56 protein-coding genes (2 of these 56 cut by a window edge) are annotated in these 57,671 nt (G+C 51.2%); all 56 read right to left on the reverse strand.

The window, feature by feature from the left end; translation table 11 throughout:
- A protein-coding gene (locus M2108_RS10565) for an FtsK/SpoIIIE family DNA translocase (protein ID WP_277469319.1) crosses the window boundary here: on the reverse strand, positions 1-1,367 show its 5' portion. 1,288 nt of this gene lie to the left of the window's left edge; the window shows 1,367 of its 2,655 coding nt (coding positions 1-1,367); the start codon lies at positions 1,365-1,367; the stop codon falls past the left edge of the window.
- Between the two features lie 89 nt (positions 1,368-1,456).
- Positions 1,457-1,672 (reverse strand): YlzJ-like family protein, encoded by a 216-nt coding sequence (locus M2108_RS10570; RefSeq protein WP_277469320.1) that lies wholly within the window; start codon positions 1,670-1,672, stop codon positions 1,457-1,459.
- A complete protein-coding gene (locus M2108_RS10575; protein ID WP_481856891.1) occupies positions 1,669-2,454 on the reverse strand; it encodes a ClpP family protease in 786 nt (261 codons plus the stop codon). Before M2108_RS10575 ends, M2108_RS10570 begins: the two co-directional genes overlap by 4 nt.
- 108 nt (positions 2,455-2,562) lie before the next feature.
- A complete protein-coding gene (locus M2108_RS10580; RefSeq protein ID WP_277469321.1) occupies positions 2,563-3,573 on the reverse strand; it encodes an anti sigma factor C-terminal domain-containing protein in 1,011 nt (336 codons plus the stop codon).
- A complete protein-coding gene (locus tag M2108_RS10585) occupies positions 3,570-4,067 on the reverse strand; it encodes an RNA polymerase sigma factor (RefSeq protein ID WP_277469322.1) in 498 nt (165 codons plus the stop codon). The genes M2108_RS10580 and M2108_RS10585 overlap by 4 nt, the downstream gene beginning before the upstream one ends.
- Positions 4,068-4,223: 156 nt before the next feature.
- Positions 4,224-5,873, reverse strand: coding sequence for a ribonuclease J (locus tag M2108_RS10590; RefSeq protein ID WP_481856897.1), 1,650 nt, complete (start codon positions 5,871-5,873; stop codon positions 4,224-4,226).
- Positions 5,874-6,458: 585 nt separating this feature from the next.
- Positions 6,459-7,334 carry a 4-hydroxy-tetrahydrodipicolinate synthase gene (dapA, locus tag M2108_RS10595; RefSeq protein ID WP_277469324.1) on the reverse strand — a complete coding sequence of 292 codons (876 nt, stop codon included), beginning with the start codon at positions 7,332-7,334 and terminating at the stop codon, positions 6,459-6,461.
- Between the two features lie 16 nt (positions 7,335-7,350).
- Entirely contained in the window at positions 7,351-8,571 is a 1,221-nt protein-coding gene (gene dapG, locus M2108_RS10600; protein WP_277469325.1) for an aspartate kinase, read from the reverse strand.
- A gap of 121 nt (positions 8,572-8,692) precedes the next feature.
- Entirely contained in the window at positions 8,693-9,289 is a 597-nt protein-coding gene (locus M2108_RS10605; RefSeq protein WP_277469326.1) for a dipicolinate synthase subunit B, read from the reverse strand.
- Positions 9,290-10,186, reverse strand: coding sequence for a dipicolinate synthase subunit DpsA (dpsA, locus tag M2108_RS10610; protein WP_277469327.1), 897 nt, complete (start codon positions 10,184-10,186; stop codon positions 9,290-9,292).
- Between the two features lie 265 nt (positions 10,187-10,451).
- Positions 10,452-10,904 carry a dUTP diphosphatase gene (gene dut / locus M2108_RS10615; RefSeq protein ID WP_481856892.1) on the reverse strand — a complete coding sequence of 151 codons (453 nt, stop codon included), beginning with the start codon at positions 10,902-10,904 and terminating at the stop codon, positions 10,452-10,454.
- The gene (locus tag M2108_RS10620; protein WP_277469329.1) at positions 10,876-12,141 is read right to left on the reverse strand and encodes a M16 family metallopeptidase; all 1,266 of its coding nucleotides are present in this window, start codon (positions 12,139-12,141) and stop codon (positions 10,876-10,878) included. Before M2108_RS10620 ends, dut begins: the two co-directional genes overlap by 29 nt.
- 80 nt (positions 12,142-12,221) lie before the next feature.
- Positions 12,222-13,211, reverse strand: coding sequence for a polysaccharide deacetylase family protein (locus tag M2108_RS10625; RefSeq protein WP_277469330.1), 990 nt, complete (start codon positions 13,209-13,211; stop codon positions 12,222-12,224).
- Between the two features lie 213 nt (positions 13,212-13,424).
- The gene (pnp, locus tag M2108_RS10630) at positions 13,425-15,527 is read right to left on the reverse strand and encodes a polyribonucleotide nucleotidyltransferase (protein WP_277469331.1); all 2,103 of its coding nucleotides are present in this window, start codon (positions 15,525-15,527) and stop codon (positions 13,425-13,427) included.
- 219 nt (positions 15,528-15,746) lie between these two features.
- Positions 15,747-16,016, reverse strand: a complete 270-nt coding sequence (gene rpsO / locus M2108_RS10635; RefSeq protein ID WP_019910460.1) for a 30S ribosomal protein S15 — start codon at positions 16,014-16,016, stop codon at positions 15,747-15,749.
- Between the two features lie 149 nt (positions 16,017-16,165).
- On the reverse strand, positions 16,166-17,113 hold the full coding sequence (locus M2108_RS10640) for a bifunctional riboflavin kinase/FAD synthetase (protein WP_277469332.1): 948 nt from the start codon (positions 17,111-17,113) through the stop codon (positions 16,166-16,168).
- A gap of 37 nt (positions 17,114-17,150) precedes the next feature.
- Positions 17,151-18,065: a tRNA pseudouridine(55) synthase TruB gene (gene truB / locus M2108_RS10645; RefSeq protein WP_277469333.1), complete on the reverse strand. Its 915-nt coding sequence runs from the start codon at positions 18,063-18,065 to the stop codon at positions 17,151-17,153.
- Entirely contained in the window at positions 18,062-19,039 is a 978-nt protein-coding gene (locus tag M2108_RS10650) for a DHH family phosphoesterase (protein ID WP_277469334.1), read from the reverse strand. Before M2108_RS10650 ends, truB begins: the two co-directional genes overlap by 4 nt.
- A gap of 21 nt (positions 19,040-19,060) precedes the next feature.
- Entirely contained in the window at positions 19,061-19,411 is a 351-nt protein-coding gene (gene rbfA / locus M2108_RS10655) for a 30S ribosome-binding factor RbfA (RefSeq protein ID WP_090713510.1), read from the reverse strand.
- 18 nt (positions 19,412-19,429) lie between these two features.
- A complete protein-coding gene (gene infB / locus M2108_RS10660; protein ID WP_277469335.1) occupies positions 19,430-22,108 on the reverse strand; it encodes a translation initiation factor IF-2 in 2,679 nt (892 codons plus the stop codon).
- The gene (locus M2108_RS10665; RefSeq protein ID WP_036724725.1) at positions 22,101-22,424 is read right to left on the reverse strand and encodes a YlxQ family RNA-binding protein; all 324 of its coding nucleotides are present in this window, start codon (positions 22,422-22,424) and stop codon (positions 22,101-22,103) included. The genes infB and M2108_RS10665 overlap by 8 nt, the downstream gene beginning before the upstream one ends.
- On the reverse strand, positions 22,417-22,725 hold the full coding sequence (gene rnpM / locus M2108_RS10670) for an RNase P modulator RnpM (protein WP_042177492.1): 309 nt from the start codon (positions 22,723-22,725) through the stop codon (positions 22,417-22,419). Before rnpM ends, M2108_RS10665 begins: the two co-directional genes overlap by 8 nt.
- Before the next feature lie 31 nt (positions 22,726-22,756).
- Entirely contained in the window at positions 22,757-23,854 is a 1,098-nt protein-coding gene (nusA, locus tag M2108_RS10675; protein ID WP_277469336.1) for a transcription termination factor NusA, read from the reverse strand.
- Between the two features lie 26 nt (positions 23,855-23,880).
- The gene (rimP, locus tag M2108_RS10680; RefSeq protein WP_082707846.1) at positions 23,881-24,348 is read right to left on the reverse strand and encodes a ribosome maturation factor RimP; all 468 of its coding nucleotides are present in this window, start codon (positions 24,346-24,348) and stop codon (positions 23,881-23,883) included.
- Positions 24,349-24,594: 246 nt separating this feature from the next.
- The gene (locus M2108_RS10685; RefSeq protein ID WP_277469337.1) at positions 24,595-28,929 is read right to left on the reverse strand and encodes a PolC-type DNA polymerase III; all 4,335 of its coding nucleotides are present in this window, start codon (positions 28,927-28,929) and stop codon (positions 24,595-24,597) included.
- Positions 28,930-29,062: 133 nt separating this feature from the next.
- Positions 29,063-30,511, reverse strand: coding sequence for a proline--tRNA ligase (gene proS / locus M2108_RS10690; protein ID WP_277469338.1), 1,449 nt, complete (start codon positions 30,509-30,511; stop codon positions 29,063-29,065).
- A gap of 105 nt (positions 30,512-30,616) precedes the next feature.
- A complete protein-coding gene (rseP, locus tag M2108_RS10695; RefSeq protein ID WP_277469339.1) occupies positions 30,617-31,891 on the reverse strand; it encodes an RIP metalloprotease RseP in 1,275 nt (424 codons plus the stop codon).
- A gap of 156 nt (positions 31,892-32,047) precedes the next feature.
- Positions 32,048-33,187, reverse strand: a complete 1,140-nt coding sequence (locus M2108_RS10700) for a 1-deoxy-D-xylulose-5-phosphate reductoisomerase (protein ID WP_277469340.1) — start codon at positions 33,185-33,187, stop codon at positions 32,048-32,050.
- A 25-nt stretch (positions 33,188-33,212) separates the two neighbouring features.
- Entirely contained in the window at positions 33,213-34,013 is an 801-nt protein-coding gene (locus M2108_RS10705) for a phosphatidate cytidylyltransferase (RefSeq protein ID WP_277469341.1), read from the reverse strand.
- A 23-nt stretch (positions 34,014-34,036) separates the two neighbouring features.
- Positions 34,037-34,810 carry an isoprenyl transferase gene (locus M2108_RS10710; protein ID WP_277469342.1) on the reverse strand — a complete coding sequence of 258 codons (774 nt, stop codon included), beginning with the start codon at positions 34,808-34,810 and terminating at the stop codon, positions 34,037-34,039.
- 79 nt (positions 34,811-34,889) lie between these two features.
- Positions 34,890-35,444, reverse strand: coding sequence for a ribosome recycling factor (gene frr / locus M2108_RS10715; RefSeq protein ID WP_039874210.1), 555 nt, complete (start codon positions 35,442-35,444; stop codon positions 34,890-34,892).
- Positions 35,444-36,172 carry a UMP kinase gene (pyrH, locus tag M2108_RS10720; protein ID WP_277469343.1) on the reverse strand — a complete coding sequence of 243 codons (729 nt, stop codon included), beginning with the start codon at positions 36,170-36,172 and terminating at the stop codon, positions 35,444-35,446. The genes frr and pyrH overlap by 1 nt, the downstream gene beginning before the upstream one ends.
- A gap of 103 nt (positions 36,173-36,275) precedes the next feature.
- Positions 36,276-36,926, reverse strand: a complete 651-nt coding sequence (tsf, locus tag M2108_RS10725; protein WP_068723975.1) for a translation elongation factor Ts — start codon at positions 36,924-36,926, stop codon at positions 36,276-36,278.
- Between the two features lie 130 nt (positions 36,927-37,056).
- Complete coding sequence (gene rpsB, locus M2108_RS10730) at positions 37,057-37,758, reverse strand: 30S ribosomal protein S2 (protein WP_039874217.1); 702 nt, start codon at positions 37,756-37,758, stop codon at positions 37,057-37,059.
- 199 nt (positions 37,759-37,957) lie between these two features.
- Positions 37,958-38,575, reverse strand: coding sequence for a hypothetical protein (locus M2108_RS10735; RefSeq protein ID WP_277469344.1), 618 nt, complete (start codon positions 38,573-38,575; stop codon positions 37,958-37,960).
- The gene (locus tag M2108_RS10740) at positions 38,572-39,135 is read right to left on the reverse strand and encodes a hypothetical protein (RefSeq protein ID WP_277469345.1); all 564 of its coding nucleotides are present in this window, start codon (positions 39,133-39,135) and stop codon (positions 38,572-38,574) included. The genes M2108_RS10735 and M2108_RS10740 overlap by 4 nt, the downstream gene beginning before the upstream one ends.
- Positions 39,136-39,170: 35 nt before the next feature.
- Positions 39,171-39,482, reverse strand: a complete 312-nt coding sequence (locus M2108_RS10745; RefSeq protein ID WP_277469346.1) for a hypothetical protein — start codon at positions 39,480-39,482, stop codon at positions 39,171-39,173.
- A 76-nt stretch (positions 39,483-39,558) separates the two neighbouring features.
- Positions 39,559-40,962 (reverse strand): DUF342 domain-containing protein, encoded by a 1,404-nt coding sequence (locus tag M2108_RS10750; protein WP_277469347.1) that lies wholly within the window; start codon positions 40,960-40,962, stop codon positions 39,559-39,561.
- 30 nt (positions 40,963-40,992) lie between these two features.
- On the reverse strand, positions 40,993-41,781 hold the full coding sequence (locus M2108_RS10755) for a FliA/WhiG family RNA polymerase sigma factor (protein ID WP_277469348.1): 789 nt from the start codon (positions 41,779-41,781) through the stop codon (positions 40,993-40,995).
- A 75-nt stretch (positions 41,782-41,856) separates the two neighbouring features.
- The gene (locus tag M2108_RS10760) at positions 41,857-42,267 is read right to left on the reverse strand and encodes a hypothetical protein (RefSeq protein WP_346780553.1); all 411 of its coding nucleotides are present in this window, start codon (positions 42,265-42,267) and stop codon (positions 41,857-41,859) included.
- Between the two features lie 2 nt (positions 42,268-42,269).
- A complete protein-coding gene (locus tag M2108_RS10765) occupies positions 42,270-42,767 on the reverse strand; it encodes a chemotaxis protein CheD (RefSeq protein WP_277469349.1) in 498 nt (165 codons plus the stop codon).
- Complete coding sequence (locus M2108_RS10770) at positions 42,760-43,386, reverse strand: chemotaxis protein CheC (RefSeq protein WP_277469350.1); 627 nt, start codon at positions 43,384-43,386, stop codon at positions 42,760-42,762. The genes M2108_RS10765 and M2108_RS10770 overlap by 8 nt, the downstream gene beginning before the upstream one ends.
- A 3-nt stretch (positions 43,387-43,389) precedes the next feature.
- The gene (locus M2108_RS10775) at positions 43,390-43,851 is read right to left on the reverse strand and encodes a chemotaxis protein CheW (RefSeq protein WP_277469351.1); all 462 of its coding nucleotides are present in this window, start codon (positions 43,849-43,851) and stop codon (positions 43,390-43,392) included.
- A 27-nt stretch (positions 43,852-43,878) separates the two neighbouring features.
- The gene (locus tag M2108_RS10780; protein WP_277469352.1) at positions 43,879-45,942 is read right to left on the reverse strand and encodes a chemotaxis protein CheA; all 2,064 of its coding nucleotides are present in this window, start codon (positions 45,940-45,942) and stop codon (positions 43,879-43,881) included.
- A 33-nt stretch (positions 45,943-45,975) separates the two neighbouring features.
- Positions 45,976-47,373 carry a protein-glutamate methylesterase/protein-glutamine glutaminase gene (locus M2108_RS10785; protein ID WP_277469353.1) on the reverse strand — a complete coding sequence of 466 codons (1,398 nt, stop codon included), beginning with the start codon at positions 47,371-47,373 and terminating at the stop codon, positions 45,976-45,978.
- A 35-nt stretch (positions 47,374-47,408) separates the two neighbouring features.
- The gene (locus tag M2108_RS10790) at positions 47,409-48,290 is read right to left on the reverse strand and encodes a MinD/ParA family protein (RefSeq protein WP_277469509.1); all 882 of its coding nucleotides are present in this window, start codon (positions 48,288-48,290) and stop codon (positions 47,409-47,411) included.
- Positions 48,287-49,672, reverse strand: a complete 1,386-nt coding sequence (flhF, locus tag M2108_RS10795; protein ID WP_277469354.1) for a flagellar biosynthesis GTPase FlhF — start codon at positions 49,670-49,672, stop codon at positions 48,287-48,289. The genes M2108_RS10790 and flhF overlap by 4 nt, the downstream gene beginning before the upstream one ends.
- Positions 49,669-51,702, reverse strand: a complete 2,034-nt coding sequence (gene flhA / locus M2108_RS10800; RefSeq protein ID WP_277469355.1) for a flagellar biosynthesis protein FlhA — start codon at positions 51,700-51,702, stop codon at positions 49,669-49,671. Before flhA ends, flhF begins: the two co-directional genes overlap by 4 nt.
- Positions 51,703-51,708: 6 nt before the next feature.
- Positions 51,709-52,815 carry a flagellar biosynthesis protein FlhB gene (flhB, locus tag M2108_RS10805; RefSeq protein WP_277469356.1) on the reverse strand — a complete coding sequence of 369 codons (1,107 nt, stop codon included), beginning with the start codon at positions 52,813-52,815 and terminating at the stop codon, positions 51,709-51,711.
- Between the two features lie 24 nt (positions 52,816-52,839).
- Positions 52,840-53,631: a flagellar biosynthetic protein FliR gene (fliR, locus tag M2108_RS10810; RefSeq protein WP_277469357.1), complete on the reverse strand. Its 792-nt coding sequence runs from the start codon at positions 53,629-53,631 to the stop codon at positions 52,840-52,842.
- 4 nt (positions 53,632-53,635) lie between these two features.
- Positions 53,636-53,905 (reverse strand): flagellar biosynthesis protein FliQ, encoded by a 270-nt coding sequence (gene fliQ, locus M2108_RS10815; RefSeq protein ID WP_277469358.1) that lies wholly within the window; start codon positions 53,903-53,905, stop codon positions 53,636-53,638.
- Between the two features lie 23 nt (positions 53,906-53,928).
- Positions 53,929-54,696, reverse strand: a complete 768-nt coding sequence (fliP, locus tag M2108_RS10820) for a flagellar type III secretion system pore protein FliP (protein ID WP_277469359.1) — start codon at positions 54,694-54,696, stop codon at positions 53,929-53,931.
- Positions 54,693-55,220: a flagellar biosynthetic protein FliO gene (locus M2108_RS10825; RefSeq protein WP_277469360.1), complete on the reverse strand. Its 528-nt coding sequence runs from the start codon at positions 55,218-55,220 to the stop codon at positions 54,693-54,695. The genes fliP and M2108_RS10825 overlap by 4 nt, the downstream gene beginning before the upstream one ends.
- Before the next feature lie 12 nt (positions 55,221-55,232).
- On the reverse strand, positions 55,233-55,598 hold the full coding sequence (locus tag M2108_RS10830) for a response regulator (protein ID WP_090713483.1): 366 nt from the start codon (positions 55,596-55,598) through the stop codon (positions 55,233-55,235).
- A 26-nt stretch (positions 55,599-55,624) separates the two neighbouring features.
- Positions 55,625-56,962 carry a flagellar motor switch phosphatase FliY gene (gene fliY / locus M2108_RS10835; protein WP_277469361.1) on the reverse strand — a complete coding sequence of 446 codons (1,338 nt, stop codon included), beginning with the start codon at positions 56,960-56,962 and terminating at the stop codon, positions 55,625-55,627.
- Positions 56,952-57,671 carry the 3' portion of a flagellar motor switch protein FliM gene (gene fliM / locus M2108_RS10840; protein WP_277469362.1) on the reverse strand. It continues 279 nt past the right edge of the window, so the window shows 720 of its 999 coding nt (coding positions 280-999); its start codon lies off the right edge, out of view — the gene reads right to left on this strand; it ends in the stop codon at positions 56,952-56,954. Before fliM ends, fliY begins: the two co-directional genes overlap by 11 nt.

Below are 57,671 nucleotides of genomic sequence, written 5' to 3' on the forward strand. Positions count from 1 at the left end.
ACCTTGGCACGGACGCCGAAGCTCTCCAGTGTCGCCTCCAGCTTGCGGGCAGTCTGCATGTAATCGTTCTGGTCACCCGCTTTGCCGCTGCCGTTCGGTTTGGACAGCAGCCTGAACGGCGGAAGCTTATATGGCTTGGGCGGAGGCGGAAGCGGCGGAGCCGGAGCAGGCTCTCCGCTCTCAGACGTAGCCAGCAGGCCCTCAAGATCTACCGTGACATCCTCATCCGGCACATCATCTGTACCAGGCTGCCGGGGGGCTGCTGGAGTGCCTGGAGCACCTGTACTGCGTGCTCCTGCACTGCGCGCGGCAGGTGAAAACCCGCCCCACTCTTCCCGCTCCTCCTCACTTAGCCCTTCAGAACGGATATGCTCGAAGAAGTCACGGATGATCGGAGTTACCAGCTCCGGCTCCAGATCCCCATCGGCAAATTCAGATTCAGGCCTGTCCTGAACAGCATCCACGCTGTCTGTTTCAAATCCTGAAATCACCGGAGATACAGGCCTACCCGGATCCGGCGTCTCGTTGCCGCCTGCTTCAACAGATCCGGTGGACCCGGATCCGCCAAGCCAGCCGCCGATCCGGCGGAAGAACAGCGGCTGGCTTCTTCTTGGAAGAGACGGCTCGTCCTCTTCTTCATCATCCTCGTCATCGTCAGGAGGCGGCGGTGCAGAAGACCTGCCGCCTCTGGACGTACGGGGTGAAACCGGAACCGCAGCCGGGCGGTTGGCCGCTCTCTGCCTGAGATTCTCCAGCAGCTTCACGGAGCGTACCCGCAGCAGCGAGAACAGCTCCACATAGGAGAGGTTGGTAACCAGCATGAAGCTGATTGCCAGCATTACGATCATAATCAGCTTCGCACCCAATGTACCGAACAGCCACAGCAGTGCTGCGAACTCCAGCGCGCCAACATATCCGCCGCTGATATCCTTGCCCAGCAGATAGACACTGCTGTCATTGGTACCGGGCTTCAGCGCACCGGATAGATCATTATGTATTTGCGCCAGCACATTGCCGGGATGCAGCATATTAATAGGTCCCAGCTTCTGCTGCATGGCCGAGATCGAACTCATAAGGCATAAGGACAGGACCAGCATTACCGCACCGGTATAACGAGTGTTCCAGCCGGACGGCCACTTCCTGTGTATCATTACCATCAGGCCGTAGATAATGCCGACGACCGGCAGGACAAAATAAAATCTCCCCAGCAGGTATCCCGCCATACTGGACAGAGACCGCCCTACGGCAGCTTCGCCGGACAGGGCAATTACCGAAATGGTAATGAGCATAATACCATAAATTTCATATTTAAGAACGCTGCCGATTGTCGCTTTTTTCTTAGACTTTCTCTTTCTCCGTTTAGCCACGCCAGCCACCCCCGGCAACATTATACCATATAATGGCGTGGCGTACCTATGTTCTGTTCTGTAAAAAAATGCAACTTAATGGAGCTCCGTTATTTATCGTAATCGACAACTGCACCGGGAGCGAACGCCGGATCAAGATACTTGTCCAGCGGACACTGAAGCAGGCGGACAATCCGTGCCTGCCTGCCTGCCAGCGGCTCTACCTGCATCAGCATTCCCCCGATTGTCACTTCCTGCAGCTGCTGTCCGTTACTGTAAGCCCCCTCAAACATTTGTTCAAGCGGCACAACGGTATAAAAGGTCATTGCGGCAGGCCTCCCTGTGCATGCTCACCGGCTCCTGCAGCCGGTACTCTTGTACCTGCAATCATCCGGTTTAAATGCGCCAGGGCGGCGCCGATTCCGCCAACCTCGTCCATCAGCCCGAACTTAACCGCATCATACCCGCCTACCGCGGTACCGATATCACGGTTCAGCTCCCCTGTTTTGAACATGAGATCCTTGAACATCTCTTCACTGATCCGCGAATGGGAGGTGACGAACCGCACCATCCGCTCCTGCATCCGTTCCATGTATTCAAAGGTCTGCGGTACGCCGATCACAAGCCCGTTCATCCGGATCGGATGAATGGTCATCGTTGCGCTTTCGGCAATGATGGAGTAGCTGGATGCTACGGCAATCGGCACACCGATGCTGTGTCCGCCTCCGATAACCACCGTAACCGTAGGTTTGGACAGGGAGGCAATCATTTCGGCAATAGCCAGTCCGGCCTCTACGTCACCGCCGACAGTGTTCAGAATTATCAGGAGGCCTTTAATATTCTTGTTCTGTTCTGCCGCCACAAGCTGCGGAATAATATGCTCATATTTCGTCGTTTTATTATGCGGCGGGAGCACAAAATGCCCCTCGATCTGGCCGATGATCGTCATGCAGAAAATATCCGGCTCTGCGCTCGGCACCGCCGTCTGGCCCAGCTCTTTGAGCATATTTACGGCAGGCGCGACTGCTTCAGGAGCAGCTGTCCCGGTTTCCTCCGGCTGGACCTCCGCGTTGCTGATGCCCGTATCCAAACCTTGCTTCTTATCCACTTGCAGCTCACCCTTTCCGCTTGCAGCTCTTATAATGCTGCAGCCATACTGACTGCACTTAGTATGACATTTACGGTGAGCAGCTTATGCAGAAATGGTCATTTCCTTTTAGTACTTGTCGACGACAGCCCCAAGCACCGCACCGCGGATATAACTTTGTCCCTGCAAGCTGGCCAGACCGGAAGCTGTACCTGTAACTACTACACCCAGAATACAGACATCACTTGCATCCGGCGCAGCTTTATCTTTTTTCAAATTCACAATAATCTGCTTATATTCTTCATAGTATGTGTCCTTGCGCGACAATCCGCTTTGAACGGAGTCAACAAAGTCCTCAGGTGTTACTTTATCGTAGTCGGGACGGATTCCGAAGCCGTATACCCCATAGCCTGACATTGGCAGAGGATAGCTTGTTCCTCCGTTTCCGTCTTCACGGGGCTCGAACTGAAAGCCTTTACGTTCTCCATACGTATCGACCCAATACCATACCGGTCTTACACCTGCTGGCAGCATGTCCCTTACCTCCTCAAAAGAGTAGGATTGATCGAATGACAGCGACATTTCCGCAAGCTTCCCGGGCTCCATTTCACTAAGCAGCGACAGGTCATTAAAAATCTTCCCGTTATAATCCACCTCCGGAATATAATAGAGCATTTCACGCTGGCCATTGTAAGGGTTATACTGTCTGCCGTACTCATAACCGGCCTGCTCAAGCTCGTAATTGCTGACCGTCAGAGCCGATGTCCCACCGTATGCGCCTGTCGTGAACGGAAACCACCATTCATTATAATTTGTCCACTTTTGCTCCCAGGGTATAGGAACACCTTCAATTATTTTGTAGGTGTTCGTTTCCAGCACACCTGACAGAAATCCGCGGGTATCCTTATACCCTGATTCATATTCGTTAGGGCTGCTGATCATCCTGTACATCCATTCGCTCGTAAGCGTCTCTGAGGATCTGTGATTGACCATCTGGGCAGCACCAAAAAATATAACGGTTAATGTCACAAGCACTACGGCCAGCGAAATTAAAATACTGCGTATCGTACTTTTGCGTTTTGCCTTTTTCAAGACCTGTGACAGCTGCTTGTCCTCTTCTTCATTCCATGGGGCAGTCAATGTGCCTCACCTCCGTAAAATTGTTGAAACTGTTGTCTTGCCCTGTATAGAGACGCCTTGACCGTTCCTTCATTGATTCCCAGCAATGCAGCGATTTCCTTGTACGATAAGCCCAGCTCGTATTTGAGCAGAATCAGCTGGCGGTTTGCCGGAATCATCCGGTTTAGCGTCTGCTCAATCTGTTCCTTTTGCTCACGCTGCAACAGCTGCGACTCCGGCTGCTCCTTATCCGGCGCTGCCTGCTTCTCTGCCTCCATGGTGTACTGAAACCGTTTATGTCTGCGGCACAAATCATAATAGCGGTTAATCGCAACCTTATAGAGCCAGGCGCTGAAATTGCGCTCCTCAATCCCACTTATATACTGCAGTGCCTTGCAGACCGTATCCTGTACAATATCCTCCGCATCTTCAGGCGCTGCGCCCAGGCGGATCAGATATCTGCGGATCTCAGTCATCTTGGACCCCAGCAGCTGTTCCTTAAGCTTAGCCCCCATTAAGCACCTCCCTGGCAGTATAACGATTGAACTATGGAAATGTTGTCTCTTGGCGTAAAAATAGCAAAAGCCCCTCCTCCCCAGGAAACCGTCCAATATTTCCGGGAGAGAAGGGGCTTTTGCGCCCTGCTTATTTAAATAGAAGAACCTATCTTCTTAAACTTCCATAATAATCGGCAAAATCATCGGTCTGCGGCGCGTCTGTTCATACAGGAAACGGCCAAGGGAATCTTTGACGCTGGTCTTGAGGGAAGCCCACTCATTGACCTTCTCGCTCATCAGACGCTGCAGCGTGCTGGATACAATACGGTTGGCTTCGTCCAGCAGTCCTTCGGACTCACGGACATATACAAAGCCGCGGGAAATGATATCCGGTCCGGAGACAATCGCTCCGTTCTGCTTGCTTAGTGTAACGACGACTACGAGGATACCGTCCTGGGACAGCAGTTTGCGGTCGCGGAGTACGATGTTGCCTACGTCGCCGACACCCAGACCATCGATCAGCACGTTGCCTGCAGTAACCTTACCGGCTCTGCGGGCTCCACCGCCCTGAATCTCAATCACTTCACCAATCTCGGTGATGAAGATGTTACTTGGATCCACGCCGACGGATTCTGCCAGAAGCGCATGTCTGCGCTGCATCCGGAATTCACCGTGGATTGGAATGAAGTACTTCGGCTTCATCAGGTTAAGCATCAGCTTGAGCTCTTCCTGGCTGCCGTGACCGGATACGTGAACGCCGGAGTTCGAGCCGCTGTAGATTACATTAGCGCCGAGACGGAACAGTTCATCAATGGTACGGCCGACATACTTCTCGTTGCCCGGAACCGGAGTAGCCGCAATAATAACGGTATCTCCCGGCAGGATATCCACCTTGCGGTGACTGGAGCGGGCCATGCGGGTAAGCGCCGACATCGGCTCACCCTGGCTGCCTGTGCAGAGCACGACAACGCGGTTGGCAGCCATACGGTTCATTTCTTCCGGCTCAATCAGCATGCCATCCGGTACATTCAGGTATCCAAGCTCGGAAGCAATGGCAACTACGTTAACCATACTGCGTCCGATAACAGTGATCTTGCGGCCAGTCGATTCAGCAGCATTAACCACCTGCTGAATACGGTGCACGTTGGAAGCGAAAGTCGCCACTACTACACGCTGTTCGGCTTTGCGGAAAATATCCTCCAGCACGATGCCGACATTTTTCTCCGAAGGGGTAAAGCCCGGCTTCTCGGCATTGGTACTGTCAGACATAAGGGCGAGTACACCCTTCTGGCCGATTTCAGCCATCCGGTGCAGGTTCGCATATTGGCCATTGACTGGTGTATGGTCAAATTTGAAGTCGCCTGTATGAACGACATTACCTTCCGGGGTCTCAATGCATACGCCTACGGAATCCGGAATACTGTGATTGGTTCTGAAGAAGGTCACCTGCAGGGAGGTTCCCAGGTCGATGACAGAGTCCTCATTAATCAGAATACGCTTCGTTTCGCCAAGCAGGTTGGCTTCCTTCAGCTTGTTCTCGACCAGGCCGAGTGTAAGTCTTGTTCCGTATACCGGAACATTCAGGTTCTTGAGCACATAAGCCAAACCGCCGATGTGATCTTCGTGTCCGTGAGTGAGGACGATCCCTCTAACCTTATCACGGTTCTCAGTGAGGTATGAGATGTCTGGGATAACAATATCAATACCGAGCATATCCTCTTCCGGGAATTTCAGTCCTGCATCCACGACCACAATGTCGTTAGCATATTGGACTACATACATGTTTTTTCCGATTTCTCCGACTCCGCCCAAAGCGAAAATCATTAGCTTATCGTTGTTGTTATTTTTTTTGGACAAATGAATCTAACCCTCCTATGATGTTGGACGTCACCCTTTTATTGGCAAATCATTAAGCTTCATATTTCAGCGGCGCTGAACACATTGTTCAAATTGCCGATAGCTTCCATAAAGAACAGGGATATTCCGCTTCAGTCTAGATCATATCTGCTGTGCAATGCGAAAAATCCCCGAGACCAAGCAGTGAGTAGCTTCTTCAACCGGATAATTTCCGTCAAACGCCACTGCCGCGCCCCTCGCGCAAAAAATCAACAGCAGTAGCACAGACTTGTACAAGGACCTACCCTGTCTCACAATGTAAAATAAACATTGACGGAAGATTACCGCATATTTAATTAACCGCACCCAGTCACTTAAGAACATTATACATGATTTTTTTGGCAAAAGACAAGTCATCCACTATGTAAGCTTATTCTTTCCTTAAAATACAGGCATTATTTGCGGAAAAGTTTAAGCTAAGCTCTCACGTAAAATGCAGAAAGGCACCAAAAAACCGGCCCCCTAAAAAGGGATGCCGGCTCATGCATTTACATTCTAAAAACAAATAATGGGCTATTTCAGCAGAGCTTCGATAAAAGCGGCTTCAGCTTCGTCCGGGCCGACCAGCGGGAGCCGGACCGAACCGACATCGATTCCGCGCAGCGACAGCGCATACTTGACTGCGGCCGGATTCGGCAGCGGCTGCGGACACTCAAAAAGACCCTTGAACACAGGGAACAGCTGACGGTGCAGCTCTCCTGCCCGCTTCACATTTCCAGCCAGGTATGCCTGAATCATCTCTGACATCTGGAATCCGATAATATGTCCCGCCACACTGATAATTCCGTGCCCGCCCACCGCAAGGGTAGCCAGACCTGCAGAATCATCGCCTGTGTAGACATGAAAATCCTCAGGGCATGCCGTAGCAATCAATGTGATCTGGTCCACGGAGGCACATTCCTTGGTGGCGACAATATTCGGAATCTCCGCAAGCCGCAGTGTCGTTGCCGCACTCATGCTCACACCTGTTCGTCCGGGAACATTGTACAGGATACAGGGCAAAGAGGTGCTGCCGGCAATCGCCGAGAAGTGCTGATACAGCCCTTCCTGGTTCGGTTTGTTGTAGTAAGGAACGACCAGCAGAACACCGTCTACGCCGATTTTTTCTGCTTCCTTCGTAAGATGTATGGAATGTCTGGTGCTGTTGGTGCCGGTTCCGGCGATAATTTTACAGCGTCCGTCTGCTTTATTCAGGACAAAGGAAAACAGCTTCAGCTTCTCCTCATCGGTCAAGGTAGGCGATTCCCCCGTTGTCCCGCAGACAACCAGCGCTTCGGATTTCTGTTCTTCGATCAGGTAATCTACTAAACGGGAGGTTGCCTCCCAGTTGATTTCTCCATCCCCGTCAAAGGGGGTTACCATCGCAGTGATTAGTCTTCCGAAATCCACTTTGAATTCCTCCTTGTCAGCGGTGCAATTCAAATTTGGCATGCAGCGCACGCAGCGACTGCACCATATCTTCCTTTTTCACAAGAACCCAGATGGTAGTATTCGAATCCGCCGACTGTAAAATCTGAATATTCTGCGAGCTGAGCGCCTCAACGATCCGGGCCATAATCCCCGGCACACCGTTAATTCCGCCCCCGATTACCGAGACCTTGGCACAGCCGGATAAGCTCTTGGGACGGAGCCCCAGCTCCTGCAGCGCTGCTATAGCCCGCTCGGATTTGTCGTCATTGACGGTATACAGCGCCTCTGTAGGCGTTACGTTAATAAAGTCAACGCTGATGCCGTTGTCGGCCATGCTTTTAAAAATCTGCAGCTGTACGCCTGTGCCGTTGCCGTCCGGGCATTCAACGGAAATCTGTGTAATGTTGCTCACATAGGCTATCCCTGTTACAAACCGGTCTACAATGCCGTTGGATACATCATTAAACCCTTCGGGATGGGTAACCAGTGTGCCTTCCGATTCGGAAAAGGTAGAGCGTACACGTACCGGAATATTGGCCTGCATGGCAATTTCCACGGCGCGCGGGTGAATAACCTTAGCACCCTGGTAGGCCATGTTGCAGATTTCGGTATAGCTGACATAGGTCAGAGGCTTGGCATCCTCGACAATCCGCGGATCAGCAGTCAGGATTCCGTCCACATCGGTATAAATATCGACCATATCTGCACGGAGGGCAGCTCCGAGCGCAGTTGCCGAAGTATCGCTTCCGCCTCTGCCAAGGGTCGTGAAATCCCCGGCTTCGGTCTGACCCTGGAACCCGGTTACTATTACTACTTTATGCTCGCGCAATTCGCGTAGAATCCGTTCGGTACGGACATCGAGAATTCTTGCATTTCCGTAATTACTGTCGGTCAAAAAGCCCGCCTGCGCCCCTGTTAACACAGTTGCACGGATGCCCTGCTCCTCCAGCAGCCCGCACAGTGTAGTTGCCGAGATAATCTCACCGCAGACCATCAGCAGGTCCCTCTCGCGGTCAGGCAGCGCGTTGCCGTTCTGTACCGCCCAGTCCAGCAGGGTGTCGGTAGCATAAGGTTCACCTTTGCGGCCCATTGCAGATACAACGACTACAAGATTGAATCCGCTTGCCAGCTCCCGTTTGACATGGCTGATAACATGCTCTCTTGCTGCTGGTGTCGAAAGTGAAGTCCCTCCGAATTTTTGCACTAAAATACCCATTGTATAATTCCTCCATTACTTCTCTAAACAAGCTAAAAAAGTGCTGAACCGCCCCCAGCATGAGGACGGCGCAAGTAAGGCTTATAAATCAATTCAGGTCTGCTCCATGCAGACCTTCATGCTATGCTGAATGAAACCGTTCGATAATCATCGGCTGCAGCTGTTTGCCCTGCAGAGCGGCGTAGCAGGCTTCAGGAATGAGCTCCATGCGTGCTACAAGCGAATTGGGCTTGCCCTCAGGGTTATCCTGGCCGAACGGCACAAAATAAATATGTTTGGCTACCAGAAGCTTCGCAATATTCGCCGCGTTCAGACCCAGGCCGTCATTAGTCGAAATGGCCAGCACAAGCGGACGGCCGTTGCGCATCTGCGATTTGGCAGCCATCAGGACAGGGCTGTCAGTCATGGCGTTAGCCAGCTTGCTCGTCGTATTGCCTGTGCAGGGAGCTATTGCCAGCACATCGAGCAGCTTGGATGGACCCAGCGGTTCCGCATCAACAATTGTAGAAATGATATCATTCCCCGTTATATCTTTCAACTGTTTTAGCCAATTTTCCGATGTGCCGAACCGGGTGTCCGTATTCAGCACGGATGCGGAAACAATCGGCACCACTTTCGCTCCCCCGTCCATAAACCGCTGAATCTGCGGCATCACCTCCGCAAAGGTGCAGTGTGAGCCGGTAATCGCATAACCTACTGTTTTTCCGTGCCAATCCATTTATTGGTCCCCCTTCGTTAGAATCTCTTCCGAGATTGACTGTACCAGCGCATTGCCCATAATCATCCCGGCGCTTTTCGGGGCGACAATCCCGGGCAGCCCGGGTGCAAGCATCGCCTTGATGCCGCGCTTCTCCGCATACCGGAAGTCGCATCCGCCCGGCGCCGAAGCCAGGTCAATAATGACGCTACTCTTGGGAACACGGGAAAGAATCTGTGCTGTAATAATCATGCTTGGTATCGTATTAAAAATCAGATCGGTATCGACCACCTGTGTAAGCAGCTCCCCGGTCATAAACGGCTTCCAGCCCATCTCTTCCGCCCGGGCATAATGATCCTGCTTCCTTACACCCACCTTGACTGTGGAGCCGAGCCCCTGAAGTGCCCTTGCCATAGTAAAGCCGGTGCGTCCCATCCCAAGCACCATGGAAGTGGAGCCGTGAATGGTAAAATCGGTATTCTGAATGGCCATGACCAGCGCACCTTCCGCGGTCGGAATCGAGTTATAGATCGCCACATCGTCCCGGTTCAGCAGCTCTACGAGCTTAAGCTTATGTCTTGCGCACAGGCTGCGCAGATAGCTTTTGGCCATTCCGGTGTATACTATACATCCTTCCGGCAGGGCAGCAGCATGCTCCTCCAGCAGCTGCAGGCGGCCGGATGAAAACAGCGCATTGATATTCCCTTCCTCGTCACAGCCCACCGTAGGCAGCACCAGCACATCCGCATTGCTGAGCAACTCAGGCGACAGCTGTTCCAGGTTCACCCCCGGGCTAGGGGCTTCCCATTTCTCGAATCCGGCGGCACTAACCGCCGCATCCATTTCCACACACTTTCGAATGACTTCAAGCTGTCTCGCGTCCCCGCCCAGGAACACGATCCTGATGCCAGTAAGCATAGGGATGACGCTCCTTTCCACATACACTATCGACTATAAAGCATCTTATGCCGGGGCTCGCGGATGGGTGAAAAGCGCCAGAATAATTCCTGGGCGGTCCACATAAATCACGGGATGCCCAGCTGGGGAAGCTGCGTGAGGTTGTGCGTGCCGGCCTGAAAATGAATAATAGCGGCAAATAAAGACCTTACAACAAGAAAAAAGCTTGCAGACATCGCCCCTAACAGGCGGTTTATCTGCAAGCTTTTAAATGTGCACTAAATCCTTACTTCCCGGTATGGCCGAAGCCGCCGGCTCCGCGCTCTGTTTCAGACAGCTCTTCCACTTCAACAAGTGTAACTGCCGGAACAGCCTGGAACACCATCTGGGCAATCCGCTCATTGCGGGCAATGGCAAAAGGCTCCTGCCCCAGGTTGATCAGCAGCACCTTGATCTCACCGCGGTAATCGGCATCGATTGTTCCCGGGGTGTTCAGGCAGGTAATGCCATGCTTGAAGGCCAGCCCGCTGCGCGGCCGGATCTGTGCCTCAAGCCCGTCAGGCATGGCCAGGGCAATACCGGTAGGGATCAGGGCGCGCTCGCCGGGAGCAAGTACTACAGGCTCTGCTACCGAGGCATGCAGGTCAAAGCCTGAAGCCTGCTCGGACATTTTGCGCGGGAGCTGCACATCCTCATTTCCCGGCAGCTTGTTAATTTGAACGTGATAAGACAAGATCATCTCTCCTAACATTGGCAATCGCTTTATCTGTTGAGCCGACCATCGCCAGTGCGAGAGGTTCAGCAAACATGTGGTCCAGCAGCCGGTTTACATCGTCCATCGTTACCCGGCTGATTTTGTCAATCATATCGTCCAGTGTATCATGTCTTCCCAGCATCAGCTCGTTTTTGCCGATCCGGTTCATCCGGCTGCTGGTGCTTTCGAGGCTGAGGATCAGGCTGCCCTTGAGCTGCTCTTTGCCTTTTCTCAGCTCATCTTCGCTGATGCCCTTCATAGCCAGCTCCTGCATCATTTCCTTGATCAGCTCGGTTACTTCCTTCGTCTGCTTAGGCGCTGTCCCCGCATATACGGTGAACAGGCCGCTGTCCGCCTGGGAGCTGTGATACGAATACACGGAATAAGCAAGTCCCCGTTTCTCACGGATCTCCTGGAACAGGCGTGAGCTCATTCCGCCGCCAATTGTGTTATTGAGCAGCACCATCGGGTACTGCAGCGGCCCGCCGCTCTGTACACCCGGCAGGGAAATACAGATGTGGTTCTGCTCGGTTTTTTTGCGGTGGAACAGCAGGCCGCCCTGATAATCAGGCGCTGTAAGCTCCGGGGCCTGGCCATGATTGTCAAATGCGCCGAAATGGCGCTCCAGCAGATCAATCAGGCCGTCATCGATGTTACCCGCTACGCTGATTACTGTGTTTTCGATCGTATACTGCTCCTTCATGTAGGCGCGCAGATCATCCGGCGTCATCTCAAGCAGGCGTTCCTTCAGTCCGAGGATTGAGTAAGCAAGCGGATGCTCCCCGTAAGCGGCAGCACACATCAGGTCATGCACCAGATCATCCGGTGTGTCCTCGCACATGGCGATTTCTTCGAGAATGACGTTTTTTTCCTTGGCCAGCTCTTCGGCGTCCATCTTTGAGCGGAAAAACATATCTGACAGCACATCCACCGCTATCGGCAGATGCTCATCCAGCACTTTTGCATAATAGCATGTATATTCCTTCGAGGTAAATGCATTGACGTTGCCGCCAATCGCATCAAACTGCTCGGCTATATCCTTGGCGCTAAAGCGGTCGGTGCCTTTAAAGAGCATATGTTCAATGAAATGGGAAATACCGTTGTTCAAGGGATTTTCATTGCGGGAACCGGTTCTGACCCAGATTCCAAAGGAAACGGACCGGCCGGTAGGGATTTTCTCCGTCACCACCCGCAGGCCGTTCGATAACACTATTTTTTCCAATTGTACGTCCTCCTGGCATAGCCCTGTTTCTGTTCTGCCCAAAATCTTAAGCGAATTTAATCCTACCAGAAAATAACGGTTCACTCAACATCAGAGGGTAGAAGCCGCTCTGCAGACAAGGTCTCGCTGACGGTTCCGAGCTTTAGCCCTTTTGCCTTAACCGCCCGGATCATCCCTTTAAGCGCCCTGGATGACGAGGCTGTCGGATGCATTAGCACCAGTGTCCCCGGCTCCGCCTTCGCACTGATTTTGGCTACAACGGCTTCAGGGGCCGGGTTGCGCCAGTCTACCGTATCGAGGGTCCAGAGCACCGTCTTCAGGCCGAGCGCTGCAGCGATCTCCACGGTCTCCTGGTCAAAATCCCCCGACGGCGGAGCAAACCACTTATTGGTTACGCCCAGGCTCTCTTTTAGCAAAACCTGCGTCTTCTGGATCTCGGCGGTTGCCCTTGCCCTGCTTAAAATGCTCATATTCGGATGGGTATAAGCATGATTCTCCATCTCATGCCCGCGCTTCAGCATTTCAGCAGCAAGTTCCTTGTTCTTGCTCAGCCAGGTGCCGTCCAGAAAAAAGGTCACCTTCACCTGTTCCTCATCCAGAATATCAAGCATCGGCTTGATATACTCATTGCCCCAGGCCACATTGATCATGAAGGCTACCATCGGCTTGGCCGGATTGCCGCGGTAGATCGGATGAGCCCCCAGGTCATTTAAAGACACCTTGGGCTGCGTCTGGCGGTAGACCAGCTTCAGTCCTTCTCCCGGCCCCTGCAGCAGGGTATTCCGGTAAGTCGCCTCCACATCCACCTCAAGGCCGTTATAGCCCGGGATAGCCTTCCAGACACGGTCTACAGTGGCATCCACCGGCGGTGCATTCAGTTCGGCTGCTTTTTGCTCTACCTGCGCCCGCAGATCTTTACGGTCCTTTTCTCCCGGCAGTACAGCCGTTACCGCAAGAGCATCCTGCGGCTTAAGCTGTGCCAGCATCTCCTTTACCGGACCGTCGGTACTGCCTATTCCGATTACAACAGCTATACAGGCCAGCACAAGCGCTGCCTTGTCCGTTTTCATGTAATTGTCCTCCCCGGCTAGATACGGTCTACATCGTCCCGCACTGCACGCACAGGACGCTTTGTCCCAGCCTATGAATGACAGAAATGAAATATGACACTTCAACTTTAAAGTAACTGGATTCAGGATCAAACCTCCAGGAACGTTAAAAAAGAGCCAGAATGCATAAGCTTCTGTCTCTTCTTCATACATATTCCTTATAGACGGGAGGGCTTAGGCCTTCGCACCGCTCTCAGCAGTCAATACCGCCTTGCGTGACAGGTTAACACGGCCCTGCTGGTCGATTTCGGTTACTTTAACGGTGATGGTATCACCGATGGCAACAACGTCTTCAACCTTGGCTACGCGCTCTGTGGATAGCTGGGAAATGTGAACCAGGCCGTCTTTGCCGGGAATCAGTTCCACAAACGCACCGAACTTCTCAATACGGCGGACTGTACCCACATAGATTTCGCCAACCTGAACTTCCTTCACGATACCTTCGATGATACCGCGGGCTTTCTGAATCATCGCTTCATCGGAAGAACCGATAAATACGCGTCCATCCTGCTCAATATCGATCTTCACACCGGTTTCTTCAATGATCTTGTTGATGATCTTGCCGCCGGCACCGATAACATCACGGATCTTGTCCGGATTGATATTGATGATGATGATCTTAGGCGCATATTGGGACAGGTTTGGTCTTGGCTCAGAGATAGCTTCATTCATTTTGTCCAGGATGAACAGACGTCCTACTCTGGCTTGCTCCAAAGCTTCCTTCAGGATTTTGCGGTCAATACCGGCAATCTTGATATCCATCTGGATTGCAGTTACGCCTTCAGCAGTACCTGCTACCTTAAAGTCCATATCACCGAGGTGATCTTCCATACCCTGGATGTCAGTCAGAATGGAAACATGCTCTCCGTCTTTGATCAGACCCATCGCTACGCCGGCTACAGGAGCCTTGATCGGTACGCCTGCATCCATCATTGCCAGGATACTGGCGCAGATGCTTGCCTGGGAAGTTGAACCGTTGGATTCAATAGCTTCCGATACCAGACGAATGGTGTACGGGAATTCTGTTTCACTAGGGATAACCTTGGACAGGGCGCGTTCACCCAGTGCTCCGTGACCGATCTCGCGGCGGCCCGGTGCTCTTAGCGGACGGGCTTCCCCTACGCTGAACGGCGGGAAATTGTAATGATGCATGAAGCGTTTGGTTTCAGCCGGATCGATTCCATCCAGAATCTGCACGTCACCAAGCGCACCAAGTGTACATACGCTGAGGATTTGTGTCTGTCCGCGTGTAAAGAGCCCGGAACCGTGTGTACGCGGCAGCAATGCCGTATCACATTCGATCGGACGGATCTCATCCAGCTTGCGGCCATCCGGACGCACTTTATCATGTGTAATCAGGCGGCGCACTTCATCCTTAACGATATCATGCAGCACTTCCTTGACATCCTTCAGCAGTTCAGGTGTTTCTATGTATTTCTCAACGAAATACTCCACTGTTTCGCTGTTGATCAGATCAATTGCATCCTGACGCGCGTGCTTCTCGGCGATTTTTACGGCTTCCACCAAACGGTCTCCGGCATAGGCACGAACCTCAGCATTCACGTCAGCATTTACCGCATGCAGCTTCACGGCCATCTTTTCTTTACCGGCAACAGCTACCAGCTCTTCAATAACGGCTACGATCTTGCGGATTTCTTCGTGCCCGAACATGATGGCTTCCAGCATCACATCCTCCGGCACTTCGTTTGCTTCTGCTTCAACCATCATAATGGCATCTTTTGTTCCGGCAACCACGACATAGATATCGCTGGCTTCCTGCTGGGCCACGTCAGGATTAATAACGAATTCGCCATTGATCCGGCCTACAGCTACTCCGCCGATCGGACCGTCAAACGGCACATCGGAAATGCTCAGTGCAGCAGAAGTACCGATCATTGCCGCGATATCCGGCGCACAATCCTGATCCACACTCATTACCATGTTCAATACCTGAACATCGTTACGGAACCCTTCCGGGAACAAAGGGCGAATCGGACGGTCAGTCAAACGGCTGGACAGAATCGCTTTTTCGCTTGGTCTGCCTTCGCGCTTGATGAATCCGCCCGGAATTTTACCTACTGCGTATAGTCTTTCTTCATAGTTCACTGTAAGCGGGAAAAAATCCAGATCTTTAGGCTCACTGGAGGCAGTAACCGTACACAATACTGCAGTATCTCCGTAGCGGACCATAACAGCGGCATTTGCCTGTTTGGCAAGTCGCCCAGTTTCCAGCACAAGGCGTCTTCCGCCAAGCTGCATCTCAACACGTTGTTCCATAAAATCCCTCCTTGATTGGTATTTTTCTGCGTTTCATTCTACAAGCAAAAACGGCTTGTCCTCCATAAAGGTAAAATAGCCGTTTCTGCGAATCATATCCTTTTGAAAACTGGAAAAATCTCCGTAAATTTTCAAAAAGCAACCCGGCTGTCCCGTTGTCGCTCGTAAGAAGGACATACGGTATACAACCAGGCTGCTTTAAGGTTACTCTTATGGAAATTAGCGACGCAATCCCAGTTTTTCGATCAGGGCGCTGTAACGTCGGATATCCTTATTTTTCAAATAAGCCAACAGTTTACGACGTTGTCCAACCATCTTCAGCAGTCCGCGGCGGGAATGGTGATCCTTCTTGTGCGTACGCAAGTGGTCAGTCAAATTAACGATATTCTCCGTAAGGATAGCAACTTGCACCTCAGGGGATCCTGTATCGGATTCGTGAGTTTTGTGCTCGTCGATCAATTGGTGTTTACGTTCTTGAGTCAATGCCATCCTGTTCACCTCCTTCATTATAATCGCCAGTAGCCTCGTCGCCGTCGGTGAGAACGTGCAACCAAGCTAAGGTTATGATGCTGTCATTCCAGCAACGTTAATCAGTATAGCATCTTCGGAGACAAAAGTAAACGCATGTCCGCAGAAGATTATGAAGAATAACCCAGCAGCTCTTTTGCCGTGTCGGCATCCTGTGAAATTTGCGAGATCAGCGCATCAATCGACTCGAACTTCCGTTCAGGCCGGATGAACGCCTGAAGCTCAACCTTAAGCTCCTGTCCGTAAATATCAGCAGCAAAATCGAACAGATGCACTTCAAAGCTCGGCGCCGCCATTCCGTCATGGAAGGTAGGCTTGACACCGACATTCATGACACCATACAGGATTTCATTCTTATAGAAAACCTTAACGGCATAAACGCCTTTGGCCGGAATGACATAACGGTCTTCAAGCTGAAGGTTCGCTGTCGGAAAACCGATCGTACGCCCCCGCTTCTCACCATGTCCAACCGTTCCGCGCAGATGATAGCAGCGGCCGAACCAGCTGTTCGCCAGGGCCAGATCACCGCTGTGCAGGCTTCTCCGGATTCCCGAGCTGCTCACCTTCTCCCCTTCAAGCAAGAACGGCGGAACCGTCTGGACACCCATTGCTCCCTGCCCCAGTTCACGAAGCATATCCGCATCCCCTTCGCCCAGATAACCGAAGCGGAAATCAAATCCGACCACGGCGGTTACAATCTGCAGCGGCAGCAGCATTACAGATACAAAATCCTGAGGGCTGACCCGGGAAAGCTGCTCATTAAATTCTATTATATACAAAATATCGACGCCCATACCGGCCAGGATTTCCTGCTTGTCCTTTGGCGGGGTCAAATATCCATCATAATCGCCTTTGCCCATAACATCCTTGGGATGGGGATGAAAGGTCATCACTGCAGCCGGAACGCCTTGCCTGCGGGCCAGGGCAACAGCGGATGTAATGACGCTGGCATGTCCGCGGTGCAGCCCGTCGAACTGCCCCAGGGCAGCCACTTGCGGCTGAGCCCATGAAGCTGCGGTCTCCGGCGGTATTGGAAAGCTTAAGGTTACGGTTCTCACGCTGTTTCTCACCTACAATTCACAAATAAATTAATAATTAGCGCTGTGCGAATACCTTGACCGGAGCAATGGCTCCCGCCTCGTCGAGCTTGTATATGCCGAGGAACTCGCCTGCACCGTCATACAGCCGGAAATCGCCGTTGTCCTTCACCTCAGGCGCTACATAACGGATGGATAGACGCTGTCCCTGCAGGGCGGCCATTTTCTTCTCATCAGTCACTGTATGCCGGGACAAATGGGAGATGGCTTCATCAGCTGCAATCAGATGCTGCTGCAGCGTACCTGCTTCCTTATATTCCGCAATCTGTTCCAGCGTCAGGCAGTGGCTGGCAGAGATTCCGGCAGACATCGTACGTGTAAGCTGCGCCATGACACCGGGTATTCCCAGCGCACGGCCGATATCCACACAAAGCGTACGGATATAGGTACCCTTCGAGCAAAGCACGCGGAAGGTAATATCAGGATATATGCCGTTCCAGACCATATCCGTCATTTCTATCTCATAGATTTCCACTTCACGGCTCTTGCGCTCCACGGTCTTGCCTTCCCGGGCAAGCTCATAAAGCCGTTTGCCGTCAACCTTGACCGCCGAGTACATAGGCGGCACCTGTGAAATAACTCCTCTGAACGATTCCAGTACAGCCAGCACTTCAGCCTCGGTCACCCGGACCTCATCCACCGATTCCGTAATCGTTCCCGTCATATCCTCCGTATCACTCGACAGGCCCAGCCGCAGCGTGGCTACATATTCCTTGGGAAGCTCCTGTATGTACTCCACTACCCGGGTAGCCTGTCCAAGACACAGCGGGAGCACCCCGGTCACTTGAGGATCAAGTGTCCCGGTGTGGCCGATCCGCTTCATGCCAAGAATACGCCGGGCTTTGGCGACCACATCATGTGAGGTAAAACCTGCAGGCTTAAAAACTGCCAGTACACCTGTAAGCTCACTCATAGATGGCGTCTGACCTCCTGAAGCACCAGCGCAACCGCTTCGTCCAGTGTTCCGTCGATACGCGCTCCTGCCGCCCGGGTATGTCCGCCTCCGCCGAATACCTGAGCCAGTGCAGCAACGTCCACCTTGCCGGCTGAACGCAGGCTTGCTTTGACCGCATGCTCATTAATCACCTTGAACAGGATGCCAACCTCTACCCCGCGGATGTTACGCGGATAATTTACAATACCTTCCAGATCTTCATTAGCTGCACCGCAATCAATCATGTCCTGCGGGGTAACATACAGCCAGGCAATATCCCCTTCCGGCGACAGCTGCAGGGTATTAAGCGCCCGGTTCAGCACCTTTACCTGTGCCAGCGTCATTTCCTCCAGCAGGTTCTCCGCCAGCTCAGGGCCATTCACACCCAATGCCAGCAGCTCCGAAACGGCCGCCATAACCTTTGGTGAAGTATTCGTGTAACGGAAGCCGCCGGTATCTGTCAGCAGTCCGGTATAAATGGCTGTAGCAATATCAAGGTCCCATTCCACCTGAAACGTCTTCAGCAGATCGAACAAAATTTCTGCAGTCGCAGCAGCATCCGGCTTAATCAGCGTAACGAGGCCGTAACCGTTATTGGTTGGATGATGATCAATATTCACGATGCGCGCATCGCTGGCGAAATAACGCTGGGTCAGGCCCACACGCTGAAAATCTGCACAATCGACGCAAATGATATTGCTATATTGGCGGGGCAGCTCACCGTCCGCCAGATTCACGATTTCACCGGCATGCCATAAATATTCCATCCGCTTAGGAATCGGACCTTCATTCAGCATAGTGTATTTTTTGCCCAGACATGAGAGAAGCCAGCCCACCGCAAGGGTGGAGCTGACTGCATCTCCGTCCGGCTGAACATGCGACACTACAAGATAATCGTCGTGTTCCAGCAGAAACTCACGGGTCTGCTGGAGACTTTGTTCATAGCTCTGCATTCGCCGTCTCCTTTATGTTTCCTAGCTTTCTTCGTGCTTGATCTCGCCGAGCAGCTTCTCGATATGACTTCCGTAAGCAACGGATTCGTCAATCTTGAAGATCAGCTCCGGAGTGTGGCGCAGGCGGATCGCCTTGCCAAGCTCAGAGCGGAGAAAGCCATTGGCTTTCTCAATCGCTTTGAGCGAAGCATTCTGCTGCTCCGCATCGCCGAATACGCTCAGATATACTTTGGCCTGCGACAGATCGTTCGTCACGTCTACGCCGGTTACGGTAACAAAGCCTACCCGCGGATCTTTCAATCCGCTCTGGATGAGCTGGCTCAGCTCTTTCTTGATCTGCTCGCCAACCCGTCCTGCTCTGATTTTAGACATCTGTATTCACCTCTTCGCTTAGCGCTCTACCTTTTCCATGATGAACGCTTCGATAATGTCCCCCTCTTGGAGGTCATTATAGCGTTCCAAAGTTATGCCGCATTCATAACCCTGCGCCACTTCTTTTGCATCATCCTTGAAGCGCTTCAAGGTATCGATCTTGCCTTCGAAGACAACAATTCCGCCGCGGATCAGGCGCATTTCGGCATTACGGGTAATTTTGCCGTCTGTAACCATACAGCCTGCAACACTGCCCACTTTGCTGATTTTGAAGACGTTGCGCACTTCGGCATGACCGATAATATTTTCTTTGAAGACCGGATCGAGCATGCCCTTCATGGCACTTTCGATTTCTTCAATTACGTTGTAAATGATGTTATGCAGGCGTACATCAACCTTCTCCTGCTCTGCAGCAGCTTTGGTCTGTGCGTCCGGACGGACGTTAAAGCCGATTACAATGGCATTGGATGCTGCCGCCAGTGTAATGTCGGATTCTGTAATGGCGCCGGCACCGCTGTGAATAATCTTCACGCGTACGCCTTCAACCTCGATCTTCGCCAGGGAGCTCTTGAGCGCCTCAACCGAACCCTGTACGTCACCCTTGATGATTACGTTAAGGTCTTTGATCTCGCCATCCTTGATGTGCTTGAACAGGTCATCCAGTGTAACACGGGTATTTGTGTTCAGCTCGGACTGGCGCTGGGTTGTGGAACGTCTGTCGGCAATTGCACGGGCTTTGCGCTCGTCTTCAAAGGCCATGAACGGATCGCCCGCCTGCGGCACTTCAGTCAGACCGGTAATCTCCACCGGTGTGGAAGGTCCTGCTTCCTTGATTTTGCGTCCCTTGTCATTCACCATGGCACGGACACGGCCGAAGCAGTTACCTGCTACAAAAGCGTCTCCGACCTTCAGTGTACCGTTCTGCACGAGAATACGGGCAACCGGTCCGCGGTTCTTGTCAAGCTCGGCTTCTATTACTGTACCGCGTGCCCGTTTGTCCGGGTTCGCTTTGTACTCGTTAACTTCGGCAACGAGCAGGATCATTTCCAGCAGCTCTTCCAGGTTAATGCGCTGTTTGGCGGACAGGTTGACGAAGATGGTATCTCCGCCCCACTCTTCCGGTACCAGCTCATAATTGGTAAGCTCCTGCTTCACGCGGTCTGGATCTGCACCCGGCTTATCAATCTTGTTAACAGCAACAATGATCGGCAGACCGGCAGCCTTGGCGTGGTTAATCGCTTCTACCGTCTGCGGCATAACGCCGTCATCGGCAGCTACAACGATAATCGTCATATCAGTGACCTGTGCACCGCGGGCACGCATGGCGGTAAACGCTTCGTGACCAGGTGTATCCAGGAACGTAATTTTCTTGTGGTTGATTTCCACCTGGTACGCACCGATGTGCTGGGTAATACCGCCGGCTTCGCCGCCGGTTACGTTCGTTGAACGGATCGCATCCAGCAATGTTGTTTTACCATGGTCAACGTGACCCATGATCGTAACAACCGGCGGACGGGTCTGCAGCTCCTCTTCGGAATCGTTCTCCTCCACGGTTTCGAAGCTGTCTTCGTCCACAGGGATCTTCACTTCTACTTCTACGCCGAATTCACCCGACAGGAGCAGAATGGTGTCGATATCAAGCTCCTGGTTGATGGTCGCCATAACGCCCATCAGAATCAGCTTCTTGATGACCTCGGAAGCATCCTTATGCAGCAGTTTGGCTGTTTCGCCAACTGTCATGCTGCCGCGGACAATAATCTTCTTCGGTGTGTTATCAATCTTTTCACGGTGCACGACCGGCTGGTTTCTGCCGCCGCGACCATTCTTGCCGCCGCGGTTGTTGCGGAAATTGCCGCCGCCTTTTCCGTCTTCAAAGCGCTTCTGGCCGCCGTTGTTGTTCGGTCTTCCGCCGGAAGTATTCTTCTTCGCTCCTCTGTCTCCGCCGCGGGAGAAATCACCGCCGCCGCCTTGTCCTTGCGGACGGCTGTCTGTGCGCGGAGCGCTGCTCTGCGGACGGTCGCCGGTACGCGGAGCACCGCCGCCTTGTCCTTGCGTACGGCTGCCTGTGCTGCTGCCCTGCGGACGGTTGCCGCCAGTCGAGCTGCCCTGCGGACGGTTGCCGCCAGTGGAGCTACCTTGCGGACGGTTGCCGCCGGTCGAGCTGCCTTGCGGACGGTTGCCGCCGGTCGAGCTGCCTTGCGGGCGATTGCCGCCGGTCGAGCTGCCTTGCGGGCGGTTGCCGCCAGTGGAGCTGCCTTGCGGGCGGTTGCCGCCGGTCGAGCTGCCTTGCGGGCGGGAATTCTGGGTGGAGCCTGAGTTGGTTCTGCGGGAATCTTGTCCGCTTTGGGGCCTAGGTGACGTTGTCGATTGGTTGTTGTTTTGGTTACTGTTCATACCTACCTGCTTTTCCGGTTGATTTTTGTTGGCATTCTGAGCACTCTGGGGTTCGGCGGTTACCGTACCGGTTGATACCGGACGGCTGCTGGTGCCGGTGTCCCGCTTGGCTGCAGCGTTTGACTTGATATCCTTAAAGAACTGCTCCACTTTGTTTACGGAGCCGTCCTCCATCACACTCATATGATTATTCACAGGAACATTCAAACGCTTCAGAATTGTAATAATTTCTTTACTGCTCATATTCAGAGATTTCGCGTACTCATACACGCGCAGTTTATCCTTATTCTCTTCTTTAGTCAATAACTCCACCTCCGACAGTATCTCCAAGCGTTCTGGAGATCATTTCCGCGAATCCTTTATCCGTAACGGCCAGCACAACGCGCTGGTCCTTACCAATACTTGCACCGAGTTCATCCCGGTGAAATGCGATTACTAGTGGAATATCGTAGGTTCCGCACTTATCGCGAAACTTTTTTTGGGTATTATCTGAAGCGTCACCTGCCAGGACGACCAGCTTCGCCTCCGATGACCGCACTGCCTTGAGTACAGCCTCGTCTCCGGTGACAATCTTGCCTGCTCTCATCGCAAGCCCTAAATAAGAAAGGGTTTTACTCATTGTCCTCACTATCCTTTGCTGCTAGAAATTCTTCCTCTACGGATGCAAAATCCCTGGCCAGCTGGGCATAGATTTCAGGACTCACCTGACACTTTAATGCACGGTCAAGCGCTTTGTTTTTTTGTGCCAGTTTAAAGCATTCCAGTTTGCCGCAGATGTACGCCCCGCGCCCTGATTTCTTCCCGGTCAGATCGATCATCACTTCGCCGTCCGGTGTGCGGACTACGCGGATCAGCTCTTTCTTGGGCATCATTTCCTGGCTGGCAACACATTTGCGCAGCGGAACCTTCTTTTGCTTCATTCTAATCGCCCCCCGTCAGTCAACAGCCAAATTAATCGATGGAGACGGAATCCTGATGCATTTCATCGCTATACGTTTTAGGTCTGCCGTACTCCTGCTCCGCTTGCGTCTCGCTCTTGATATCAATTTTCCAGCCGGTCAGCTTGGCGGCAAGACGGGCGTTCTGGCCCTTGATGCCGATAGCCAGCGACAGCTGATAGTCAGGCACGATAACGCGGGCCATTTTTTCAGCTTCAAAGACTTGAACTTCAAGCACCTTGGACGGGCTGAGCGCATTGGCCACATATTCCTGTACCGCGTCAGAGTAACGCACGATGTCGATCTTCTCGCCGCGCAACTCAGTCACGATAGTCTGGACACGCGTACCTCTAGGGCCTACGCAGGAGCCGACCGGATCAACCTCTTCATTGCGGGAAAAGACAGCAATCTTGGAACGGAAGCCTGCTTCGCGGGCAACGGAACGAATTTCAACGACTCCGTCAAAAATTTCCGGCACTTCCAGCTCGAACAGACGCTTAAGCAGGCCGGGGTGGCTGCGTGACAGCATAATCTGCGGCCCCTTGGTCGTGTTCTCCACCTTAGTGATATACGCCTTGATCCGCTCGCTCTGCTTGAACTTCTCACCAGGCATCAGCTCGCTGAGCGGAAGCACAGCCTCGATTTTGCCGAGATCGACGTAGATATTGCGCATATCCTGGCGCTGGACAAGACCGGTAACAATATCATCTTCCTTATCAATAAAAGCATTATAGATAAGTCCGCGCTCCGCTTCACGGATACGCTGGGTTACGACCTGCTTCGCGGTCTGCGCGGCAATGCGTCCGAAATCGCGCGGTGTTACTTCAAGCTCGGCGACATCTTCCAGCTGGAAATGCGGGTTAATTTCTCTTGCGGCAGGCAAGGAAATTTCAGTTCTGGCGTCGAGAACCTCCTCGACTACCATCTTGCGCGCAAACACTTTAATAACACCTGTGTTACGGTTCATATCCACACGCACGTTCTGCGCCGCATTGAAGTTGCGTTTATAGCTGGAGATCAGCGCAGCTTCGATGGCTTCAAACAGCACATCCTTGCTGATGCCTTTCTCCCTTTCCAGTTCATTCATCGCTTCAATAAAATCCATACTCATGAAATTCCGGTCCCCCTTTCAAAACGTTAAAAAATAATGGCCAATCTCGCGCTGGCGACTTTGGCATACGGCACAACATGTTCTTTTTTGCCCGCGGAGATGAGCAGTTCCTCATTCTCGAACGAGACCAAACGGCCCTCGAATTCCTTAAGGCCCTGAATCGGCTCATAAACCGTTACATATACGTCCTTGCCTACAGCTTTGGCTACATCCGCTGCTTTTTTGAGCGGGCGTTCAGCTCCCGGAGAGGAAACCTCCAGGAAATAGGCCTCGGGGATCGGATCATTCTCATCCAGCTTTGAACTGAAATATTCGCTGATCATGCCGCAGTCATCGATGTCGATGCCGCCTTCTTTATCTACGAATATGCGCAAAAACCAGTTGGAACCTTCCTTCACGTATTCAACGTCCACCAGTTCGAAACCATTGTCCTCAAGATAGGACCCGAGCATCTGCTCTACCGTTTGTTTGATTTTGGATTTGGATGTGCTCAAAAGAAAATTACCTCCACGAACTTGTCTTTTGCTATATACCAAAGATAAAGAGTGGGTTTCCCCACTCTTTACACAACGGACTTATCTCATTATTACCAAGAAAAATTATACCATAGTGCATCTGCACTGACAAGTACCAGCCCTTGACTGCCTGTCCGGCAAGGCTTTGCGGGGCTGATATTCCGGGGGTCCACGCAAAGTTTCAGGTGATTCTTCGGAGCCATCGCTTCACTTTGCGGGGTATTCTTAGAACAGTGACAGCTGGTTGCTCTCCGGAAGTCCGCGGAAGCAGCCCATCCCGGTTAGCAGCTCGATAACCGTCTTACTCGCTTTGGATTTCTGCTGGAAATCCTCAATCGACAGGAACTCGCCGGCATCCTTGGCTGCAGCAATATTGATGGCCGCATTCTCACCGATTCCCGCAAGCGCGGAGAACGGCGGAATCAGGCTGGTGCCGTCAACGGTAAAGCGGTTCGCATCGGAACGGTACAGATCGATGTTCTTGAAGGTGAACCCGCGCGCCGTCATCTCCAGCGCCATCTCCAGTACCGGCAGCATCGCTTTTTCCTTAGGCAGCGCCTGGAAGCCCTTGGCTTCGATCTCGCCGATCTGGCGGTTGATCGCTTCATAGCCCTGGCAGCAGAGCTCGATGTCAAAGTCAGCCGCACGTACCGAGAAGTAGGTCGCATAATATTCAATCGGATGATACAGCTTGAAGTAGGCGGTCCGCACTGCAGAGATTACATACGCAGCGGCATGCGCCTTAGGGAACATATACTGGATCTTCAGACAGGAATCAATGTACCACTGCGGCACTTTGCATTTCTTCATCTCTTCAATCCATTCGGGAGGCAGCCCTTTTCCTTTACGCACGCTTTCCGTGATTTTAAAGGCCAGGCTGGCATCCATACCCGCCTTATAGATCAGATAGAGCATAATATCGTCACGACAGCCGATTACGGTCTTAATGTTGCAGGTATTGTTTTTGATCAGTTCCTGTGCGTTGCCCAGCCATACGCCGGTACCGTGGGACAGTCCTGATATCTGCAGCAAGTCGGCAAAGCTGGACGGCTTCGATTCGATCAGCATCTGGCGCACGAATTTGGTTCCCATTTCCGGTACACCGTAGGTGGCCACAGGGGTGCGGATCTGTTCGGGCCGCACACCTAACGCCTCGGTAGAGTTAAACATGCTCATAACCTTCGGGTCATTCATCGGAATGGTCGTCGGATCGACGCCGGTCAGATCCTGCAGCATACGCATCATGGTCGGATCATCATGGCCCAGAATATCAAGCTTCAGCAGGTTGGCGTCAAAGGCGTGATAGTCAAAATGGGTTGTCTTCCATTCGGCTGTCACATCATCCGCAGGGAACTGGACCGGTGTAATATCCTCGATCTCCATATAATCCGGCAGAACGACGATACCGCCGGGATGCTGTCCGGTGCTGCGCTTAACGCCAGTGCAGCCGGCAGCCAGACGGTTAAGCTCGGCCCCCCGCCAGCGCTTCTGGTGATGCTCCTCATATTTCTTGGTGAAGCCGAAGGCTGTCTTCTCCGCTACCGTGCCAATCGTTCCTGCACGGAATACGTTATCCGGGCCGAACATCGTCTTGGTAAAGTTATGGGCATTGGGCTGGTACTCCCCGGAGAAGTTAAGGTCGATATCGGGAACCTTGTCCCCTTTGAAGCCCAGGAAGGTCTCAAACGGAATATCCTGACCCTCTCCCTTCAGCCTGCCGCCGCAGTCCGGGCAGGCTTTATCCGGAAGGTCAAAACCGCTCGGCACGCTGCCGTCCAGGAACCATTCGCTGTGCTTGCATTCGGGATTCAGGCAAATATAATGCGCCGGCAGCGGGTTAACCTCGGAGATGCCGAGGAAAGTTGCAACTACAGACGAGCCGACCGAGCCGCGGGAACCCACGAGGTATCCGTCCTGATTCGACTTTTTAACAAGCCGCTCCGAAATCAGATAGTTGGCCGAGAAGCCGTATTTGATAATCGGCGCAAGCTCTTTTTCCAGACGGGCCACCACGACTTCAGGGAGATCCTCACCGTAAATGGACTTGGCCGTGTTATAGCAGGTGCTGCGGATTTCATCGTCCGCCCCTTCAATATTCGGCGTAAAGAGTTCGCTGGGAAACAGATCATATTCCTCGAACCGGTCTGCAAGCGCTACGGTGTTGGTGACAACCACCTCCATCGCTTTTTCCGCACCCAGGAATTCGAACTCCGCCAGCATTTCATCCGTTGTCCGGAAATGGGCATCCGGCTTAACCTGATCCTTCAGCGGACTGAACCCGGTAATTCCGTGGATCGTGATGTCACGGAACAGCTTTTGGCGCGGCTCCAGATAATGTACATTGCCAGTGGCAATAACCGGCTTGTTCATCTGTTCGCCGATTTCGCAGATTTTGCGCACAACATCCCTTAAATCCTCAGCCGTTGCCACAAAACCTTTATCCACAAGATGCATATACATCGTCAGCGGCTGAATTTCCAGAACATCATAGAACTGGGCGACCTCCATCGCTTCCTCAACCGTCTTGTTAAGCACTGTCTCAAAGAATTCCCCGCGCTCACAGCCGGAAATAACGATCAGCCCGTCGCGGTGCTCCTCAAGCTTCGATTTCGGGATGCAAGGCACGCGCTTGAAGTACTCCGTATGGCTCATAGAGATCAGCTTATACAGGTTCTTTTTGCCGGTAGGATTAAGAGCATAGATTCCACAGTGGAATGGCCGGACATTGGACAGATCATTACCTACATAATCGTTCAGCCGCTCCAGCCGGGTCAGGTTCTTCAGCTTCTCGGCATCATTCAGAAGGCCGGTCAAAATGCCGCCGAGCGCAATGGTATCATCAATCGCCCGGTGATGGCTTTCCAGCAGCACTTTATATTTATCCGCAAGTGTATTCAAACGGTGGTTCTTCATGCTCGGAAACAGCAGTCGTGCCAGCTCCAGCGTATCCAGTGACGGATTTGGCAGCTGCGGCTGGCCCAGCTTCAGCAGAGAGGCCTGAATAAAGCCCATATCAAACCGCGCATTATGGGCGACCAGAACCGCATCGCCTATGAATTCAACAAATTCCTTCAGGACCGGTTCAAGATCAGGCGCATCCTTGACCATTTCATCGGTAATGTTGGTCAGCTGCTGGATATGGTACGGAATTTTTTCGTGCGGATTAACAAAGGTTGTGTAACGGCCGATTTCCTTGCCCTCGCACATTTTAATGGCGGCAAGCTCGGTAATATTATTGCGGGTGATGGACAAACCGGTGGTCTCGATATCAAACACGACATAGGTGGCTGTCTTGAGATCCATAGGCTGCGGATTTTCCACAATATTTACGGCATCGTTGACAACGTTGGCTTCCACACCGTAGAGCATTTTGATTTTGTGCTTATGGACAGCATGGTTGGCTTCCGGAAAACTCTGCACGTTCCCGTGGTCGGTGACTGCAATGGCCGGATGACCCCACTTGGCGGCCGTTTTGATGTATTCACCGATCGGTGTAACAGCATCCATTGTGCTCATGGTCGTGTGCAGGTGGAACTCCACCCTTTTCTGCTTGGCATTATCTTTGCGGGCAGGCGGTGCGTTTACCTCGGACAGGTCCGATGGAATCATTACCAGCTCAGGGATCTGCATGAACCGGTCGTACTCGACCTTACCGCGCGCTCTAACCCACTTGCCGTTGGCCAGCTGGCTCATAATTTTCAGATCTTCCTTGGTCTTGGCGAACATTTTCATTTGCAGCGAATCGGTGAAGTCAGTTATGCAGAAGGTGAACAGCGTATTGCCGTTGCGCAGCTCCTTGCTCTCCAGCCCAAAAATCGTCCCTTGAATGGTAATTTTCTTCTCTTCATCCTGGATTTGCAGAATCGGTGTTGCCTGCTCCTTGATTTCATAGCCTACCTGGAGCTTGATCACTTCATTCGGATCAACTTCTTCCTCCGGCTCCTCCGGTTCGCTGCTGGTCATCATCATCATTTCCACGAGTTCACGCTGCTCCTGCTGCAGCTTCTGCTGGAATTCCTCATAAGCATCTGCTTTACTGGTTTCATTCTCAGCTATCTGCAGCTTAACTTTCAGCGGAAATCCGAAATATTTATCATAAAATTTAATAATGGCGGCTTCAATTCCCTTTTTGCGGGCAAGCTCCAGTGACATCTTGTCATTCAGGCTGAGGACAAGCGTGCTATCCTGCAGCTCCTGTGCAGACCGGGTCAGCCAGCCGTTAACCGACGGAATCTCCCGCTGCACCCACTCAATGAACAGCCCCCAGTACTCCTGTACAAGCTCCTGTCTGCCAACCTTATTTTCATCATATAAAAACAGGAAGCTGACTTTGGCGATATGCTGCAGCTTCTCACGCATTCTCAAACAAAAGGTCCGGTACGCCTGTGCCGGAACGAGACTATCCTTGGCGATGACAATATGCCAGTCCTTATTGCCCCGGCTGATTTCTACCCGCTCAATCTGTCCGTCCATGAAATAGGAATCAATCAGCGCAGGCGGAATCTCCCCCTGCTTCATCAGAAGCTCGAACCTTCTTCTTCTCTCCGCGTTCTGTTCCATGCTTCCCCCACCCACTTACACAAGATAAATTGTAAAAAGCTTCCGGGTCGACAAAGTGTTGGGTTCTTTCGGCCCGCCGACTCCTCTCGCCAGAAGCTGCATTCAGATACTGTCTATTATAATCGATTGTTGTTTAATAAGCTTTGGCAAAAACAACCGTATGCTTGGCCGGCTTGCCGCAACAGATGCAGGCAGTCTTCTGCTCTGCCGGATTAAACGGAATATTGCGGCTGCCCGCTCCCGTTTCTTCTTTGACTTTATCTTCGCACTCTTCGGTTCCGCACCAGCCTGCCAGGGCAAAGCCGCGCTTCTCCTCCATCGAGGCCTTCATTTCTTCCAGGCTATCCACGGAATAGAAGTGGTCTTCGCGGAATTTCAGCGCACGCTCAAACATCTCGTTGTGTACCTGCTCCAGCATGGCCTGCACTTCTTCCACCAGATTATCCTGCTGGATGACTTTCTTTTCGCCGGTAATCCGGGACACCAGCACGCAGACACCGTTTTCCATATCACGCGGGCCCAGCTCCAGACGAACAGGTACACCGCGCATTTCGTATTCGTTGAACTTCCAGCCCGGGGTCAGATCGGCCCGGTCGTCTACACGTACACGCACTCCGGCATCCTTCAGCTGCTTGAACAGCTCGTCCGTCCGGCCAATTACCGCTTCACGGGTCTTAGGCGGTCCGATTGGAATCATAATGACCTGAGTCGGGGCAACCTTAGGCGGCAGCGCCAGTCCGCGGTCATCCCCGTGAACCATGATCAGCGACCCGATCAGGCGGGTTGTAGATCCCCAGGAAGTAGTGTGTACATACTCCAGCGAGTTCTCGCGGCTCAAATACTGAATTTCAAACGCTTCGGCAAACTTGGTTCCGAGATAATGGGAGGTGGCCGCCTGAACAGCCCGTCCATCCTTCATCATCGCTTCAATAGAATAAGTATCCACTGCACCGGCAAAACGCTCCGAAGGCGTCTTCTGGCCGGTAACAACCGGAATCGCCAGGAAGCTCTCTACAAAATCACGGTAGTTCTCCAGCATCCGCATCGTTTCTTCCCGAGCTTCGGTTTCGTTCTCATGTGCCGTATGGCCTTCCTGCCACAGGAACTCTGTGGTCCGGATAAACGGCAGGGTGCGTTTTTCCCAGCGTACTACATTCGCCCACTGGTTGATCAGCACCGGCAGGTCGCGGTATGACTGAATCCATTTGGAATACATGTGCCCGAACATGGTTTCTGAGGTCGGACGGACAGCCAGACGTTCCTCCAGAACATCACCCCCGGCCTCTGTTACCCAAGGCAGCTCGGGATTGAAGCCCTCGATATGATCCTTTTCCTTCTGGAAAAAGCTCTCCGGAATGAACACCGGGAAATAGGCGTTACGGTGACCGGTAGCCTTCAAGCGGCGGTTCATTTCCTCCTGGATATGCTCCCAGATTTCATAGCCCTCCGGTTTGAACACGATACAGCCGCGGACCGGCGAATAATCCATCAGATCCGCTTTTTTGATTACATCGATATACCAGCGCGAGAAATCCTCGCTCTGCGGCGTTATTTCCGTAACGAACTGCTTATCTTTAGCCATGTCTTGAAATCCTCCTAAATTGCCCGGCAAAATAGAGCTTGGCTGCGGAGCCATCCGGCCGCCATTTGCGGGTCCGCCATAAATCAGCTTGGGTTAGATCGAAAATCAGCCTGTAATCAGGCGCAAAATATCATTATAGGTTACAGCAATCATGACCAGGAACAGCAGGGCAAATCCTACAAAATGGACCATACCCTCACGGTTGGGATCGACCGGCTTGCCGCGAAGCGCTTCAACGCCGAGGAACACCAGACGGCTTCCGTCAAGCGCCGGAATCGGCAGCAGGTTAAAGATCCCAAGGTACAGGCTGAGAATCGCCGCCCAGTAGGTGAGATAATCAATGCCCTGCATTGCAATCTGTCCGGTCATTTGGAAAGTGCCTACAGGCCCTGAGACTTCATCCATATTGAAGTTGTTGATCAGCCGCTTAAATCCGGTGAATATCAGTTCGGTTGTGCTTACCATCGCTGTACCCGATTTGCTGATTGTCTCACCGAATCCGGCCTTGCGTGTCTCCACATCCCGGGTTATCCCTACTTTGCCGCCTTCTTCCCCTTCCATAGTCCGGGGAATCATCGTCACTTCGTAGGTCTCACTGCCGCGCTGCAAGACCCAATCCATCTCTTTGCCTTTGGATGCCGAGGTCAGCTCGATCATCTTCATGTAATCTCCGCCGATTTGCTCACCGTTGACGGACACTACGATATCTCCCACCTTCAATCCCGCTTCTTCAGCAGGCATTCCCGCACTGATATCACCGATTCTGACCACGGTAGGATTTTCGATTGGGATGCCGGCCAGCTGCAGATGCAGCGCAAACAGGACGAAAGCCAGAATAAAGTTCATTACCGGACCAGCTACGATGGCCAAAGCGCGCTGTCCGACGGTTTTGCTGCCGAATTGGCGGTCTTTCGGGGCGATCTGGATCTGCTGGCCGCCTTTGATCATCATGGCCTGCGGATGCACGTCATAGGTAGTAACCTCCCCGTCTACATCAAGCCGGATTTTCAGCTCATCCTCCAGGTCAGTAAACTGTGCCTCCCCGCGGATTACGTTTCTGCGGGTGTCCAGTGAGTCGAGGTAGATGTTCTTAACCTTGTTGTCCTGCCCGAGCCTGATAGCAATCATCTGCCCCTGGCCGATCTCTACAATTTCGGGATCCTCGCCGGCCATGCGCGCGTAGCCGCCGAAAGGCAGCAGACGGAGCGTGAACTGGGTTTCACCGCGTCTATAAGAAAACAGTTTCGGGCCGAAACCGATAGCAAATTCGCGTACAAGAATCCCGGCGCGTTTGGCGAAAAAATAATGTCCCCATTCATGGACAGTCACCAGAACAAAAAACATAAGCACCGTTAAAAAAACGACCCTTACCATTTCCATCCGTAACATTCCCCCTTTAGGTGTAAGACCGAAGTATGTCCTCTTAATTTATCATTATTCCAAGGCCCGGCACAAGAGAATCAACAGTCTCAGCCTATTTTTACAGGGTAACGTAAATTCCCCGCCCGCATCAGCCTTTAAACCGTTTCAACGCGGTTATAGCTTAGCGGCAATTTCCCGGGTTACAGCATCACATTGCTCAATCTGCTGCAGATCCGGATTGCCGGCATTTTCATGCCGCTGCAGCACTTCTTCAATAATTTCTTCTATACGTAAAAATGGAATTTCACGGCGCAGGAAGCGGGCAACTGCAACCTCATTGGCTGCGTTATAGGCAGTCGTCGCAGTTCCTCCAGCTTTGCCGCATTCGATGGCCAGCTTTAGCAGCGGGTACCGGACATAATCCATCTCCCGGAAGGTCAGGCGTCCGATTTCAGCCAGCGACAGCCTGGAGGCCGGTGAAGGCCAGCGGTTTGGATAAGTCAGGGCATACTGGATCGGGACGCGCATATCCGGGCTTCCCAGCTGTGCAATAATGCTGCTGTCACAAAACTCCACATAGGAGTGAATGATGCTCTCCGGATGCAGCAGTACATTAATTTTTTCATAAGGCAGGTTGAATAGCCAGTGCGCTTCAATAACCTCAAGACCTTTGTTTACCATCGTAGCTGAGTCAATGGTGATTTTAGCTCCCATGCTCCAGTTCGGATGACGAAGTGCATCTTCTACAGTAACATTTACGAGCTGATCACGGGTGTAATCCCGGAATGAACCACCGGAAGCTGTGATAGTGATACTGGCAATATCCGCACGGTTTTCCCCGTTCAGGCATTGAAAAATAGCAGAGTGCTCACTGTCGACCGGCAGGATCTTCACTCCCTTGCGGTTAGCAAGCTCTGTCACCAGATGGCCGGCTGTGACGAGCGTTTCTTTGTTAGCCAGTCCGATATGGCGGCCGGCTTCAATAGCTGCAAGTGTAGACTGAAGGCCCACACTGCCAACCAGAGCTGTTACAACCGTTTCTGCCTCCCCGCCTGCAGCAATTTCCACCAGACCCTCATTGCCGTAAAAAAGTTCAACACCGGCAGGCAGGCTGGAGCGAATCTCCTCCGCATGCTGCTTCGAAGAGACCGATACACGGCGCGGATTAAAGCGGCCGACCTGCTCAAGCAGAAGCTCCGTATTGCTGCCGGCAGCCAAACCGTCCACAATAAACTGATCGGGATGCATGGCAACCACATCCAGTGTCTGCGTGCCGACGGAACCGGTTGAGCCAAGTATACTTATTCTTTTCACTGTTCAATCTTCTCCCTGTCGTTTGTTAGTAAGGCATAAGCATTACGATATGTACGAAAGGAAATACGATAATCCAGCTGTCGCAGCGGTCAAGAATTCCTCCATGACCAGGCAGCAGCGAGCCTGAATCCTTAATACCGTACACCCGTTTATAGGCAGACTGTACCAGATCTCCAAGCTGACCGAGAACAGCAGCAGACAGACCGATCAGCAGGGCCCGTCCGATAGTCAGCAGATCAGGTGCAAATAATGCGAATAATGCCGAAATGATTACGGAAATAGCTACACCGCCGAGCGCACCTTCAACTGTTTTGTTGGGGCTGATAGCCGGCCAGAGCTTGTTCTTGCCGAAGCTTCTGCCGACAAAATAGGCTCCGGCGTCGCTGCCCCAAATACAGCACAGCAGCAGCAGCGTCCAGAACAGGCCGTGGCCGTCGCCGGCAGCGCGGGCGGTGCCCATATAGGAAAAGCCCATCCCTATGTATACGATTCCGGTAAACAAAAGTGCAGTGAGCTTGATGTCATGTTTATTTTTGCTGAATACCGTAACCAGCAGGAAAACCATCAGTAACAGCCATACTCCCTGTTCCCATGTCAGCCAGGCGGAAGCATCCAGCAATCCCCAGGGGATCATGAAGCAGAGAATTGAAGCATAACCAAGCAGGGCAGTGCCGCTTAACGGAGAGAGCCCTGTCATTTTGACAAATTCATATAACCCGACAAGCGCCATGGCAGTCAGCAGGAGCTGATAGGACCAGCCCCCAATCGCACAAAGGCCCAGAAAAAGCGCTCCGGCCACAATTCCGGTAATGAGTCGTTGCTTCAAAGGTTCCCATCTCCCATCACAGGCTACTTCAATCCGCCATAACGGCGTGTACGGCGCTGATATTCTGCTACAGCCTGCGTCAAATGCGTCTTGTCAAACTCAGGCCAGTAGGCATCCGTAAACCAGAACTCACTGTACGCAACTTGCCAGAGCATAAAATTGCTCAGCCGCATCTCTCCGCTTGTACGGATCAGCAGATCAGGATCAGGCAAGCCGCCGGACAGCAGTCTGCTGTCAATCAGCTCGGAAGTGATCTCCTCGGGAGACAGCCGGCCGGCCTTGATCTCCTTGCCGAGGTCCCGCATACAGTCTTCCAGCTCTTTGCGTCCGCCATAATTCAGCGCGAAATTCAAGACAAGTCCGGTATTGTGCTTTGTCCGCTCAACAGCCTCTTCCATCGCTTTGCGGGTATGGGAAGGCAGGGCTTCACTGTCCCCCATCACACGTACCTGTACGTTTTTTTCAATCAGTTCATCCAGTTCAAGGGCAAGGAATTCCACAGGCAGCTTCATCAGAAAATCGACCTCATCCTTGGGCCGCTTCCAGTTCTCTGTAGAAAAAGCGTACATCGTCAGGAACTCGACTCCCAGATCATTAGCAGCGATGGTAGCACGTTTTACGGCCTTCATCCCGTTTTGATGACCGACAATGCGCGGCAGGCCGCGCCGTTTCGCCCAGCGTCCGTTACCGTCCATAATAATCGCTATATGCCGGGGAATATTGTCAGGTGAGATCTCAGCGGGCTGTTCTTCCTGCCGGTCATTACGGCTGAGCCATGCTTGAATCCGTTTGATCATTTCCGTTTCCTCCAAGCTCTTATCAGAAAGAGACAAACCCCACCATATGCGGAGGGGCCTTGAGGTCTCTTGATTATCATTATACTTCCATAATCTCTTTTTCTTTGGACAAGAGCACCTTATCGACTTCAGCTATGAACTTATCCGTTGATTTCTGAATATCTTCCTGGTGCCCGCGTGACTCATCTTCCGAAATGCCGTTTTTCTCCATCTTTTTGATATCATCGTTGGCATCGCGGCGGATGTTGCGGATCGCCACCTTTGCTTCTTCGCCAAATTTCTTGGTGAATTTCACCAGTTCTGTACGGCGCTCTTCGGTAAGGGGCGGAATGCTGAGACGGATGATTGTACCGTCATTTGCAGGCGTAAGGCCCAGATCTGACTTCATAATCGCCCGTTCAATATCCGCTACCGACGATCTGTCCCATGGCTGGATCAGCAAGGTCCGGGAATCCGGCGTGCTGATGTTGGCCAGCTGGTTAACCGGTGTAGGTGCACCGTAATATTCAACCTGGATCCGGTCCAGGAGCGCTGTAGATGCGCGTCCCGCACGCAGGGTTGCCAGGTCACGCTTCAGGGAAGCAATCGCTTTTTCCATACGTTCTTCGGCATTTTTCTTAACCGTCTGTGGCATTAATCTACACTCCCTTTAACAATCGTTCCGATTCTTTCACCAAGAACGACACGTTTGATATTGCCTTGCTCTGTAATAGCAAACACAATGAGCGGTATATTATTATCCATGCACAGAGAGGAAGCGGTGGAATCCATAACGCCAAGGTTTTTGTTCAGCACATCCATATAGGTAAGCTGCTCAAATTTCTCGGCTGTCGGATCTTTGAACGGATCCGCAGAGTAAACACCGTCTACTTTGTTCTTCGCCATCAGAATAACTTCTGCTTCAATCTCAGCTGCTCTTAGCGCCGCGGTTGTATCGGTCGAGAAGAATGGGTTACCTGTTCCGGCTGCAAAAATAACCACACGGCCCTTCTCCAGATGGCGGATGGCCCGGCGGCGGATGTATGGCTCGGCAATCTGCTGCATGGAAATAGAGGTCTGCACCCGTGTCGGAACGTCGATCTGCTCCAATGCATCCTGCAGGGCAAGCGAGTTCATAACTGTAGCGAGCATTCCCATGTAATCGGCTGTTGCACGGTCGATGCCGCTTGCACTGCCGGCAATGCCGCGCCAGATGTTGCCGCCTCCGCAGACAATGGCTACTTGAACACCAAGCTCAACCACTTCCTTAACCTGCTCGGCAATGGAATTAATTGTCTCCGCATCAATGCCATATCCGTTTTGTCCTGACAATGACTCTCCACTAACCTTAAGAACGACTCTCTTAAATACCGGCTGTCCCAATTGTATACCCTCACTTTCTTACAAAAGACGGAACACTAGGTGTACGTGTTCCGTTCTTTTGATGCTTGCCTTTATTCAATTCAGATGCTGTAATGCAGCTTAATTATTGTTTAACTTGTGCCATTACTTCGTCAACAAAGTTGTCGACTTTCTTCTCAAGACCTTCACCCAGCTCGTAACGAACAAAGCGGCGGATGGAGATGTTTTCGCCGATTGTGCTGATCTTTTCGTTCAGCAGCTGAGCGATTGTTTTGTCCGGATCTTTAACGAATGGCTGCTCAAGCAGGCAGTATTCTTCGTAGAACTTGCTGATGCGGCCTTCAACCATTTTTTCAACGATTTTCTCTGGTTTGCCTTCGTTCAGCGCCTGAGCTTTGAGGATTTCCTTTTCCTTTTCAACAGCTTCAGCCGGAACTTCTTCACGGCGTACGTATTGTGGACTGGCTGCAGCAATCTGCATTGCAATGTCGCGCGCGAATTCTTTAAAGGAATCTGTTTTGCCGACGAAGTCAGTTTCACAGTTGATTTCTACCAGTACGCCGATACGTCCGCCAGCGTGGATGTAGGATTCTACAGTACCTTCAGTAGCGATACGTCCAGCTTTGTTAGCTGCTGCGGAAAGACCTTTTTCGCGGAGCAGTTCAGCGGCTTTGGTGATGTCGCCGTTTGCTTCTTCAAGCGCCTTTTTGCAATCAAGCATACCTGCGCCTGTTCTTTCACGAAGTTCTTTTACGGATTTTGCATCTACTGCCATTGTTATTCCCTCCAGGTAATTGTCGTTTTATTCCATTCAAGGCCATTATCCTAAAAAAAGGGCAGTGAGAGGTTATCCACCTGCCAACCACCCTTTTCATTTAAGTTCTTGTTTATGTCCCGGCTGACTATTAAGCAGTTGTTGTGTCTTCGCCCTGGTGAGCTTCTACAACAGCGTCTGCCATTTTACCAGTCAACAATTTAACGGCGCGGATAGCGTCATCGTTACCTGGGATTACATAGTCGATTTCATCCGGATCGCAGTTTGTATCAACGATAGCTACGATAGGGATACCCAGCTTGCGGGCTTCTGCAACAGCGATACGCTCTTTACGAGGATCGATGATGAACAGCGCGCTTGGCAGGCCCTTCATGTTCTTGATACCGCCCAGGAATTTCTCAAGACGATCTTTCTCTTTGCGGAGAAGGATAACTTCTTTCTTAGGCAGAACCTGGAAGGTACCGTCTTCTTCCCAAGCTTCCAGCTTCTTCAGGCGGTCAATACGCTTCTGGATAGTCTGGAAGTTAGTCAGGGTACCACCCAGCCAACGCTGGTTGATGAAGAACATACCGGAACGCTCAGCTTCTTCCTTAACGGAATCCTGAGCTTGCTTCTTGGTTCCTACGAAGAGGATTGTGCCATTGTCGGCAGCTACACTTTTAACAAAGTTGTAAGCTTCCTCTACTTTTTTAACCGTTTTTTGCAGGTCAATAATGTAAATTCCGTTTCTTTCAGTGAAGATATAACGATCCATCTTAGGGTTCCAGCGACGAGTCTGGTGACCGAAGTGTACCCCAGCTTCGAGAAGCTGTTTCATGGAGATTACTGCCATCTTCACACACCTCCTAGATTTGGTTTATTGTGTGTCTCCTCCGCCATGCGTCATTTTCCTACAAGACTTTCTTCAGAAGAAAGCACCCCTTGTCGAAATCAACCGGCGTGTGTTTTAACACCGTCAATTACTATAACATATTAAAATACGGGATGCAACGATTAGCAGAAAGTTTTATGATTTACTGGCACTTCCTGCGTTATTTCACGGTTATCAGCTTTTCAATAATGGAGTTTACACTCTCACCTTTAATGAAATTGTAGCTGCCGGATTGAATTTTGGTATTAATCTTCCGGCTGATCGCTGTCTCCAGAAATCCGGCCTGATCGGTAATAACTCCGGCGTTAGCGAGCAGTTGTGCGGTTTGTGTGAGCGTGCTCCCGGCAGGAACCCGAACGGCAATAATGCCTGCTGTTGCAGCCTGCGGGCTGGCCGGAGCCGCAGGTGCTTCAGCCGCCCCGCTGCTCGGGGCCGGCTGGGACGGTGCGGCCGGAGTGCTGGGCTCGGCAGCCGCACTCGGCTGAACCGCAGCGGCAGGTGTAGCTGCTGGAGTTGATGTAGGCGCTGGTGTAGCAGCGCCTGGTGTCGCTGCGGCGCCGTTCTCGCCCTCAGCCGCAGGCTCTGTCATGTCCGGCTCTACAGTGGCCTGCGGCTCGGCAGCCGGATCCGTAACGGTCAGATTTAGCAGCGCAGCCTGTCTGACAAGCTCTTCCCGGGTCAGCGGCGCTGCGCCTCCCGAGAGCATCAGCTGCAGAAGCAGCGCGCCTGCGATCAGACCGGTTCCGAGACCGAGCATGAACGAACGGTTCTTGATCATACCGATTCCTCCTGCTTGGCCAGCTGAAGAATAAGCTGGACTTCTCCACGCTGCAGGCCGGCCGTTTTGGCGATGGAGTCGATGGATTTGCCCTGCTCATGCAGCTCAAACAGCCGCGGATAGCGCAGCTTAATCGAGCTGACCGGCTTCGGCTTGGGTGCTGGAGCAGACTCCGCACCTCCGGAAGCAACGTCTGCCGGCTGCCTGGCTGGATTGTCTTTAGTGAAGGCAGTCAACTGAAGCAGCCCTTTTTCCTCTGCCGTCAGACGAGCATCTAGCAGCATTGTGGTCTTCTCCAGCCCGGCAACCTGCTCACGGAGTACGGCTATCTCTTCCTGCAATGCTGCTTTGGTGCTTTGGGACTGTTGCTTGATGCTGCTGACCAGCTGCAGCATTTCTTCATTTTCGCGTTCCAAGTCTGCCATATAGAGCCCAAGTGCGGCCTCGGTATCTTTCAGGCTCTGCTTTTCTGCCCCTACTTCTTTCCGGCGCGCCGGCAAGATCATGCCATAGACAATAGCTACAGCGCCTACCAGCACAATGTATACCCATGGTTGCAAATGCTTGTTCTCCTTTGCGATTATCTTTGAACAGCTCAGAGACTGAGATCAATTCTGCGCCCTTTATACGGATGCTCTGCATCATGCGGGGTATCCTTGTTCTTCTGGCCCTGACCCGATGAACGATTGCCCTGATCGTTTTCCCGTTCCCCGTCGCCCCGCAGCTTCGTTTCTGAAGATTCATCAACACCGCTCGTACGCTGCGCCTGCTCTGCAGCCTGCTTCACATTCTGTCCGGCCAGCATCTGCTGATCGAGCACAGGACGGTGAAGCAGCTCATTCTGCACTTTCCCTGCATCCGTTGTCCGGGGCAGGGCAATTTGCAATTCAACCGGTTTCAGGCTCATGGCAATCCCCTTTTCACAAACAAAATGTTCATTTTCAGCATAAAGCAATGGCCGGCTGCCTCAGCTGCCCGCCTGTTTAATTATACGGCGCCAAGGTAATATCGCCATCACTATAGTAAAAAACTACCCGCTCCGTCGGATCCTTCACAAATCTCGTATATCTGCCGATTACGATTTTGGAACCGCCATAAACGGTTTTTACAACCACTACTTTGGCTTTGGTGGTATCCTCGAGCATTTTTTCAATTTCCAGCACACGCTCTTTGATCCGTCTCTCATCACGCATATGAGCCTGCTTGGTAGCGTTCAGCTTCACGCGGAGTGCCACTTTGTCCGAAGAAAGCTGTCCGTTGTTAGCCAGCTGATTCAGCAGGTAGAGCGCTTTATCCGTCTTGTCTTCATTATCCAGCAGCTGCCGCAGCTCCTGTCGGAGTTCATTGATCTCGTTGCGCAGCTCGGGAACGACTCCGACCTCAACTGCTGTAGCGGTTGACATCGTATTCCCGATTGTCCGGGCTACCACCTTTTCCCCGGCCTGTACAATTCCGCCAACAATCAGACCCTTGGTGCCATTGCATAATATATCCCTGCCTGCACGGATATTGGAATGCATAATACTCTGAGATACAATGACATCTTCAGCGGCAACCACGTTCCCGTCCTGAATAAAAGACACTTTGACATTTTTACCGGCGCTAACATGACCCTTGTTGTACCCGATAATACCGCCTGTTATTTCTATGGATCCGCCTGCAGTCAGCTCCGCACCTTCAACTCCGCCGACAACCCGGATATCACCTGCGGATTTGACGGAAAATCCTGTCAGCACATTACCTCGGATGACCACTGTACCTACAAAATCAATATTACCTGTGCTGTAATCCACATCGCCGTTAACCTCATATACCGGAAATACATTGATCTTTCCCTTATCTGTAAGTGTAACCAGGCCATCTATAGCCGCATACAATGCCGTTTCACTCTGGTCAAGCAGCACATTTTTACCGACTTTGAACCGGGCTTCTTTGCCGGGTCTAAAAGGAATCTCTTCTCCAGTAACAGTCCGGCCCTTCTGGCCGGGTACAGGGGGGATCGATTTACAAATAAGCTGGCCCTTCAATACATTGTTCAGCCGCACCAGATCCTTGTAATCCACCTTGCCGTCTTCCATTTCCAGCGGCTTGCGGTCTTCGTCAAGATCAATGGCCATAACGATCAGCCCGTCAATGCCGTGAACCGGTTCTTCCCCGATAGCGATTGGCACTCTGCTGAAAAAATATTCTTCAGGGTTGCTGCTGATCCGCCCTACATTGTCGTGCTGAATACCGTAACGAATCTCATGACTGTGAAGGAATCCTTCGAGATCTTCGGCGGAGCAGGAGAAGTTCTCGTCTTTCTTAGAGAACTCCAAGTAGGCAATCCCTTTATCCTCAGAAAACGAAATACTTACGTATTGATTCAAAGCATAATGACCTATCAATTATTGCTCCCCCTTGTCACCGTCGTCCGGTTAATCATTTTGCATGAGCAGGTCGCGGTTTTTCTCAAGTGTCCCCCGCAGACGCAAAATAGCTTTTGAATGAAGCTGCGAAATCCGTGAAGGCGACAATGACATCACCTCGGCAATTTCGCTCAAAGAAAGATCTTCATAATATAAAAGGGACACTACGGTCCGTTCTTTCACCGTTAGTTTTTCGATGCCTTTGGTGAGTGTTTCGCGCAAATAGAATTCATTTACTTTACGGTCCGGATTTTTGGCTTTATCGTCCACCAGTATGGACATCCGTGTTTCCGACTCTTCTTCGCGGATCGGGTCTTCCAGAGAGCAGAGTGACATGACAGCCACATCCTGCAGCATATTTTGAAACTCCGTCTCGGAAATGTTCAGATGCTGGCTCATTTCCTCATCACTGACTGATCTTAAGTATTTCTGCTCCAGCTGCTGATAAGCATCCTCGATTTTTTTTGCTTTTTCACGAACGGATCTTGGAACCCAGTCACTTTGACGCAGTGAGTCAAGAATGGCTCCGCGTACACGCCAGGATGCATACGTCTGGAACTGCAAACCGCGTTTGTAATCGAACTTCTCGATAGCATCTATAAGCCCCATTACACCATTGCTGGCCAAATCATCTTTGGATACATTTTTGGGCAGTCCGACAGCCAGACGGCTGGATACATAATCTACAATATGGAGGTAATTCTCAATCAGCTTTTTTTTGGCTTCAGGATCAGCGTGCTCTTTCCATTGCTCCCACAGCCCGTCTGTTACTGATTGCGAAGCTTTTTGCTCGTTCAATGGCTTTCACCCTTCCCAAAGTTTAGTCAGCGGACACCCTGCGGGCATGAAAACCGTTTCGCCGCAGGCGCTCGCTTATTCTTCTTTCAGGTGACGAACGGCCTTGGCCAATTCTTCAGGATCCTTCATGGAGACCAGTTTGGGCGGCTGCAGCGGGCTAAAACCTTCACTGCTTCCGCTTTCCTCTGGACGCTTCTGTTTCAGCAGATTTATTAATTCCTCATCTTCATCAGGCGTACTCAGATCGAACTTGGCACCCAGTGCTTCATTACCGCCGGCCTGCTCGCCGCTGTAATCACCCGATGCAGATTGTTTAACAATAAAACCCAATACCCATCTCAGGAAGAAAGCAAGCACAAACCACAGAATAAATCCGTAAATCCCGCGAATCAGACTCGTCCCAAGCAAATTGTGGCCGTAATTTGTTAGAAAGGTAAATACAAAACCAACCAGTCCGGACAAAAGGCTAATTAGAATTTTTCCCATCGCTATATTTCCTTGGTGCCTTTTTGGACACTTCGGATATGAAGCACCCCGGTGCTGCAGGCAATTTCAATCGTACGGCCGAAATTCCCGCCCGTATCCTCAGCGATAAGAGGAATATGGAGCGCCTCCAGGGCCAGCTTGCAGGATTCCACGTTACGAGGCCCGATCCTCATGGTGTCATTCCCCCCGGCAAATGCAAACATCTGTGAGCCTCCGGCCATCTTGGCTACGATCCGGTTACGTACCGCCCCCAGTGCCAGCAGGCGGGACAGCAGCTCAGGAACGGCAGTATCTGCAAACTTGGCTATGTTAAGCTGCCCCTCCCGGGCAATCTCTGACGAAGGAAGCATTACGTGCGCCATCCCTGCCAGTCTTTTGCCGGGATCGAACAATGTAAGACCCACACAGGAGCCAAGACCCGTCGTGCGGATCAGACTGTCCTGGCTGCCTACATTAAGATCTGCCATTCCTACTTTAATAATGCTTTGTTCCTCAATCATTATCAAACGGTACTCCTAATGCTTTGAAAATTTTCGGGAATGATTCGGGATCCGGGATAAGGAAAAATTGGCCTTCGATTTCATTTTGCCCTTCCAGGAAGGTTGTATCAATGAGTAGCGCGTCATCACCCATCTGGCCGAACTGCAGCAGCCCGTAGCCAAGAATGGCCCCCGCCATATCCATAGCCAGCGCAGGGACAGTCGGATACATCGACAGTGAAGTGAAATCTGCAAGCGAAGAGAGATAAGAGCCTGCCAGAATGTTGCCGATCTCGCTCAGTGCGGAGAATTCCATCTCCCCAAGCTCCTGATCCGGAAGAATTTCAATTCCTGCGATCCGGTTGAGGAGACTGATCGCCGCATCCGGAGCTAGAATGAAAAAGAGATTGCCCGGCGCTTCCCCTTCAACACGCAGGAACACCGCATAGACCAGCTCTTCCGCTCCGCCCACCTTATCGGTAATTTCCTCAAAGTTCAATAGCTGAACCTTGGGTACTGCCATATCAATCGGCTTATTCAGGAGCTGGGATAACGCGGTGGCTGCGTTGCCGGCTCCAATATTACCGACTTCTTTTAATACATCCATCTTGAAATCCTTGAAGTTCTTAAACAGCTCCATTGACTATCCCTCTAGGCTTTCCAGTTGCACGATTTCATTCTTATTCAGCACCTCAGCCAAGTTAAGCATAATCAGGAGGCGGTCTTCTCCGATTTTGGCCACCCCGTCCAGATATTTCGCCTTGATCCCGCCCACAACCTCAGGAGGAGTGTCGATGGATTCACGATTCAAATCAATGACATCATTAGCGGAATCTACGATAAATCCGACTTCCATCTCATTAACATTGACGATGATTACACGGGTCTGATCCGTGTGCTCCGCCTCCTGAATTCCAAAACGGCCGCGCAGGTCGATTACCGGAATAACCACACCGCGCAGATTGATTACCCCTTTAATGAAGGCATACGTTTTGGGCACCCGGGTAATCGGCATCATACGTTCGATCGTCTGGACCTTATCCACTTCAATGCCGTATTCTTCAGATCCAAGCTTAAACACAATTACTTTAATATCTTCAGCCATGGAATGAACCTCCCTGTTCTATCCTGATTATTTTATAAATGCGTTCGGATCAATAATAAGGGCAACTTGTCCGTCACCGAGTATGGTCGCGCCCGAGATGCCTTGAACCTCCGGCAGATATTTGCCGAGATTCTTGATAACAATTTCATTTTGTCCGATAAAGTCCTGAACAGCCAGAGCAGCCAAGCGTTCGCCCTTGCGGATAACCACAATTTCGGTCTCCTCTTCCGTGCTTTCATCAAAATCCGGTATGGCATAGAACTTGCTTAGCGAGAGCAGCGGAATATGGCTGTTGCGGAACTCAATCATCCGGGTTCCGTGAATCGTGCGGATCTGGGTCTTTTTCACAATACCAGTCTCGACAATCGACGAAAGCGGAATAGCATATTTCTCTGATCCGATCTTCACAAGCATCGCTGCAATGATGGACAGGGTCAGCGGAAGCTGTACCGAGAAGTTCGTTCCTTTGCCTGGCGTCGAATAGACAACCACGTTGCCGCCTAAAGAAGTGATCTTCGATTTTACAACATCCAGTCCAACTCCGCGACCCGAAACATCGGAGATAACTTCTGCTGTACTGAAGCCTGGTGCAAACAGCAGCTGAATCGCCTCATCATCGGAATAGCCGGCAGCCTGCTCCTGCGTGATAATGCCTTTCTTGATAGCAGACTGCAAGATTTTCTGCGGCTTGATGCCCGCACCGTCATCCTCGATTTCAATAAAGACATGATTTCCGCTGTGGAACGCCCGCAGATTAACTGTACCTGTCTCCGGCTTGCCTGAAGCAGTCCGGTCCTGGACCGATTCAACACCATGGTCCACCGCATTGCGCAGCAGATGCACCAGCGGATCGCCGATTTCATCGATTACTGTGCGGTCAAGCTCGGTTTCAGCACCGGTAATAATCAGATCGATTTTTTTGTCCAGCGATTTCGCCAGATCCCGTACCATCCGCGGGAAACGGTTAAATACAGTATCTACCGGAACCATCCGCAGCTTCATGACAATGTTCTGCAGATCGCCGCTGACCCGGCCCATATGCTCAACCGTTTCGGTAAGATCGCTGTTCTGCACCTCTGAAGCAAGCTGCTCCAGGCGCACCCGGTCTATCAGCAGTTCGCTGAACAGGTTCATCAGCACATCCAGGCGCTCTATATCGACGCGGATCGTCCGGGAAGGTGCCCCGCCTGTACGGGAAGGTGCTGCTTTGGCGGCATTCTCTTCCCTGCCTGCAGGTGCTGCCGGAATGGAAGCGGCAGGCGCAGCCTGAGCTTCTTGCACAGGGGCAGGGGCCTCGGCCGTTGCCGCAGCCTCCAGAGCCATCTGGGCAAGCGATTCCTGATCAAGGGCTACCGCTGTTACCGTGTCGATTTCAGATACATTCATAATCATCGACTTCATCTCGTCGGCACCCTTTTGGGTTATGTAATAGAGAGAGAAGCTGTGATCGAATTTCTCCTGCTCTATATCCTGAACCGAAGGGAAGGATTTGACCACTTCTCCTGAACGCTCCAGGAGATCAAAAACCATATATGCCCGTACTGCTTTGAGCTGACAGTCCTTACGGATTGCCACGTCAATATACAGTACCTGATGCCCTTCCTGCAGTGACTGATCCAGAACCGAATACTGGAATTCATCAAGTGTGATCTGGACTTCGGCCGAGCTTTGTGCCGCCAGAGCGGAAGCAGCACCGCCAGCTGCCGGAATTTCACCGCGGACGATAGCCTGCAGGGCAGAGACAATCGCTGTTACATCGGCCTTGCCTTCCCCGCCTGCCGTAATATCCTGCACCATGGATTCAAGGGCATCCAGGCTTTTGAACAAAGTGTCAAAAATAAAATCCTGCATCCGCAGTTTATTGTTGCGCACCAGGTCAAGCACATTTTCCATCTGGTGGGTAAGGGAAGCCAAATCCTCAAACCCCATTGTGGCCGCCATACCCTTTAGGGTGTGCGCAGAGCGGAAAATCACCTGTACAATACTAATATCTTCAGGATTTGCTTCCAGCCCCATCATGCTCTCATTCAATGACTGCAGATGATCATTTGACTCATCAATAAACATGGATAAATATTGATTCATGTCCACTAACGAGCACCTCCCCTTCGAGTTCGCTTTTCCTTATTTAACTGCCTGTACCAGCCGCGGTGCAATTTCCTGCAGCGGCAGCACATATTTCACGCATTGTAATTCCACCGCAGAACGCGGCATTCCATAAACGACGCAGGTTTCTTCATTCTCGGCAAACGTCGAGGTTACACCTGAGTCGTGAAGGGCCTTCATCATTCTCGCACCATCGCTGCCCATCCCGGTCATTATGACCGCATGCCGCTCCAGGTCTGTAAGCGGAAGCAGGGATTCGTACAAGGTATCCACAGAAGGCCGGTGTCCGTTACGGGCTTCCTCCGTGGTAAGCTCAATCGTATATTGCCCGCCGGCTGCAGGAACAACCTTGAGATGATAGCCTCCCGGAGCAATGTATGCTGCTCCCTGGCGCAAAATCATACCATGTTCGGCTTCCACCACTTCCAGCGGACTAAACGTATTCAGACGCTGGGCCAGTGATTTAGTGAAGTTGGGCGGCATGTGCTGCACAATCACAATCGGCGCCGGAAAATCAGCCGGGATATTCTCAAGGAACGTTTTGAGTGCCCGCGGACCGCCAGTTGAGCAGCCAACCGCAACCAGCTTGCGCAATCCCTTCGTTCCGGGCTTGCGTTCCCCCCCGGAAGCAGGCGGCTCAGGACGCGGAACGGAAGGCAGTTCGGGTACTGCCTTGATCTCCGGCAAAGGCTGTACCGTATCAGGCTGCTTCCGGTTCTTCAGCAGCTCGGATGCAGCAGATTTAGGAGGAGCTGCCGGAGTCTTGGACAGATTCCGCGTGGTGCTTATCCGGGATTTACTTGTATCCGGCAGCTTCGTGCCGGCATCCTGGACAGGCTGCTTAGGCTTGTCCACTCCAGGCTTAATGGGGGCTTCCGCTGTTTTCTTAGGAAGCCCGGGCTTGCGCACCGGGACCACCGGTACAACAGGCTTGCCGGTATTCACCGGCCGGGCCGGATCCGGCAAGATCATGTCAGGTGCCCTCAGGGAAGCATTTCTCGCCTCACGCTGCTCACGGGCCAGCATAGCCCCTTTCATCTGCTCTATGAGTGATAAGCCAACTCCCATAATATCCTGGGAATTTTTAATTGACGGTTTGCGGATAAAATCGAAGGCCCCGGATTCGAGTGCCATGATCGTTTCCCGCATTCCCTCTTCGTTAATCCCTGACAGCATTATGACCGGCAGAGGATGATTGGCCATAATGACCTTCAGCGCTTCAAGGCCGTTCATCTCCGGCATTTCCACATCCATAGTTACCAGATCAGGCTGGAGCTCGTTCACCTTGTCTACCGCTTCACGGCCGTTCGCTGCTGTACCAGTGACCCTGAAGTCAGGATCATTTTCGATTAAATCGGAGATGATCTTACGCATAAATGCGGAATCATCCACAACCAAAACTTTATAAGGCCTCATTGCACTTCCACCTCTGTTCATCTAATTCTGAACAATTACTGTTTTCGCTTCAACCACTTGTTGATAAATCCCCTGATGCCCTGTACCTTGACTGCTTCCACCGGTTCGGCGGACAGGTAATTGAGGGCAAGCCGTTGTACGTCTTTGGCTGCTGCACTGTTCGGAAAAGCCACTGAGAATGGAACTTGTTTCTTGACTGCCTGAACCACATGCACATCACTGCTGATAAAACCGAGAAAAGGGATATCCAGCTGCAGAAAGCGGCTTGCCGCCATACGTATTTTGTCGCCGGTGCCTCTGGCTTCCTTTTCATCCCCTGCCTGGTTCACAATCAGCTTGAAGGAAACGTCAGGATGAGAATTGTGTACAACTTTCATCAGTGCATAAGCATCCGTAATTGCGGTTGGCTCCGGTGTTGTAACCACCAGACAATCATCGGCGGAGGTTATAAATTTCAGCGTTTCCTTGGAAAGCCCGGCGCCAGTATCAAACAGGATGAAGTCCATGGTGTCGGCAATCCGGGCGATCTGTGATGTAAAATAATTGAGGTCAGACTCGGAAAGGGAGAACAGCTCATCCATGCCTGATCCGCCTGCAATAAACGGCAGATCACCGGGCCCGTTCTGGATAATCTGAGCGATATCCGCTTCTCTTTTTAACAGGTGGTACAGATTATATTTAGCTGTAACTCCCATGAGCACATCGATGTTGGCCATCCCGATATCCGCATCGAACAAAAGCACCCGTCTGCCCATCGCTTTAAGCGCCAAAGCGAAATTCAGCGTAAAATTTGATTTACCGACCCCGCCCTTTCCACTGCATACGGTAATGATCCGGGCTGAAGGACCGTCTCCGGGCTCGGGCTTGGAATCCCGGCTGGATACCAGCTGCCGCAAAGATTGTGCCTGATCCATCAGGAGCCCCCTGTTCCCAGCAGCATTTCACTGAGCTGTTCTTTGGAAGCCATCAGCAGATCATCCGGAACATTTTGACCGTTGGCCAAGTATGACAATTTAAGCGGAAAGTCATTTAATACATTAAACAGCGGCCCGTAGCTTCCTGTCTCATCCAGCTTGGTGAAAATGACCTTATCCAGCTGGTAGCGGCCGAAATGCTCTGCAATCAGTTTCATATCCCGGCTTTTGGAAGTCATACTCAGCACCAGGAAGGTTTCACTCTTTAATTCCTTGGCAAGCAGGCTCTGGAGCTCGGCTACAAACATTTCATTGCGGTAATTGCGTCCAGCCGTATCCATCAATACCAGATCACAGCTCTCAAGACGGAACATCGCTCTTTGGAGATCTCCTGGCGACTGCACAACCTCCAGCGGAATATTCAGAATGGCAGCGTATGTACGCAGCTGCTCCACTGCAGATATCCGGTAAGTGTCGGAGGTAATAAGTCCTACTTTACGGCCATGCTTGAACAGCTGCTCGGCTGCCAGCTTGGCAATCGAGGTGGTTTTGCCTACGCCGGTCGGTCCGGCAATATAGACAATCCTGGTATCCGGAGCAATCCCGCCGGCAATTCTTCCGGCCAGGAACTCATTTATCTGCTCGCGCAGATTTTTCCCAAACTGGTCAGCGGTCCAGGTCCGCCCGTCTTCATTCCAACGGTCATAAATATTGCCGATCCACTCCTCTATGAGCACCGCATCGGTATCCTGATCAATCAGCTGGCGCTTCAGCTCGTCAAGCATCTGAGGCAGTTCGACCCCTCTTGATGAATAACGGGCAATCCGTTCCATCCATTGTTTCATGTCCCTGATCTCGCGGAGCACATCGCTTTCCAGGGCTGATGACACAGCAGGATCAAGCCTTGCGTCAAGACTTTCATAGAGTGAAGACAATGAACCTTTTGATTCTTTGGACGGTGCTTGAGGCATAGCTTCGGCAGGCTTAATTACATTCTGCTCCTCTTCAACCGGGGGCATCACGGCCACCGCTCCTCTCGCCTCCTGGGCCTCGGACAGTGCAGCCGCAACTTCGGCGTAGGAATTGGCAGCAGGTCTTTCCTTGACAGGCGCCTGTGAGGCGCTGGCTGCCTTCTGGTAAGCCTGGGGCACAGCGCTTCGCGGAATGCTTGGAGGTGCTGCCGGGGCACTGCTTGCGGTGGCAGCTGGCTTGCGAGCCTCTTCAACCGCGGCTACTACTTCTATTTTCTTTTTCTGGAACATTCCCAAAAACCCGCCAATTTTAATCTCTTTGGTACTGAGGATTACAGCATCGCTTCCCAGTTCGCTGCGGATGGAATGCATCGCGTCAGGCATCGTGTCGACCACATAACGCTTTACTCTCATAAGTTCACCACCCCAACGCTTTGAATTTCAATATTAGGCTCCAGTTCGCTGTAGGATAACACTGGAATGTCCTGCATCGTCCGCTCAATCACCTGGCGCAGATACATCCGGATGGTCGGGGATGTTAGCACAATTGGCTGCTGGCCGGATTGAAGAAGACGGTTAATCTGTTCAGTAAGTCTTTGATAGACCGTTTGTGTGGACACCGGATCAAGAGCCAGATAACTGCCCTGCTCGGTCTGCTGGACGCTTTCTGAAATTTTCTTTTCCAGGTTGGGTCCGACTGTAATGACCCGCAGGGTTTCTCCCGCCTGGGAGAACTGTTGGGTAATCTGTCTTGAAAGCGACTGGCGCACATATTCCGTGAGAATATCCGGGTCTTTGGTATAAGTACCGTAGTCAGCCAGTGTCTCGAATATCGTGACCAAATCCCGGATAGAGATTTTTTCGCGGAGCAGCTTGCCCAGCACCTTCTGAATGTCACCAATTGCAAGCACCGAAGGAATGAGTTCATCAACCAGTACAGGATAATTTTCCCGCAGATTGTCCACCAGCTGCTTCGTCTCCTGACGTCCAAGCAGTTCATGCCCGTGGCGTTTGATCAGCTCTGTCAGATGTGTAGCCACAACTGAAGGCGGATCTACGACGGTATATCCGGACAGCTCAGCCCGATCCTTGACTGTTTCATCAATCCACAATGCCGGAAGACCAAATGAAGGCTCGACAGTTTCTATACCGTTAATCGACTCATCATCATACCCGGGACTCATGGCAAGATAGTGATTAAGTAATAATTCACCGCCGCCGACAGTATTTCCTTTAATTTTTATGACATATTCATTCGGTTTTAGTTGAATATTGTCGCGGATCCGTACAACTGGAACAATAAGCCCCATTTCCAGGGCACACTGCCGCCTGATCATAATAATCCGGTCAAGCAGATCCCCGCCCTGTGAAGTATCAGCCAGCGGAATTAGCCCATAGCCAAACTCAAATTCTATAGGGTCAACTGTCAGCAGATTGATCACACTTTCCGGACTGCGTACTTCTTCAATCTGTTTCTCTTCAACCAGCTGTTCATCAGCTATCTGCTTTTTACTGGCCTTTTTCCCCATACTATAGGCCGCATAAGCCAGAAGTCCTGCGAGCGGCAATGTAGACATTACAGTGATAGGGGTAAAGAAACCAAGGAAAGCGATCGTTACTGCCACGATATAGAGAAGATTTGGATACGACATTAGCTGACCTGTGAGGTCTTCGGCCAAATTTCCGTCCGATGCGGCTCTTGTAACGATCAGACCCGAAGCAGTAGAAATCAGCAAAGCGGGGATCTGGCTGACAAGACCATCGCCAATGGTCAATACTGAATATGTTGATAAGGATTCGGAAAAATCCATGCCATGAACAACCATTCCGATAATAAAGCCGCCGATTAAGTTGATTAACAGGATGATAATACTGGCAATTGCATCGCCTTTAACAAATTTACTCGCACCATCCATCGATCCGAAAAAATCTGCTTCGCGCTCTATTTTGAGGCGGCGTTCTTTGGCCTCCTGCTCGTTAATCATCCCGGCATTCAAATCGGCATCAATACTCATCTGTTTTCCGGGCATTGCATCCAGAGTAAAGCGGGCGCCTACCTCGGCAACGCGTTCGGAACCTTTAGTAATAACTATAAATTGTACTACAACCAAAATAAGAAACACGATAAATCCGATGGCGATTTGTCCGCCGGCGATCCAGCTGCCGAAGGTTGCAACAACCTCACCTGCATGACCATCTTTGAGAATCAGCTTGGTTGTAGAAATATTCAGTGCCAGACGAAATAGCGTTGTTATCAACAATAAAGAAGGGAAGATTGAGAATTGCAACGCTTCCTTATTGTTCATAGCAACCAGAATGATCATGAGAGCCAATGAAATATTTATAATGAGCAGTAAATCCAGAAGCCAAGCCGGGATAGGCAGAATCATCATAAGCACAATGCCTATAATGCCCATTAAAACTGATATATCTCTAGCTTTCAATGTCCGTTACCTCCCCCGGTTATTTCCTCTACCTTTTAGCTTATATACATAGGCCAGCACTTCGGCAACCGCCTGAAACAGATCCTGGGGAACTACATCCCCGATCTCTGCCCTTTGGAATAAAGCCCGTGCGAGCGGCTTGTTCTCCATCGTTGTAACACCATGTTCCTTAGCAAGCTCCCTGATCCGGAGCGCAACATAATCCTGGCCTTTGGCAACAATCTGCGGAGCCTCCATAGTGGATCCGTCATATTTTAATGCTACAGCAAAATGAGTAGGGTTCGTAATGATTACATCTGCATTGGGAACCTCCTGCATCATGCGCATCATAGCCATTTTACGTTGGGCCGCTTTGATTTTCCCCTTAATCTGGGGATCACCCTCCTGATTTTTGTACTCATCCTTGATTTCCTGCTTAGACATCTTTAGACTCTTTTCATGCTGGAATCTCTGATAGATGTAATCGAATATAGCCAGAACCAATAGAACAGACCCGATCTTGAGCCCCAGATTCATCGTCATCTTTGCCGCATATCGGTAGGCTCCTTCTGCATCAACATGAGTAAGTGAAGCAATACTGTCCCTCTCACCCCAAAGAGCGCTGTATACGAGGTATCCAACAATCAGCAATTTAAACACAGATTTGAGAAATTCCACAAATGATCTCATGGAAAAAATATTCTTAAGCCCGCTAATCGGATTTAATTTGCTGAATTTGGGAGTGATTCCGGTTGTGGTATAAAGGAAGCCTACTTCAGCATAGTTAACAACTAAAGCTGCTACAAGGATAACAATCAGAAGTGGAGCCAATAAAATCAGAATCTGTACCCCGTACTCATTAAACATTTTGATAACATTGTCCGAAGTGACTTCCATCAGCATACGGTTCTTTAAAACATCTGTATAAAGTGTTATTAGACGTTCCTTCATATAGCTTCCAAACGAAATCATACTGATCAATGCAGAAAGCAGGACTATAGCACCGGACAGCTCAGCACTTTTGGGAACCTGACCTTTTTTGCGGGCATCTGAACGCTTTTTCCCTGTAGGCTTCTCGGTCTTGTCTCCTCCAAAGAGCTGGAGATCCAGTTTATATCTTCTTACCTCATGCATATCACATTCTCTCCTCACAGTTACCTAAGGACTCTTCCTCAAGAGGACGAGCAAATTCTGCATAGACTCAAACATGATGTCGTAAAGATTCTGAAACAAATAAGCAAGGCCCGGCATAAGGATAAGAAATAATGCAAGGCCTATAATGATTTTGAGCGGAACTCCAATTACAAACACATTATATTGCGGGGCTGTTCTTGCCAGGAATGCCAATCCAACATCTGTAAGAAACAAAGCCGTTACCAACGGAGCTGACATTTGAAAAGCTAACATAAAAGATTGGGCGAAACTGCGAACCAGGAAATCAGAAAGACTCCCGTCCAGCATTTTGAAAAACAGGATATTGTCAATTGGCACCCAATCATAGCTGTAGACAATGGCATTAAGCAAATGATGGTGACCATTCATGATCACAAACATGGTCAGCGCAATCATATATTTGAAGTTACCAAAAATCGGAGCAGACGTCCCAGTGAGCGGATCTATTACGTTAGCGATGGCAAAGCCGATTTGGATATCAATAAACGATCCCGCTGTCTGTATCGTCATAAACATCAGATAACCGATAAATCCGAGCAGGAGCCCTATTAACACTTCTCTGATAATAAGAATGACGTAGGTTAGATCCTGTGGAACGGTTATTCCCGTCCCGCCAGAGCTAAATATGATCATGGACACAAAAAAAGACAATCCGATTTTGAATTGTAGCGGTATACTCCGCGAGGAAAAGACCGGAACAACAACAAAAAAGGAGGTAATTCGACAAAAAATCAGCAGAAATACAGGAAAACTTTGCAGCAGAGTCTCTATGTTCATGAGCTTAACCGATATACATATAGAGATTGCCCAAAATTTGTCCCGTAAAATCTACTAGTTTGGTAATAATCCAAGGTCCAAACAGCAGCAAAGCGAGCAGCACGGCGACAATTTTCGGCACAAAGGCTAAGGTCTGCTCCTGAATCTGCGTTGTCGCCTGAAAGATACTGACGATCAGCCCCACCGCCAGACCAAGGATCAGCATTGGAGCACTTGTTTCAAGTATCAAATATACAGCCTGACCGGCTATACCGATGATAAACTCCGCATTCATCCCCGTATGCCTCCTCTCAATTGTCAGGTGTTGAAACTAAGCAGCAGCGATTGTACGACCAGGTACCAGCCATCCACCAGTACAAACAGCATTATTTTAAATGGTAATGAAATCATAACCGGGGGCAGCATCATCATCCCCATGGCCATTAGTGTACTGGACACAACAACATCAATGACCAGAAAAGGGATAAATATCATAAAACCCATCATAAAGGCCTTTTTCATCTCACCGATGGCAAAAGCAGGCACCATTACCGTAAGCGGAATATCGCTGTAGGTGGCAGGCTTGACCGTAGCATTGCCGCCGGTATAATTCATAAACAGCAGCAGGTCTTTGGTGTTGGTCTGCTTGAACATAAATTCCTTCATCGGGTCGGCTGCTTTAGCGAGCGCCTCGGACTGGGTAAGCGTCCCCTTCATGTACGGCTGCAGCGCCTGTTCATTCACCTGTGAAAGCGTGGGTGACATAATAAATAGCGTCAGAAACAAGGCAAGTCCCACCAGAACCTGGTTAGGAGGCATTTGCTGCGTGCCGAGGGAGGTTCTGACAAAACCGAGCACGATAACGATCCGCGTAAAGCTAGTCATAAGGACTAAAAAAGCCGGGGCCACACTCAAAACTGTCACAAGGAGCAGAATTGAGATGGAGCTGGTTCCCCCGCCGGCTGTGCCGTCACTGTCTCCGACCTGAATATTAATATTCGGAATAGGATCTGCGTGAATCGGATGCATAAGCAACATACTGAACATACCGAGCAAAAGAAATGAAAGAATCAGCTTTTTGTTCATAAATCCCTCGACTCATCCTTAAGACTGTCATCCCGGAGAAGCTCTTCCATTTTCTCTTTACGCTCAGGCGACTGCGCAAGCTTGGATTGCAAGGTCTCATAAAAAGAGGATGTTTCATTAAGTTCGATTTCCTGAGAAGGCACCTCTCCGCGCACCCTTGTTTTGATCTTGGATAAAAGCGGCTCCAGCAAATTACTCTGCCCTGCCGCCTGATCCTCAAATCTGGAGATGATAATCGCTACCTCAGCGGGATCAGTGATTTTGTCCAAAATGGATATATTCTCACCAACCCCGATCAGGTAGAGGCTGCCGCCGATTTCCAGAATCTGCACCGACTTGTTGGGACCCATACCGACCGCGCCAAGCGTCCGGATGGACTGTCCACTCATAAAAGTCTGATTGCGGCGACCGAGAAAGCGGATCAGCAGCACTATAAGAACCACAATAATGACAAGAACAAATATAACTTTCAGTAAACTCAGCAGGGGATTGCTGTCTCCGAACGTTTCGGAAGTAGCTAACATGCCTTATGCTTCCTATACGCCTAGCGTCTTGTTGATAGCTTCGATAACACGGTCTGCCTGAAACGGCTTTACGATGAAATCTTTGGCACCTGCCTGAATAGCATCAATAACCATAGCCTGCTGACCCATGGCTGAGCACATGATGACTTTGGCGTTGGCGTCCACTTTTTTGATTTCTTTCAGGGCGGCAATACCGTCCATTTCAGGCATGGTGATATCCATTGTAATCAGATCCGGGCGAAGCTCCTTAAACTTTTCGATCGCCTGTGCACCGTCCTGGGCTTCCCCCACTACCTCAAATCCGTTTTTCGACAAAATGTCACGGATCATCATTCTCATAAATGCTGCATCGTCCACGATTAGAATTCGGTTAGCCATTTTAAAAAAATCCTCCCTAAGTATGTTTATTGTAGTTTTTGAATGCGGTCCCACTGGCTGACGATATCCGTAACGCGAACTCCAAAGTTTTCGTCAATGACCACGACTTCCCCTTTGGCGATAAGTTTGTTGTTAACCAGAATGTCAACCGGCTCACCAGCCAGCTTGTCCAGCTCGATAATCGAGCCTTGTGACATTTCTAAAATATCTTTGATCTGCTTTTGGGTCCTTCCTAATTCTACGGTGACTTTCAGTGGTATGTCCATCAATAAATTTAAATTATTTTCATCGACATTGCCAAAAGCTCCTGCGCTCAGGTTAGCAAACTGTACCGGCTGTACGTTTACATTGCGGCTCGGCGGCGGAGTCTGCGGCGGAGTCTGTTCATACTGCATACCTTGCGGCGGCATTCCGTATTGCGGCATACCGTAAGGCTGCATTCCTGGCATTCCGTAGGCCGGCATTCCAGCCGGAGGATAATAGTAGCCACCTTCCATTCCCGGATACGGAGGCATAGGCGGCATCCCCTGCGGCGGATACTGCGGAGGAACGCCTCCCTGCTGAGGCGGAATTTGCTGCATTGGCGGCGCTGACTGTGCCTGCTCATTAGCAGGAGGAGCAGATGCCGCAGGGGCTGGCGGCGCCTCTGTACGAGCAGCAGCCGTTTCCTGCTCAGGCTGGCTCACATCGCCCAGCAGCATAGTCACCATATCCTTGGCAAACTGTACCGGCAAGAGCTGCATGATCGTCGAATCGATCAAATCCCCGATTTTCAGACGGAACGAGATTTGAATCAGCGTTTCATCATCTGGCAGACTGCCAACGCCTTCACCGCTCGACATATTGAGAATATCGATCCCCGGAGGAGAAATGTTGACAAACCTGTTGAAGATCGTAGACATGGAAGTCGCAGAGGAGCCCATCATCTGGTTCATTGCTTCCTGTACGGCGCTGATATGGATTTCATTCAGCTCTTCGTCCTTAGGCTCGCCTTCACCGCCAAGCATAAGGTCGGCGATGACCTGGGCATCCCTGATTTTGATGACCAGAGAATTGATGCCCTGGAAGCCGTCCACATACTGAACATGTACAGCCACATGCGGTTTCGGAAATGCTTCTTCAAATTCGCTTCGTGTAATAATGGATACCTTTGGGGTAGTAATATCAACCTTTTTCCCCAGCAAGGTGGAAAGTGCAGTCGCTGCACTGCCGAATGTAATATTCCCGATTTCCCCCAGCGCGTCCTGCTCAAACGGTGTTAGGAAATCATCTACCGTTTTGGTCTGGGGTGCCAGCGAGCCTTCCGCAGATTGTCTGAGAAGAGCATCGATTTCTTCCTGGGATAAATAATCTTTACTCGTCAAACTCTTCAACTCCTTCACTGACAATCTCGTCTATTTGTACCGCCACACGATCCTTTATCATCCCGGGACTTCCGATGAATTTCAGCCTATCCCCTACTTTAATGGACAAGCCTGCGTCCACTGTCTTATTAAGAGAGATAACGTCGCCGACATTAAGCCCGAGAAATTCAGCAATGGATAACCTCGATTCGCCTAGCTCTGCCACAATAGGCAGCTGGGCCTGGTTAACTCTAGATCTTATGGCTTCTAACTCCACTTCATCACGGACCTTCTTCTCCGAGACAAACCATTGATGGACGGAGAGCCTTGACATGATCGGCTCCAGAACAACGTGAGGGATACAAAGATTGATCATCCCTGTAGTATCGCCGATTTTGGTGCTCAAGGAGATCAGGGCAATCGTTTCGTTCGGCGACACAATCTGCATAAACTGCGGATTCGTCTCCAGTCCTTCCATCCGCGGACTGATATCAAGCACGGTTTTCCAGGCTTCCTGCAGACTCTCAAAGCATCTGCTGAAGATCCTTTCCATAATGGTTGTTTCGATTTCGGTCAATGCAGTGATCTTAGTAGGGGCAGTACCAAAACCTCCGAGCATCCTGTCAAGCATTGCAAAAGCGATATTCGGATGTACCTCCATAACCATGCGTCCTTCTAGCGGTTCTGCCTCAAAAATATTCAAAATCGTCATTTTGGGAATGGAGCGGAT

It is taken from the genome of Paenibacillus sp. PastM-3 (assembly GCF_029893965.1).
In the GTDB taxonomy this organism is placed as follows: Bacteria; Bacillota; Bacilli; order Paenibacillales; family Paenibacillaceae; genus Paenibacillus_AQ.

Coding starts and splice junctions, on each gene's coding strand:
- frr (WP_039874210.1), bottom strand. CDS start 35,444: ATGCCACAGACGGTTAAGAAAAATGCCGAAGAACGTATGGAAAAAGCG.
- M2108_RS10605 (WP_277469326.1), bottom strand. CDS start 9,289: ATGGATTGGCACGGAAAAACAGTAGGTTATGCGATTACCGGCTCACAC.
- rnpM (WP_042177492.1), bottom strand. CDS start 22,725: ATGAAGCAAAAGAAGGTTCCGCTGCGCAAATGTGTTGCCAGCCAGGAA.
- dut (WP_481856892.1), bottom strand. CDS start 10,904: ATGATCTTGTCTTATCACGTTCAAATTAACAAGCTGCCGGGAAATGAG.
- flhB (WP_277469356.1), bottom strand. CDS start 52,815: ATGCATGAGGTAAGAAGATATAAACTGGATCTCCAGCTCTTTGGAGGA.
- M2108_RS10775 (WP_277469351.1), bottom strand. CDS start 43,851: ATGGCTGAAGATATTAAAGTAATTGTGTTTAAGCTTGGATCTGAAGAA.
- M2108_RS10830 (WP_090713483.1), bottom strand. CDS start 55,598: ATGGCTAACCGAATTCTAATCGTGGACGATGCAGCATTTATGAGAATG.
- M2108_RS10770 (WP_277469350.1), bottom strand. CDS start 43,386: ATGGAGCTGTTTAAGAACTTCAAGGATTTCAAGATGGATGTATTAAAA.
- rbfA (WP_090713510.1), bottom strand. CDS start 19,411: ATGTCTAAAATCAGAGCAGGACGGGTTGGCGAGCAGATCAAGAAAGAG.
- rpsB (WP_039874217.1), bottom strand. CDS start 37,758: ATGGCAGTAATCTCCATGAAACAGCTTCTCGAAGCTGGGGTACACTTC.
- M2108_RS10590 (WP_481856897.1), bottom strand. CDS start 5,873: ATGATTTTCGCTTTGGGCGGAGTCGGAGAAATCGGAAAAAACATGTAT.
- rpsO (WP_019910460.1), bottom strand. CDS start 16,016: ATGGCATTGACTCAAGAACGTAAACACCAATTGATCGACGAGCACAAA.
- M2108_RS10765 (WP_277469349.1), bottom strand. CDS start 42,767: ATGATTGAGGAACAAAGCATTATTAAAGTAGGAATGGCAGATCTTAAT.
- fliR (WP_277469357.1), bottom strand. CDS start 53,631: ATGAACATAGAGACTCTGCTGCAAAGTTTTCCTGTATTTCTGCTGATT.
- M2108_RS10825 (WP_277469360.1), bottom strand. CDS start 55,220: ATGTTAGCTACTTCCGAAACGTTCGGAGACAGCAATCCCCTGCTGAGT.
- M2108_RS10710 (WP_277469342.1), bottom strand. CDS start 34,810: ATGATCAAACGGATTCAAGCATGGCTCAGCCGTAATGACCGGCAGGAA.
- fliP (WP_277469359.1), bottom strand. CDS start 54,696: ATGAACAAAAAGCTGATTCTTTCATTTCTTTTGCTCGGTATGTTCAGT.
- M2108_RS10625 (WP_277469330.1), bottom strand. CDS start 13,211: ATGAAAACGGACAAGGCAGCGCTTGTGCTGGCCTGTATAGCTGTTGTA.
- M2108_RS10785 (WP_277469353.1), bottom strand. CDS start 47,373: ATGAGGCCTTATAAAGTTTTGGTTGTGGATGATTCCGCATTTATGCGT.
- M2108_RS10585 (WP_277469322.1), bottom strand. CDS start 4,067: ATGGGGGCTAAGCTTAAGGAACAGCTGCTGGGGTCCAAGATGACTGAG.
- M2108_RS10665 (WP_036724725.1), bottom strand. CDS start 22,424: ATGAGTAAAACCCTTTCTTATTTAGGGCTTGCGATGAGAGCAGGCAAG.
- M2108_RS10745 (WP_277469346.1), bottom strand. CDS start 39,482: ATGAGCCTGAAACCGGTTGAATTGCAAATTGCCCTGCCCCGGACAACG.
- nusA (WP_277469336.1), bottom strand. CDS start 23,854: ATGAGTATGGATTTTATTGAAGCGATGAATGAACTGGAAAGGGAGAAA.
- fliQ (WP_277469358.1), bottom strand. CDS start 53,905: ATGAATGCGGAGTTTATCATCGGTATAGCCGGTCAGGCTGTATATTTG.
- proS (WP_277469338.1), bottom strand. CDS start 30,511: ATGGCTAAAGATAAGCAGTTCGTTACGGAAATAACGCCGCAGAGCGAG.
- M2108_RS10760 (WP_346780553.1), bottom strand. CDS start 42,267: ATGGGAAAAATTCTAATTAGCCTTTTGTCCGGACTGGTTGGTTTTGTA.
- tsf (WP_068723975.1), bottom strand. CDS start 36,926: ATGGCAGTAGATGCAAAATCCGTAAAAGAACTTCGTGAAAGAACAGGC.
- M2108_RS10570 (WP_277469320.1), bottom strand. CDS start 1,672: ATGACCTTTTATACCGTTGTGCCGCTTGAACAAATGTTTGAGGGGGCT.
- dapG (WP_277469325.1), bottom strand. CDS start 8,571: ATGGGTATTTTAGTGCAAAAATTCGGAGGGACTTCACTTTCGACACCA.
- flhF (WP_277469354.1), bottom strand. CDS start 49,672: ATGAGAGTAAAGCGTTATGTGGTCGACACGATGCCTGACGCGATGCAT.
- rseP (WP_277469339.1), bottom strand. CDS start 31,891: ATGGAAATGGTAAGGGTCGTTTTTTTAACGGTGCTTATGTTTTTTGTT.
- M2108_RS10650 (WP_277469334.1), bottom strand. CDS start 19,039: ATGCAGAGCTATGAACAAAGTCTCCAGCAGACCCGTGAGTTTCTGCTG.
- pnp (WP_277469331.1), bottom strand. CDS start 15,527: ATGGAACAACGTGTTGAGATGCAGCTTGGCGGAAGACGCCTTGTGCTG.
- M2108_RS10685 (WP_277469337.1), bottom strand. CDS start 28,929: ATGGAACAGAACGCGGAGAGAAGAAGAAGGTTCGAGCTTCTGATGAAG.
- dpsA (WP_277469327.1), bottom strand. CDS start 10,186: ATGCTTACTGGCATCAGGATCGTGTTCCTGGGCGGGGACGCGAGACAG.
- M2108_RS10735 (WP_277469344.1), bottom strand. CDS start 38,575: ATGATCAAGAACCGTTCGTTCATGCTCGGTCTCGGAACCGGTCTGATC.
- truB (WP_277469333.1), bottom strand. CDS start 18,065: ATGAGTGAGCTTACAGGTGTACTGGCAGTTTTTAAGCCTGCAGGTTTT.